General features: G+C 63.6%; 50 protein-coding genes and 1 tRNA gene (2 of these 51 running past the window's edge). 13 read left to right on the forward strand and 38 right to left on the reverse strand.

Translation table 11 applies throughout. The features are described from left to right. Positions 1-536, reverse strand: partial view of an IPTL-CTERM sorting domain-containing protein gene (locus V3330_RS14885; protein WP_354696232.1) — the 5' end (the start) only. Its footprint begins 1,900 nt before the window's first position; the window shows 536 of its 2,436 coding nt (coding positions 1-536); the start codon lies at positions 534-536; the stop codon falls past the left edge of the window. A gap of 348 nt (positions 537-884) precedes the next feature. Further along, entirely contained in the window at positions 885-3,752 is a 2,868-nt protein-coding gene (locus tag V3330_RS14890; protein ID WP_354696233.1) for an IPTL-CTERM sorting domain-containing protein, read from the reverse strand. A gap of 639 nt (positions 3,753-4,391) precedes the next feature. Between V3330_RS14890 and V3330_RS14895 the strand changes: the two genes are divergently transcribed. Continuing rightward, entirely contained in the window at positions 4,392-5,177 is a 786-nt protein-coding gene (locus tag V3330_RS14895) for a fimbrial biogenesis chaperone (protein ID WP_354696234.1), read from the forward strand. 35 nt (positions 5,178-5,212) lie between these two features. Here the strand turns inward: V3330_RS14895 and V3330_RS14900 are convergent. The 18 genes from V3330_RS14900 to V3330_RS14985 all read right to left on the reverse strand — a co-directional run bounded on the left by V3330_RS14900 (position 5,213) and on the right by V3330_RS14985 (position 20,678). After that, a tRNA-Lys gene (locus V3330_RS14900) sits at positions 5,213-5,288 on the reverse strand. Positions 5,289-5,415: 127 nt separating this feature from the next. Beyond that, positions 5,416-6,102, reverse strand: a complete 687-nt coding sequence (queC, locus tag V3330_RS14905; RefSeq protein WP_354696235.1) for a 7-cyano-7-deazaguanine synthase QueC — start codon at positions 6,100-6,102, stop codon at positions 5,416-5,418. Beyond that, positions 6,099-6,779 (reverse strand): 7-carboxy-7-deazaguanine synthase QueE, encoded by a 681-nt coding sequence (gene queE / locus V3330_RS14910; protein WP_435791835.1) that lies wholly within the window; start codon positions 6,777-6,779, stop codon positions 6,099-6,101. Before queE ends, queC begins: the two co-directional genes overlap by 4 nt. A 52-nt stretch (positions 6,780-6,831) precedes the next feature. Continuing rightward, a complete protein-coding gene (gene ybgF / locus V3330_RS14915; RefSeq protein WP_354696236.1) occupies positions 6,832-7,680 on the reverse strand; it encodes a tol-pal system protein YbgF in 849 nt (282 codons plus the stop codon). A gap of 2 nt (positions 7,681-7,682) precedes the next feature. After that, on the reverse strand, positions 7,683-8,207 hold the full coding sequence (gene pal / locus V3330_RS14920) for a peptidoglycan-associated lipoprotein Pal (RefSeq protein ID WP_354696237.1): 525 nt from the start codon (positions 8,205-8,207) through the stop codon (positions 7,683-7,685). A gap of 70 nt (positions 8,208-8,277) precedes the next feature. After that, positions 8,278-9,576 (reverse strand): Tol-Pal system beta propeller repeat protein TolB, encoded by a 1,299-nt coding sequence (tolB, locus tag V3330_RS14925; RefSeq protein WP_354696238.1) that lies wholly within the window; start codon positions 9,574-9,576, stop codon positions 8,278-8,280. A 4-nt stretch (positions 9,577-9,580) separates the two neighbouring features. Beyond that, positions 9,581-10,480: a cell envelope integrity protein TolA gene (tolA, locus tag V3330_RS14930; RefSeq protein ID WP_354696239.1), complete on the reverse strand. Its 900-nt coding sequence runs from the start codon at positions 10,478-10,480 to the stop codon at positions 9,581-9,583. A gap of 19 nt (positions 10,481-10,499) precedes the next feature. Continuing rightward, positions 10,500-10,982 carry a protein TolR gene (gene tolR, locus V3330_RS14935; protein ID WP_354696240.1) on the reverse strand — a complete coding sequence of 161 codons (483 nt, stop codon included), beginning with the start codon at positions 10,980-10,982 and terminating at the stop codon, positions 10,500-10,502. A 6-nt stretch (positions 10,983-10,988) separates the two neighbouring features. Continuing rightward, the gene (gene tolQ / locus V3330_RS14940; RefSeq protein WP_354696241.1) at positions 10,989-11,675 is read right to left on the reverse strand and encodes a protein TolQ; all 687 of its coding nucleotides are present in this window, start codon (positions 11,673-11,675) and stop codon (positions 10,989-10,991) included. 86 nt (positions 11,676-11,761) lie between these two features. Beyond that, on the reverse strand, positions 11,762-12,805 hold the full coding sequence (gene ruvB, locus V3330_RS14945) for a Holliday junction branch migration DNA helicase RuvB (RefSeq protein WP_354696242.1): 1,044 nt from the start codon (positions 12,803-12,805) through the stop codon (positions 11,762-11,764). Between the two features lie 4 nt (positions 12,806-12,809). Next, positions 12,810-13,409: a Holliday junction branch migration protein RuvA gene (gene ruvA / locus V3330_RS14950; RefSeq protein ID WP_354696243.1), complete on the reverse strand. Its 600-nt coding sequence runs from the start codon at positions 13,407-13,409 to the stop codon at positions 12,810-12,812. A 4-nt stretch (positions 13,410-13,413) separates the two neighbouring features. Further along, positions 13,414-13,920 (reverse strand): crossover junction endodeoxyribonuclease RuvC, encoded by a 507-nt coding sequence (gene ruvC, locus V3330_RS14955; protein ID WP_354696244.1) that lies wholly within the window; start codon positions 13,918-13,920, stop codon positions 13,414-13,416. 59 nt (positions 13,921-13,979) lie between these two features. After that, positions 13,980-14,720, reverse strand: a complete 741-nt coding sequence (locus V3330_RS14960; RefSeq protein WP_354696245.1) for a YebC/PmpR family DNA-binding transcriptional regulator — start codon at positions 14,718-14,720, stop codon at positions 13,980-13,982. A 42-nt stretch (positions 14,721-14,762) separates the two neighbouring features. After that, complete coding sequence (locus V3330_RS14965) at positions 14,763-15,395, reverse strand: alpha/beta fold hydrolase (RefSeq protein WP_354696246.1); 633 nt, start codon at positions 15,393-15,395, stop codon at positions 14,763-14,765. Beyond that, positions 15,392-16,291 (reverse strand): EamA family transporter RarD, encoded by a 900-nt coding sequence (gene rarD / locus V3330_RS14970; RefSeq protein ID WP_354696247.1) that lies wholly within the window; start codon positions 16,289-16,291, stop codon positions 15,392-15,394. The genes V3330_RS14965 and rarD overlap by 4 nt, the downstream gene beginning before the upstream one ends. A gap of 108 nt (positions 16,292-16,399) precedes the next feature. Continuing rightward, positions 16,400-18,349 carry a S9 family peptidase gene (locus V3330_RS14975; RefSeq protein WP_354696248.1) on the reverse strand — a complete coding sequence of 650 codons (1,950 nt, stop codon included), beginning with the start codon at positions 18,347-18,349 and terminating at the stop codon, positions 16,400-16,402. Between the two features lie 122 nt (positions 18,350-18,471). Next, a complete protein-coding gene (gene aspS / locus V3330_RS14980; protein ID WP_354696249.1) occupies positions 18,472-20,277 on the reverse strand; it encodes an aspartate--tRNA ligase in 1,806 nt (601 codons plus the stop codon). Between the two features lie 65 nt (positions 20,278-20,342). Next, complete coding sequence (locus tag V3330_RS14985) at positions 20,343-20,678, reverse strand: FmdB family zinc ribbon protein (protein WP_354696250.1); 336 nt, start codon at positions 20,676-20,678, stop codon at positions 20,343-20,345. Positions 20,679-20,870: 192 nt separating this feature from the next. Between V3330_RS14985 and V3330_RS14990 the strand changes: the two genes are divergently transcribed. The 4 genes from V3330_RS14990 to V3330_RS15005 are packed head-to-tail and all read left to right on the forward strand — an operon-like array spanning position 20,871 to position 25,732. Next, complete coding sequence (locus V3330_RS14990; protein ID WP_354696251.1) at positions 20,871-22,568, forward strand: dipeptidyl-peptidase 3 family protein; 1,698 nt, start codon at positions 20,871-20,873, stop codon at positions 22,566-22,568. 13 nt (positions 22,569-22,581) lie between these two features. Next, the gene (gene proB, locus V3330_RS14995) at positions 22,582-23,661 is read left to right on the forward strand and encodes a glutamate 5-kinase (protein ID WP_354696252.1); all 1,080 of its coding nucleotides are present in this window, start codon (positions 22,582-22,584) and stop codon (positions 23,659-23,661) included. Between the two features lie 26 nt (positions 23,662-23,687). Beyond that, complete coding sequence (locus tag V3330_RS15000) at positions 23,688-24,971, forward strand: glutamate-5-semialdehyde dehydrogenase (RefSeq protein WP_354696253.1); 1,284 nt, start codon at positions 23,688-23,690, stop codon at positions 24,969-24,971. A gap of 14 nt (positions 24,972-24,985) precedes the next feature. Then, a complete protein-coding gene (locus tag V3330_RS15005) occupies positions 24,986-25,732 on the forward strand; it encodes a type 1 glutamine amidotransferase (protein ID WP_354696254.1) in 747 nt (248 codons plus the stop codon). A 37-nt stretch (positions 25,733-25,769) separates the two neighbouring features. Here V3330_RS15005 and clpB read toward each other — a convergent pair whose 3' ends face one another. From clpB to map, 6 genes are all read right to left on the reverse strand, one after another. Next, entirely contained in the window at positions 25,770-28,346 is a 2,577-nt protein-coding gene (gene clpB, locus V3330_RS15010; RefSeq protein WP_354696255.1) for an ATP-dependent chaperone ClpB, read from the reverse strand. Positions 28,347-28,467: 121 nt separating this feature from the next. Next, entirely contained in the window at positions 28,468-29,607 is a 1,140-nt protein-coding gene (gene dapE / locus V3330_RS15015; RefSeq protein WP_354696256.1) for a succinyl-diaminopimelate desuccinylase, read from the reverse strand. Then, on the reverse strand, positions 29,604-29,975 hold the full coding sequence (locus tag V3330_RS15020) for a Spx/MgsR family RNA polymerase-binding regulatory protein (RefSeq protein WP_354696257.1): 372 nt from the start codon (positions 29,973-29,975) through the stop codon (positions 29,604-29,606). The genes dapE and V3330_RS15020 overlap by 4 nt, the downstream gene beginning before the upstream one ends. Then, complete coding sequence (dapD, locus tag V3330_RS15025) at positions 29,965-30,813, reverse strand: 2,3,4,5-tetrahydropyridine-2,6-dicarboxylate N-succinyltransferase (RefSeq protein WP_354696258.1); 849 nt, start codon at positions 30,811-30,813, stop codon at positions 29,965-29,967. The genes V3330_RS15020 and dapD overlap by 11 nt, the downstream gene beginning before the upstream one ends. Before the next feature lies 1 nt (position 30,814). Beyond that, positions 30,815-33,523, reverse strand: a complete 2,709-nt coding sequence (gene glnD, locus V3330_RS15030; RefSeq protein WP_354696259.1) for a [protein-PII] uridylyltransferase — start codon at positions 33,521-33,523, stop codon at positions 30,815-30,817. A gap of 5 nt (positions 33,524-33,528) precedes the next feature. After that, positions 33,529-34,296, reverse strand: coding sequence for a type I methionyl aminopeptidase (gene map, locus V3330_RS15035; RefSeq protein ID WP_354696325.1), 768 nt, complete (start codon positions 34,294-34,296; stop codon positions 33,529-33,531). A gap of 187 nt (positions 34,297-34,483) precedes the next feature. Here map and V3330_RS15040 point away from each other — a divergent pair, with 187 nt between their 5' ends. From V3330_RS15040 to prmC, 3 genes are read left to right on the forward strand one after another with little or no spacing between them, the layout of a single operon-like run. Continuing rightward, positions 34,484-35,707 (forward strand): efflux RND transporter periplasmic adaptor subunit, encoded by a 1,224-nt coding sequence (locus V3330_RS15040; RefSeq protein WP_354696260.1) that lies wholly within the window; start codon positions 34,484-34,486, stop codon positions 35,705-35,707. After that, positions 35,704-38,874, forward strand: coding sequence for an efflux RND transporter permease subunit (locus V3330_RS15045; protein WP_354696261.1), 3,171 nt, complete (start codon positions 35,704-35,706; stop codon positions 38,872-38,874). The genes V3330_RS15040 and V3330_RS15045 overlap by 4 nt, the downstream gene beginning before the upstream one ends. An 18-nt stretch (positions 38,875-38,892) precedes the next feature. After that, positions 38,893-39,723, forward strand: a complete 831-nt coding sequence (gene prmC / locus V3330_RS15050) for a peptide chain release factor N(5)-glutamine methyltransferase (RefSeq protein ID WP_354696262.1) — start codon at positions 38,893-38,895, stop codon at positions 39,721-39,723. Positions 39,724-39,865: 142 nt separating this feature from the next. On the opposite strand, the gene V3330_RS15055 is transcribed toward prmC, so the two are convergent. The 10 genes from V3330_RS15055 to dusA all read right to left on the reverse strand — a co-directional run bounded on the left by V3330_RS15055 (position 39,866) and on the right by dusA (position 49,302). Then, a complete protein-coding gene (locus V3330_RS15055) occupies positions 39,866-40,357 on the reverse strand; it encodes a hypothetical protein (RefSeq protein ID WP_354696263.1) in 492 nt (163 codons plus the stop codon). Positions 40,358-40,465: 108 nt separating this feature from the next. Continuing rightward, on the reverse strand, positions 40,466-41,497 hold the full coding sequence (locus V3330_RS15060; protein ID WP_354696264.1) for an IPTL-CTERM sorting domain-containing protein: 1,032 nt from the start codon (positions 41,495-41,497) through the stop codon (positions 40,466-40,468). A 234-nt stretch (positions 41,498-41,731) separates the two neighbouring features. Beyond that, a complete protein-coding gene (locus tag V3330_RS15065) occupies positions 41,732-42,538 on the reverse strand; it encodes an IPTL-CTERM sorting domain-containing protein (protein WP_354696265.1) in 807 nt (268 codons plus the stop codon). A 280-nt stretch (positions 42,539-42,818) separates the two neighbouring features. Then, entirely contained in the window at positions 42,819-44,183 is a 1,365-nt protein-coding gene (locus tag V3330_RS15070; RefSeq protein ID WP_354696266.1) for a DNA recombination protein RmuC, read from the reverse strand. Further along, the gene (gene mazG / locus V3330_RS15075) at positions 44,176-44,970 is read right to left on the reverse strand and encodes a nucleoside triphosphate pyrophosphohydrolase (protein ID WP_354696267.1); all 795 of its coding nucleotides are present in this window, start codon (positions 44,968-44,970) and stop codon (positions 44,176-44,178) included. Before mazG ends, V3330_RS15070 begins: the two co-directional genes overlap by 8 nt. A gap of 18 nt (positions 44,971-44,988) precedes the next feature. Continuing rightward, positions 44,989-46,326, reverse strand: coding sequence for an ATP-binding protein (locus V3330_RS15080; protein ID WP_354696268.1), 1,338 nt, complete (start codon positions 46,324-46,326; stop codon positions 44,989-44,991). Between the two features lie 46 nt (positions 46,327-46,372). After that, entirely contained in the window at positions 46,373-47,059 is a 687-nt protein-coding gene (locus V3330_RS15085; RefSeq protein WP_354696269.1) for a response regulator transcription factor, read from the reverse strand. Position 47,060: 1 nt separating this feature from the next. Next, entirely contained in the window at positions 47,061-47,300 is a 240-nt protein-coding gene (locus V3330_RS15090; protein ID WP_354696270.1) for a hypothetical protein, read from the reverse strand. Between the two features lie 65 nt (positions 47,301-47,365). Further along, positions 47,366-48,280, reverse strand: a complete 915-nt coding sequence (locus V3330_RS15095) for an arginine deiminase-related protein (RefSeq protein WP_354696271.1) — start codon at positions 48,278-48,280, stop codon at positions 47,366-47,368. Then, entirely contained in the window at positions 48,280-49,302 is a 1,023-nt protein-coding gene (gene dusA / locus V3330_RS15100; RefSeq protein WP_354696272.1) for a tRNA dihydrouridine(20/20a) synthase DusA, read from the reverse strand. The genes V3330_RS15095 and dusA overlap by 1 nt, the downstream gene beginning before the upstream one ends. A 197-nt stretch (positions 49,303-49,499) precedes the next feature. On the opposite strand from dusA, the gene V3330_RS15105 reads away from it, so the two are divergent. The 5 genes from V3330_RS15105 to V3330_RS15125 all read left to right on the forward strand — a co-directional run bounded on the left by V3330_RS15105 (position 49,500) and on the right by V3330_RS15125 (position 56,236). Beyond that, a complete protein-coding gene (locus V3330_RS15105) occupies positions 49,500-50,819 on the forward strand; it encodes an ATP-binding cassette domain-containing protein (RefSeq protein WP_354696273.1) in 1,320 nt (439 codons plus the stop codon). 92 nt (positions 50,820-50,911) lie between these two features. Further along, positions 50,912-52,525, forward strand: a complete 1,614-nt coding sequence (locus tag V3330_RS15110) for an electron transfer flavoprotein-ubiquinone oxidoreductase (protein WP_354696274.1) — start codon at positions 50,912-50,914, stop codon at positions 52,523-52,525. Positions 52,526-52,591: 66 nt separating this feature from the next. Then, positions 52,592-53,338, forward strand: a complete 747-nt coding sequence (locus V3330_RS15115; RefSeq protein WP_354696275.1) for an electron transfer flavoprotein subunit beta/FixA family protein — start codon at positions 52,592-52,594, stop codon at positions 53,336-53,338. Beyond that, entirely contained in the window at positions 53,335-54,276 is a 942-nt protein-coding gene (locus V3330_RS15120) for an electron transfer flavoprotein subunit alpha/FixB family protein (protein ID WP_354696276.1), read from the forward strand. The genes V3330_RS15115 and V3330_RS15120 overlap by 4 nt, the downstream gene beginning before the upstream one ends. A 10-nt stretch (positions 54,277-54,286) precedes the next feature. Next, the gene (locus tag V3330_RS15125; RefSeq protein WP_354696277.1) at positions 54,287-56,236 is read left to right on the forward strand and encodes an acetoacetate--CoA ligase; all 1,950 of its coding nucleotides are present in this window, start codon (positions 54,287-54,289) and stop codon (positions 56,234-56,236) included. 33 nt (positions 56,237-56,269) lie between these two features. On the opposite strand, the gene V3330_RS15130 is transcribed toward V3330_RS15125, so the two are convergent. Both V3330_RS15130 and V3330_RS15135 read right to left on the reverse strand, forming a co-directional pair. Further along, the gene (locus tag V3330_RS15130; RefSeq protein WP_354696278.1) at positions 56,270-57,442 is read right to left on the reverse strand and encodes a trans-sulfuration enzyme family protein; all 1,173 of its coding nucleotides are present in this window, start codon (positions 57,440-57,442) and stop codon (positions 56,270-56,272) included. A gap of 66 nt (positions 57,443-57,508) precedes the next feature. Next, on the reverse strand, positions 57,509-57,671 hold the 3' portion of the coding sequence (locus tag V3330_RS15135; protein WP_354696279.1) for a pyridoxal-phosphate dependent enzyme. 1,214 nt of this gene lie beyond the right edge of the window; 163 of the gene's 1,377 nt are visible here — the last part of the coding sequence; its start codon lies beyond the right edge, outside the window — the gene reads right to left on this strand; the stop codon is at positions 57,509-57,511.

A 57,671-nucleotide genomic window follows, 5' to 3' on the forward strand; every position in this document is an offset into this window, starting at 1 on the left:
TTGCCAGCGGTGACCACGTAGGTCAGGTTGCCCGCTCCGGATCCCGCGACCACGGGATCGATGGATTCACTCGAGATGAGGGAAATATCCGCGTCGACATCGTCATTCTCAATGGTGGCGACGCCTGTATCGTCATCAATGAAGAAGCTCGGCGAACCCACGGAGGCACTGGTCAGTTCCAGTTCGAAGGTCTCGTCGGGCTCCGGGGTGGTGTCGCCATTCACCGTCACATTGACGAAATAGGTCTCCACGCCCGAACCGCCATTAACCTGGAAATTACCCGAGGTGTCGTTGTAATCGTTGTCCGCCGCGGTGGCCGTACCGTCGTTCAACTGCCACTGCACCGTGGCAGAAACAGCCAGGTCGCACTGGCAAGTGATTTCAAACTGCACATTGGTCGTGCCGGCATCGCCCTCGGTCACGGTTGGGTTGCTGATCGCCGTTATACGTGACTCCTGAGCCAATGCGGTCGCAGGAATCAATGCCAGCATCATTAATCCCAGCAGCGCAGCACATTGAATCTTAATGAATCTCATCGAGTCTCTCCCTCCAGGTCGCTTGCCACCTTACGGTGGGTGCCCATGCAAGCGCTGCCCCGTTCCAGCACATGCCTTTCGAATCCGCTCCCGGAGTTGTCCGGGCGATTCGGTTCAAATGGTCATTCCACTACTTGATTCGCACGGTCCAAACGTTCCATTCGGATGCGCCAATCCCTCTCGTATTAAGCTTAACATCAATTGTAAAAATATGTCATCGTAGCGCGGGAATCAGCCGCGGGCCGAATCGCTGACAAAACAAAAACCCCGCGGCAGTGACCCGCCGCGGGGTTGGAAGCGTGAGATCAGAGCAAGGGACTTACTCTGACCCCGGTTTTACCAATGACCTCAGGCGAAGCGCCGGAAGCCGATGAAGCCCATGCCCAGCATCAGCAGCGCGAGCAGCGCCATGCCGTACTGGTTCAGGGTCGGGATGCCTTCGAAGAAGATCGTGTTGGTCACCGTGCACGAAGCACCCTGACCCGCACTCACTTGCAAACCGAAGCAGTCGTTGTCGACTTCGATCGCGCTGTCGTACACGCGCTCGATGACGTAGCACTCCGAGTACGGATACTCCGGAATCACCTGCGCCTCGTAAAGGTCCGGCGCACTGCCCGAGAAGCTCTTGCACCATTCCGGCTGCACCACGATGATGCCCTGGCCCGATTCCTGTACCGGCTTGAACAGGCCGCAGCCAGGACCAGGCTTGCCGGCCGGCGATTCGACGTTCTCGTCCAGTTTGTAACCGCCGATGATCTCACCCGAGCAGTACAGGGTCAGGTCGTAATCGGTGTCCACCCCACTGGGGTTGCCTTCGAGCACGAAGTCCTTCTCGATCACCACGTCCACCGGATCCGGGTAGTTGCGGATCACGCACTTCATCTCGGCTCCGTTCTCACCGTCGGCGGTGATGTCTTCCCACACGCAGGGACCTTCGAAGAAGTTGTCGTTCGGGATCCCCGAAGGATCACCCACGTCGCAGTCGGTGTTGGCGTTACCGGCGCAGTTGTACGAACCGCTGTAACCCGGCGCCGGCTCTTCGGTCACCGTGCAGTCCAGCTCGCCGTCGGTGTAGCTTTCCACCACGAACTTCACTTCGAACTGACCGTTGCCGAAGTTGCCTTCGTTGTCCGGGAACACCGTGCGGCTCTGATCCAGCGGCAGGCCGGTGTTGCACGAGAGGTTGAGCGTTACCGGCACGTCGTTGTTGCCGTCCATGTAACGCTTCTGCACCTCGAAGGTCGCCCGTGTCGGCGTATTGGTGATGGTGCAGGCGTACGGGTCGGAATCGAAGTTGTCCGCGGTCGGGTCGACGTCGCAGTCGGCCGAGCGCGCAGCTTCGGCGAATCCGTCCGGCACATCCTCGACCACCGTACAGCTGGTGCCGGCACTGGCCGGGTCGATGTCGAAGCGGCGCACCGTCAACGTGGTCGTCGTGGAGCCCTGCTGCGGCGCATAGACGAGCAGGCCGCTGGTGTCGGAACACTCCAGGGTCACGTTCACCGGACCGCCGTCACCCGAGGTGTATTCCTTCATCACATCGAAGCTGGCTTCCGGCCAGCGGATCGACGTGGCCTGGGTGGCCGAGTCATTACTGCTGTTGACGATGGTTTCACCACCGCCACTGCCCGTCACCGAGGCGGTATTGCTCACCACATCGGTGCCTTCGTCCGCGGTCAGCGGCACGTCGAGCACCACGGTGAGTGTTTCCGTTCCACCGGCCGGAATGCTCACCGTCCAGTTGGGGGCTACCCACGAACCCGAACTCGGAGTGACCGAGTCGATGGTCACATTGGCCGGCAGGGTCGTGGAGTCGTTGATCACCAGGTCGGTCACGTCCGAGAAACCGGAGTTGGTCACCGTAATGGTGTAAGTCAGGTTGTTGTCACCGGAACCCGCCACCACCGCGTCGATCGACTCGGTCTTGGTGACCTCGATGTCCACTTCGCGGGCTACCGAGGTCGCCTCGGTGGCGGTGTCGTCACCGGTGTTGACGATGGTCTCGCCACCGGTCGAACCGGTGAACGTGGCCGTGTCGCTGATCGAGTCGGTTGCGACCTCGGCGTTGGACGCGGCCGTCAGGTACACGTCAAGCGTGGCAGAGCCACCGGCAGGGATGTCGACTCCGCTCCAGTTATAGTTGGGCGATGAGCCGCCGATCAAACCGGTGCTTGGCGAGAGGGACGACACTGTCACACCGGTCGGCAGGGTCAGAACCTCGCTGATGGTGGCACCCGTCACATCCGACAGCCCGGTGTTGGTTACCGTAATCGTGTATTGCAGGTTGTTGTTGCCAGAGCCTGCCACGACCGGGTCGACGGACTCGGTCTTGGTCACCACAATGTCCACTTCACGGGCAATCGAGGTGGTCTGCGCTGTGCTGTCGTTATTGCTGTCCGTGTCCGTCTGGTCCATTGCCGAAACATTGGCGCTGAGGCTGATGACATCGGTGCCCACGGCAGCACTGGGGGAGGCCGTAAACACGATGGTCAGGGTCTCACTGGCGCCATTGGCCAGACTACCGATGTCCCAGGTGCCGGGCCACGTTGCACTCCAGTTACCTGAACCGGACGGAGTGACCGAATCGACCGACACGCCGACCGGCCAGTTCACGGTGGCGCTGACCGTCAGGCCGGTGACATCAGTGCCGCTGGTATTGCTCGCCGTGATGACATAAGTCAGATTGCCCGCTCCGGAACCCGCCACCACCGGATCGATGGATTCGGTCGAGCTCAGAGCGATGTCGGCCTCGGGAACGGTGACCGTGATATCACCGGCGTCGAAACCGGCATCGGGGAATGGATTGTCAGTACCGGTCGGATCGCAGGTCGGCGGGTCGTCTTCGGCGCCCGATGCACCTCCCGAGTAGGTCGTCGTGTTCTTGTAGCCCCACACGCGAACCTCGTAGGTTCCGGCGGCAAGACCACCGGGTACGGTGACCGCAATGACCCGGGAAGGCGAACTGTTGGAGTTCACGATATCGGGCGAGGGAATGTTGGAACACAAGGAGTATTCGGCCGCGCCCCCCCCGGTATTCAGTTCAATTTTGGTTTCGCGCCAATCGTCATTGCTATTGGACAGGTTGGCGTTGACGGTGACGTTGATTGTCTGCCCCGCCACCGGACTCGTATCGTCGATGCTCACCGATGTGATGGATTCGGTGGCCCAGGCCAGTGCCGGCACCATCAACAGTACCGCTATGAGCGTTTGTTTCATGAAAACCCCTAAGTTCCGCACATCCATTGGTCTCTCCGTTTCGGCCAGCGCCGAATTTATTTATCGAGCGGATTTCAAAATTTAGAGAGCAACCCCCGTCCGCGTGTAGGCCGAAAATCCTGCCCTGCTGGCATAGCCAGTACACGCTTTGGCACGCGCAACCCTGCGCCGCACACCCGGATTCCCTTCCGAAGAGCCACTCAAGCTAATAGCTGATTCAGCTATCCGGAGCGTATTGTGCCAACATCGACAGAATTGTCAATTTATGCAAATTCGGCCGGGGCGGCATCGCGTCGCCTCCGCCCACTCAGCATCGCGCCCGCCCAAACCCCGTCACGTCGCGCCCAGTCACGCCCCGTCACGCCCCGTCACGCCCCGTCACGCCCCGTCACGTCAGTCTGTGACAAAAGCTGTCGGCCCGGGAACCCCGTCACCTTGGATGCGAGAACCGTAACTCTTTGTTGTAATGCGTATTTCTATGCATTCCTTTTAGTGGCACGCAGATTGCATTCAGTAAGGCAGGTTGTACGCAAAGGATCCGGAATCGAACGTCCAGGATCGGACTTTCCCGGTTCCCCGCCAACCCACTGAATAAAGCATTTTTCACGGATTGAATAATGCATGTTTCAAGGAGGAACGATGCAGCACTCGACCGTACTATCAACATTTTTCCGCAGCGCGGCGGCCATCGGCCTCGCTCTGTCCCTCTTCCCGGGATACGCCCGGGCCGACACGCTCATCGTCGAACCGGCGGAACTCAGCCTGTCCGCGGTGCGGCCGGCCACGGACATCGTGGTTCGCAATCCGGGCAGCCAGGAAGCCGTCGTGAATTTCGAAGTCCGGCAGTGGACCCAGGACAACGGCCGCGAACGGCTGACCCCGTCTACGCGCCTGATCCTGCATCCGGAGCGGGTCAACATCAAGCCCGGCGATGTCGCCCGGATCCGGGTCGGACTCCGGTTGTCGGGGCCGCGCTGGGAAGAAGAAGCTTTTCGCATCATGGTCACCGAAACACGGGAGGTGACCGACGCGGGATCCCCTGCGTCACTCACGATCCGGCGACGCGTGTTCCAGCGCGCGGACATTCCGCTGTTTCTGCGGCCGCCCGGCCGGGTCAATCCGCGCTTGCGCTGGAGCATCGAACGCAATCCGGCCGGCGAGGTGGTTCTGCAGGCGGGTAACAGCGGCAAGGCCCACGTGCGCTTGCACTCGGCCAGCCTGCAAGGCCCCGGCGGCCACTCCATCCATAAACGCAACATGTCCGACTACCTGCTGCCGGGCGGTACACGCACCTGGGTACTGGCGCCGGATGCCGCCGCCGGACTGTGGCAGTTGACGGCCGACACCAATGCCGGCCCGATGGAAGCGCGACTCGAACTGGAACCGAACATGACTGCTGCCCGGGCGCTGTCACTGGCACCCTAGGCTGTTGGCGGGATTGCATTGCACTCCGGGAAAAATGGTGGGCCGTGAAGGACTCGAACCTTCGACCAATGGATTAAAAGTCCACTGCTCTACCAACTGAGCTAACGGCCCGCCGGAGGGAGGCGGCATTTTAGGGGAAAAGAATGGCCGCCTCAAGTTGCCCACGGCGGCGGCGGGCGGAGCCGCAGACGCCGTTCAGCGGCCGGGTCGATCCGGCATTCACGGACACTTGCCAAAGTTAACGATAGCGGGTCGGGTCCGGCAGTCCGGCAGCTTCGAATCCGGCGCGGCGAATACGGCAGGAATCACACACGCCGCAGGCCTGTCCCGCGTCATCCGCCTGGTAACACGACACCGTCAGCGCGTAGTCCACGCCCAGTTGCGTTCCGCGACGAATAATCTCCGCCTTGGTCAGATCGATCAGCGGTGTGAAGATGCGAATCGGCCGCCCTTCCACCGCGGCCTGGGTCGCCAGCCGCGCCAGGTGCTCAAACGCGGCTATGAATTCCGGACGGCAATCCGGGTAACCCGAGTAGTCCACCGCGTTGACGCCGATGCCAATCACCTCGGCGCCGATCACTTCGGCGTGCCCCAGCGCCAGCGCCAGCATGATCGTGTTGCGCGCCGGCACGTACGTCACCGGAATACCCGTGCTGCCGTTCTCGGGCACATCGATATCCGCGGTCAGGGCGGACCCACCGATGGCCCGCAGGTCCACCCGCACCACCTTGAGCGGAACCCCGGCCGCCGCGCACACCCGCTCGGCGGCCCGAAGCTCGGCGGAATGGCGCTGGCCGTAATCAACCGCCAGTGCATGACACTCGAGACCTTCAGCACGGGCCATGGCCAGCACCGTGGCGGAATCGAGCCCGCCGGAGACCAGCACCACGGCGTGGGCAGGGTCGTTGCGCGCGGAAGGATTCATTTACCCGGCACGTCGCCCCACAAAAGCTTGTGCAACTGCACCTGGAAACGAACCGGCAGGTGGTCCGCCAGGATCCAGTCGGCCAGGTCGGTGGCTTCGACCTCACCCCACGCCGGCGAAAACAGGACCTCGCAGCGTTCGGCGAGCGCGTGCTCGGCGACCCGGTCGCGCGCCCACTCGTAGTCGCCGCGGGAACAGAGGACGAACTTGACCTGGTCGCGGGGCGTCAGCGCCGCCAGGTTATCCCATCGATTCCGGTCCGATTCGCCGGAATCGGGGGTCTTCAGATCCATCACGCGGATGACCCGTTCATCGGCCTGACGAATGTCGACCGCGCCGCTGGTTTCCAGGGATACGCTGAAGCCAGCATCGCACAACCGGCTCAACAGCAGACCGCAACGCTTCTGGGCCAGCGGCTCTCCGCCCGTTACGCACACATGCCGCGTACCGTGCCGGCCAATCTCCTGCAGGATGTCGTCCATGTGCATCCAGTCGCCGCCGGTAAAGGCATAAGCGCTGTCGCAGTAAGTGCAACGTAATGGACACCCGGTCAGGCGCACGAACACGGTCGGCAGTCCGGCCTGGGCCGCCTCGCCCTGCAGGGAATGGAAGATTTCGGTGATTTTCAGCATGCCCTCGCGCGATTCGGGGACATACCGCTCGGCGGCGGTGTTCATGGGGCTATTCTAGCCGGTCCACGTGGTGGGCCGAAGCACACCACCGGACGGATCAGTAATGACCTTCCATGCGCATGCTGCGCAGCCGATTTTCCGCCAACCGCGCCAGGGTGGTGTCCGGGTAATCGGCCTGAACCTGGGCCAGTGCGGCCCGGGCCTGATCCCACTGCTTGAGTTCGTAGTGGGTGTAGCCGATCTTGAGCAGTGCGTCCGGCACCTTGCTGCTCTGCGGAAATTGCTCCAGCAGGCGCTGGAACGCAGACAGGGCGATGTCGTAATTACGCGTCACGTAGTAGGACTCACCCAGCCAGTACTGGGCGTTGTCGGCGTAGTCGCTTTGCGGGTAACGATCGAGAAAGCCCTGAAACTCCTGGGCGGCGTCCGCGTAGCGCAGTTCCTTGAGCGCCTGGAAGGCCTGCTCGTAGGCGGCTTTTTCCGCTTCCGGGCTGGCCGCAGCGGCCTGGCTGCTGACCGACGGAGTGCCGAGCGGAACGGTTTCGGACGGGGTTTCGAGCGGGGCCCGAACTTCGGGACGCTCCTCGACCGGAACGCCCTCGGCGCCGGCAACCGTGCCAGCGACGGCGCCCGGATCCGCGGCGGCATCGGCCGCGGCGCCGACCGGCGCCATATCCGGCGCGCGCAGACCGGAAATACGCTGATCCAGATCCAGATATTGATCGCGCTGGCGCTGACGCAGATTGTCGAGTTCGCGCTGCAGTTCCTCGACCTGGCCGCGCAGGCTACGGACTTCGTCCTGCAGTTCCTGCACCTGAATGACAAGATTGGCGGTGACATTGCCGCCCGTGTCCGCCGGGTCGGTCTGCGCCAGGAGGGGAGCCGAAACCATAATGGCCAGCACAAAGCTGGCCATCATGGCTTTTTTAACGCTGCTTTCGAACATGCTCAACGCGCGGTGTACACGATCTCCACGCGACGGTTCTGCGACCAGCAGTCGTCGTCGCTGACCCGGCATACCGGGCGTTCTTCACCGTAGCTGACAACGGTCAACTGGTTGCCGCGAGCACCCTGTGCGGACATCAGGCCCATCGCGGAATTACCGCGGCGTTCGCCCAGGCCCAGGTTGTACTCACGGGTACCACGTTCATCGGCATGTCCTTCGAGCGTGACACGAGCCGTGGAGTGCGCGGCGAGATAAGCGGAGTGCGCTGACAGTACCGGACGATATTCCGGCTTGACGACCGATTTATCGAAATCGAAATAGATCACGCGCTTCGACAACAGGCTTTCCGGGTTGTCGAAATTGCGGGAATCGGTGTAGTCACGCGGGTCAGGAGCGGCCTCAGTCACCACCGGCGGAGTGGTGTCCTCCACCACCGGCGCCGGCTCATCCGGCTTCGGTTTGGGCTGGCAAGCCGCAATCGCCATCGCAACCGTGATTGCCACGAGCCATCGCAGAGCGGTGTTCATTTATTACCTCCTGGTTTTTGTTACATGCGCCGCCTGAGGGCGCGAACGTTCAATCAACTGCAAAAATATACTACCTGATAACAGGCGACCATGCGGGTTCTCGAACATCACCTTCGCTGAGGATCAACCGTTGACGGACGTTGCCATCCGCCGACACAGCAGACAAAACACCTCGCATACCTTCTCGCGTAGCGTAAAGTACCATACTGCCATTGGGCGCAAAACTGGGTGATTCATCCAGCACACCAGGCGTCAGCACGGTAAACCGCTCGGACTCGGTATCCCACACGGCGATACGATACTCGTTTCCGCGCCCCTGCGCTACAGCTATTCTACGTCCATCCGGTGCCACGCTGGCGCGCGCATTGTAATTTCCGGAAAGCGTTACCCGCTCCGGGTTTCCGCCACCCGAAGGCACCTTGTAAATCTGCGGTTTGCCCCCCCGGTCGGAGGTGAAATAAACGGTCTTGCCATCCGGCGACCAGGTGGGCTCGGTGTCGATGGCCCAGTGCTGCGTGAGCTGGGTTTCACGCCCGGACTCCAGGTCGCGGACATATATCTCCGGATTGCCGGAACGCGACAGGGTCAGGGCCATTTTACGGCCGTCCGGCGAGAACGACGGCGCACCGTTGATGCCTTTGCCGCTGGACACGAGTTCACGCGCACCGGTCGCAACTTCCTGCACGTAGATGGCCGAGTTGCCCTTCTCGAAGGACACGTAAGCCAGGCGGCGGCCGTCGGGCGACCACGCCGGGGACAGCAGCGGCTCGGGCGAACCCACCACCGTCTGCGGGCCGAATCCGTCCGCATCCGCCACCACCAGTTCGTAGCGCGCATCGCCGCCGGTTCCGGTGGCGGTCACGTAGGCGATCCGGGTGGAAAATGCGCCGGGGACACCGGTCAGGGTTTCGTAAATGGCATCGGCCACCCGGTGCGCGCCGAAGCGCAGGTCGCCCTCACCCACCGTGGTGACCTGGGAAAGCAGGTTCTCCTGGGTGTGCACGTCGAACAACTGGTAGACGAGTTCGTGCCCCATGCCGTCGGGAGCGGGCCGCACCGTGCCGATCACGATATAGTCCACCTTCAGCAGGCGCCAGGTGCCGAACCGGATGGCTTCGGCGTCGTGTGGACGGTCGACGATGTCCTGCTCATCCAGAGGGTCGAACAGGCCGGACCGGTAAAGGTCGTTGCTGACGATTTCGGCCACGCCGGTTTGCGGCTGAGGCCGGGCATCCTGCCACTGGAACGGCACGATGGCGATGGGCAGCGCGCTGGGGTTGCCGCTGATGATTTCGATGGTCAGCTGCGCGTGCGCGATCGGCGTCGCGGCAAGCCACAGCAGGAGCAGGATCAGCAGATTATTCTTCACGTTTTCAGTCACCGTCGTATCGGAATATGAATGTGATTTCGCGTTTAAAGACGTCTTCGTAACCGCGGTACGGCAGGGCGTCGAGCCGTTCAACCGCGGCCACGATGGACCGCCGGGTGGCTTCGTCGCCGTTGCACGACCCGGCAATGTTAGCGGAAATGATCTCTCCGCCCGGAATCTGCACGATGCGCAGTGTACACCGCAGACCCGCCTGCGCCGTCGGCGGCCGCAGCCAGTTCTGGGTCACCACCTGCCGGATCGCCGCCTCGTATTCGTCTTCCAGTGAAGCTATTCGACCGGCCTGGGCCGCTTTTCGTTCCGCTTCGGCCTGGCGCTGTCGTTCGGCTTCCGCCGCCAGGCGACGCTGCTCGGCGGCTTCGGCCTGCTTGCGGGCCTCGAGTTGCTTGAGCCGCTCTTCCTCCAGTTGACGCTGACGTTCGGCGGCCTCACGCTCCTGCCGCACCCGGTCCAGTTCGCGCTGCTGGCGCAGCCGCTCCTCTTCCCGCTTGCGTTCGCGTTCCATGCGCAACTGCTGCAACCGGTCCTGGGCCTCCTTGCGGCGGCGCTGCTCCTCCAGCGCCTCCTGGCGCTGCTGTTCGAGTGCCTGCTCGCGCTGCCGCTCGGCTTCGCGTTCACGCTGGGCTTCCAGTTCGCGCTGGCGGCGCTCCGCCTCCCGCTCTCGCCGCTCGGCCTCGGCGGCCGCGCGCTGGGCCTCCTGGCGCTGCTCGAGAATTTCACTGGTATCGACGATTACCGCTTCGATGGTCAGGCCCACGGGTCGTGGCTGGCGGAACGGCTTCCAGTTGATCGTTCCCAGCACCACCAGCAGGGCGATGAGCAGATGCACACCGAGCGACAGCCCCAGCGGGCCCATCTGTGTGCGAAATTCACGGCGCAGATTCATGCGGGCGGCAGCCCCGGTATCAGCCGTCGGCGCCGGGCCCGGGGCCGGACGCGTCATCCATCCCGGTATCCAGCGGATCGCTCATCAGGCCGACTTTCTGCACGCCGGCTTTCTGCAGCAGGACCATGGCGTTGTAGATGGCGCCATAGGCGACCTGCTCGTCGCCACCCACCAGAACCTGCAGCTCGGGATTGCGGCGGACGATGGCGGAAACCGTCTGCACCAGGGTATCGGGATCGATCATGCCGCTGGAGGTGCCGTCGAGGTCGCCACCCGCATTCAGGTACAGGTCGCCGTTGCGCATCACGGTCACGACCATCGGCTCCTCGTTCTGCTCGGTGTCGAGCGGCTCCGCGTCGGCCTTGGGCAATTCCACCTCAACGCCCAGGTTCAGCAGCGGCGCCGTGATCATGAAGATCACCAGCAGCACCAGCATGACGTCGATGTACGGAACCACGTTGATTTCCGCCATCGGCCGCCGGCGACCCTTGATCGCTCCCATCGTCGTCTACTCCTGGCCGATGCCGTGCGCGTAACGTTCCAGGATGCTGGAGAGCTCTTCCTTGAAATTGTCGTAGCGCACTTCCAGACGATCGACCTGGTTGGAAAAGCGGTTGAACCCGATCACGGCCGGAATGGCCGCGAACAGGCCCATGGCCGTGGCCACCAGGGCCTCGGAAATACCGGGCGCGACCATGGCGATGGTGGCCTGGTTCACGTTGGCCAGGGCCTGGAACGAGGTCATGATGCCCCACACCGTCCCGAACAGCCCGATGTACGGACTGGTGGAACCCACCGTGGCGAGAAAATTCAGCCGGTGTTCGAGATCTTCGGTTTCGCGGGTGAGCGCGATGCGCATGGCACGCTGGGCTCCCTCGACCATGGCGCTCGGCGACATTCTGCCCTGGTGGCGCAGGCGGTCGAATTCACTGAAACCGGCCTCGAATATCCGCTCCATGCCGTTGGTGACCCGGTGCGCGCCGCTGATGTTCTCGTGCAGCTTGCCCAGGTCGGTGCCCGACCAGAACTTCTCTTCGAACGCATCGGCCGCCGACTGGGCCCGGGCCAGAATCTGGCGCTTGTTGAAGATGATCATCCATGACGCGATCGATGCCAGCAGCAACAGGGCCATCACGCCCTTCACCAGCAAACTCGCATGCAGGACCAACTGCCAGATCTGCAAATCAGTGCTCATGCATCCACTCCGACTTCAAAATTATTCTGTCAAGCCAGACCAAGGCCCGGTGTTTTAGTTCAGTATTCCGGCCCGAAAGGCGCGGTTCAATTATCCTCGAAGAGCCCGCCGGGCTGACCGCCCGGGACCTTCAGCCCGAGATGGCGATAAGCCCGCGAGGTCGCGACACGGCCGCGTGCGGTTCGCGCCAGATAGCCCTTCTGGATCAGGTAGGGTTCGAGCACGTCTTCCACGGTACCGCGCTCTTCCGACAGGGCGGCGGCCAGGCTGTCGACCCCGACCGGGCCACCATCGAAGGTCTCGATGATCATGTGCAGCAAGCGCCGGTCCATGGTGTCGAAACCGGCTTCGTCGACCTGCAACAGGCTCATCGCAGCGGTCGCGATGTCGCGGTCGATCGATCCGTCGCCGCGAACTTCCGCGAAGTCACGCACGCGGCGCAACAGGCGATTGGCGATCCGTGGCGTTCCGCGTGAACGCCGCGCGATTTCCATCGCGCCCGCGTCGTCGACTTCCACCTGCAGGATGCCGGCGGAACGGGTGACGATGCGCGCCAGTTCGTCCGGACTGTAAAACTCCAGACGCTCGACAATGCCGAAACGGTCGCGCAGCGGCGAGGTCAGCAACCCGGCCCGGGTGGTGGCCCCGACCAGGGTGAAACGCGGCAGCTCCAGCTTGATCGAGCGGGCCGCCGGCCCTTCGCCGATCATGATGTCGAGCTGGTAGTCCTCCAGTGCGGGGTACAGCACTTCCTCGACCACCGGTGACAAGCGGTGGATTTCGTCCACGAACAGCACATCGCCGGCCTGCAGGTTGGTCAGCAGCGCGGCCAGGTCGCCGGCGCGTTCGAGCACCGGCCCCGAGGTCTGCCGCAGGCCAACGCCCAGTTCGTTGGCGATGACGTGCGCCAGGGTCGTTTTTCCCAATCCCGGCGGTCCGAATATGAGCACGTGGTCGAGGGCGTCCTGGCGCTGTTTGGCGGCGGCCAGGAAAATGCCCAGCTTTTCGCGCATGGCCGGCTGGCCGACGTACTCATCCAGGGTGCGGGGCCGCAGGCTGCGATCCAGCTCGGGGTCGTCTCCGATGCCGGCGGGATCGACAACTCGTTCTTCATTGACCGGTGACGACATGGCTTCAGGGCTTCACGGTGGATTTCAGGGCCAGACGGATGATGTCCTCGGCACTCATGTCCGGCTGCGCCACCTGGCGGACCATGCGGCTGGCTTCCTGCGGCTTGAATCCCAGGGCGCCCAGGGCGCGGGTGGCTTCCGCCGCGGCGCCCGGGGCGGCCGCGTCGCCGCCCGCCGTGGTCGCGGTGCCCGTCGCCGGCAGATTATCCAGCTTGTCGCGCAACTCGATGATGATGCGTTCGGCGGTTTTCTTGCCGATGCCCGGCAGGCGGGTGAGCGCGGCGGTGTCGCCTTCGGCGACGAATTGCGCCAGCTCGCCACCGCTGGCGCCGGACAGTATCGTCAGCGCGAGCTTGGCGCCGATGCCACTGATTTTGAGCAGTTGACGAAACAGTACGCGCTCCGCCTCGCTGGCGAATCCGTACAGGGTGTGGGCATCGTCCTTGACCTGCATGTGCGTGAGCAAAACCACGGGCTTGCCCGTTTCCGGCAGGTCGTAGAACACGGTCAGCGGCGCCTCCACCTCGTAGCCAACACCCCCCACGTCCACGACGAGCAGCGGAGGTTGCTTGGCGATCAGGGTTCCGGAGAGGCGGGCGATCATGATGTCATCCCTGCAGGTTCTGCATGCGTTCCAGGGTCTGCCGCGTATGCTGGTGACATAATGCCACAGCGAGGGCGTCGGCGGCGTCCTCCGCCAGCACCTCGTTGAAGCGCAACAGCATCGCGACCATGTGCGCCACCTGGGCCTTGTCCGCTCCGCCCCGGCCGACAATGGCCTGCTTGACCAGGCGTGGCGCATACTCGGCAACGGGGAGCCCAAGGGAAACGGCGGCCGCGATGGCGGCGCCACGTGCCTGACCCAGTTTCAGCGCCGACGCCGCATTGCGGCTGACAAAGACATTTTCGACAGCGACCTGGGTGGGCTGATGCGCCTGGATCAGTTCCTGGATACCGCTGAAAATCGCGCCCAGGCGGTCGGGGAATTCGCCCCGGGGCGTACGGATGACGCCCTGCGCGACACAGACCGCGCCGTCGCCATGACGCTGCCCACGCGTCTCGATCACACCAAATCCGGTGATGCGGGAACCGGGGTCGATGCCCAGGATGCGCACGTCAGGCCAGTCCGCCCGTGCGCCGGCGCGTCAGGCCGCGCCACGGTGATTGTCTGCGCTCAATCGGCGTAGGCTTCATCCGGGATGTCCGCGTTGGAATACACCGCCTGGGTGTCGTCGAGATCTTCGAGCACGTCGAGAAAGCCCAGCACCTTGCGGGCGGTTTCCACGTCGAGTTCCACCTCGGTACTGGCGCGCATGGTCACCTCCGACTCGGCCGGTTCCAGCCCGGCGGCGATCATGGACTCGAGCACGTCGTGGTAATCCTCCGGCGTGGTCAGCACCTCGATGGAACCGTCGTCGGCGGTTTCGATGTCTTCCGCGCCCGCGTCCAGCGCTGCCTCCATCACGGCCTCTTCGCTGGTGCCCGGTGCGTAACTCAGGACGCCGACCTTGCTGAACAGATAGGCCACGGAACCGTCGGTTCCGAGGTTTCCGCCGTGCTTGGAAAACGCATGGCGGACTTCCGCCACGGTGCGGTTACGATTATCGGTCAGGGTTTCGATCAAAATCGCGACCCCGTTCTGGGCGTATCCCTCGTAGCGAATCTCCTCGTAGGTAACGCCTTCCAGTTCGCCGGTGGCCTTTTTGATCGTGCGCTCGATCGTGTCCTTCGGCATGTTGGCCGCGTTGGCTTTCTGAACGGCCAGGCGCAGGCGCGGGTTGGCGTCCGGATCGCCTCCGCCCTCGCGTGCCGCGACGGTCAGTTCACGATTGACCCGGGTGAAGATTTTGCCTCGCTTGGCGTCGACGGCTTTCTTGCGGTGCTGGATATTGGCCCATTTGCTATGCCCGGCCATGAGAATGCGTCCTCTTGCGGTTGGCTCAAACCGCTCATTTTATCACGGAAGACTCCGCAACCGGCCGTTTTGCAGGAACGCCGCAACCCGTTCCGCGACCCGCCCCGACACCAGCAGTCCCGTATGCGACACCGGCAGGACATCCCGGTCCGCCGCATCGCCGGCCATCACTTCGTCCAGCGCGACGGTACCGTCCGACCGGCCCAGCCGAATGCCCGCCAGCCGGCCCAGACCCAGTGACCGGTTGCCGGCGATCAGACCGACCTTCCAGCCCGACCGAATACGATCGTAGCCCGCCACAAGCTCCGGACCCGCCGCGCCCAGCAAGGCCCTGCCCGGGCGCCAGCGGCACAACTGCCGTGCCACCCGGCTCCCTTGCAGTGGGCTGCCGAGCAGCACCGCCCGCCCCGGATCCCGATCGTGCTGCAGTTCGAGCGCGCGCAGGATGACCAGTCCGCCGAAGCTGTGACCGACGAAATGCGGCGGGCGCGTGCAATCAGCGGCCGCGAAGCGCGCCAGGGCCCGCGCCGCGGCATCGAGGCCGTCGCGGGTCGGGCGGTACGCGAAGCTGCGGGTACGCAATCCGGCGCGGCGCAGGCGGCGCGCCAGCAAGGCCATCGACAGACGCCCGTAAAACAGACCGTGAACCAGAACGACCGGTGCCGGTTCGCTCATGCGAGGCGGGCACGGCGGGAACGCCAGACCGATTCCAGGGTGACCATCAACAACCCCGTCCAGATGCAACTGAAGGCCACGGCATGACCGGGCGTGAATGGCTCGCCGAAGAAAAACACGGCCAGCAGAAACGTCAGGGTGGGCGACAGGTATTGCAGGAAACCGATCACGGTCAGCGACAGGCTGCGGGCCGCGAGGTTGAACCACACCAGTGGCAATACCGTGATCAGGCCGCACAGAACCAGCAGCATATCGATGCGCAGCGATTGCTGGCCGAACTGCAGCGCCTGGTCACTCCAGCGTACCCCGATGAACACCAGCGCCGGCAGCGCCAGCAGTGCCGTCTCCCACAACAGGCCCACCATGGGTCCGACCGCGAGCCGCTTGCGCACCAGCGCGTAGAAACCGAAAGAAAACGCCAGTCCCAGGGAAATCCAAGGCGCCACGCCCAGGGTCCAGGCGAGATATGCGGTTCCGAGACCGGCCAGGCCCAGGGCCAGGGTCTGAATCCGCGACAGGCGCTCGCCCAGAAACAGAAATCCGAGCAGGGCATAGACCAGCGGGCCGATGAAGTAGCCGAGGCTGGTGGACAACACCCGGTCGGTATTGACCGCCCAGACGTAAATCAGCCAGTTGGCACTGACCAGTACACCCGAACACGCCAGGATCAGGATGTCACGCAAGGGCAGCTTGAGGCGGCGCCAGAAGCCCGGACCGTCGCGCAGCAACAGGAAGCCGGCCAGCATGGGCACCGACCAGAGAATGCGGTGGCCGATGATCTCCAACGGATCGACCGAGGCGATCCATTTGAAGAATATCGGGGCCAGGCCCCAGATGATGAATGCGCCGAGGGCGGCTGCGACGCCCTGATGCCTTGTGTCTGCCGGTTGGTTCAACAGCTGTACTGCCTGGATGTGGAACGCGATTTCGGGGCCGCAAAACAACGGGGCCGGCAAATTGCCGGCCCCGCTCGATCTCGGGCCAATGGCCCTCAGTCTAACCGTTCAGGGGCTTTCCTGCTGCCCGGATTCCGGCTTCAGGTTCTCGGCCAGGAAGGTCTCCATGCGACCGTAGAAGTCATAGATATTTTCCTGCTTCTGGAAACCGTGACCCTCATCCTTCTTGATCATCAGTTCGTACGGCACGTTGTTTTCCTCCAGACCGTCCTCCATCACACGGGCGTGACGGATGTTGACCCGGGGATCCTGCAGGCCGTAGGCCATGAAGACCGGCACCTGGATTTTGTCCGCATGGTTGCTGGGCGACCATTCCTCGAGGAACTCCTCCTCGCTGTCCGGATCACCGACCATGATGGCCATCTGCTTCAGGCCCGAGGCCCAGGCGTCCGGCGCGGTTTCGAACAGCAGCGGCAGATCGGTCACACCCACGTAATTGATGCCGCACTTGTACAGCTCCGGCGTGTAGGTCAGGCCGGCCATGGTGGCGTAGCCACCGTAGCTGCCGCCGTAAATGCACACCCGGTCGGCATCGGCGATGCCCTGTTCGATGGCCCATTTCACGCCATCGGTCACGTCGTTCTGCATGGCCTGGCCCCATTGCTTCCAGCTCGACATCAAATGGTTTCGACCAAAACCGACCGAACCACGGAAGTTGACCTGCAGCACGGCATAGCCGCGGTTGGCCAGGAACTGGGCCTCGGGGTTGTAACCCCAGCCATCCCGCGCCCATGGGCCGCCATGCGGGTTGATGATCAGCGGCAGATTCTCACCGTCGGTTCCCGCCGGCACGGTCAGGTAACCGTGCATGGTCATGCCGTCACGCGCCTGGAAAGAAATGTGACGCATTTCGGACATTTTTTCGGCATCCACCCAGGGGCGCGAATCGGCCAGCCATTCCAGGGTGTTTTCGGCAAAGTTGTACAGGTAATACCGGGGCGGCTGCTTCGAGTTGTACGAGGCCACGACACCGGTAGTCTCGTTGTCATCCACGCTGGTGACCACGTTCTCCGTGTCCGGCAGCGCCGCGTCGATGGATTCCATGATCCCTTTCCAGCGCTCGTCGAGGTACACCTGTTCGGGCTTGCCGACCATGTAGGCCACACCGATCATGTCGCGCTTCTTCTCGGTCTGGATCACGCCGCAACAGTCGATTTCGTCGTGCTCGTAAATCAGTTCACCGAACTGGCGTTTGGCGAAGTCGTATCGGAACAGTCCCGCCTTGTCACGAACACTGCCGTCCGGATTGAGCCACGACATCACGTAACCGACATCCGGATTCGCGGTGATGGCGACGGGCTGGAACGACGGATCGTCGAAGCGGGCCCGCACGATGGTTTCCCATTCGTCCTCTTCGGGGTTGGCCAGGCGCAGGTAGCCGGTATCCAGTCCATCCTGAAAACCGGCGCCAACCACGTTGCCGTCCCAGTCGACGAACCAGCCGGTGATGTTGCCGGGATTGCGTTGCACGATCTTCTTGCGGCCATTGATGATGTTCATCTTGAACACATCAGGATAGGAAGCACGGCGATCATTGGAGCTGACCAGCACCCAGTCCTTTTCCTCATCCAGGGTATCCAGGATGCTGGTGATCTTGATCACCGCCTTGCCGCCCTTGAGCTGGGCTTCGACGGGTTCGACCAGAGTACGCAACAGGCTGCCGTCGGTGTTGACGGCGAAAATGCCGAACGACTCGGAGCCGTCCTTGTCCATGAAGAACAGGATGCGCTCGTTATTGGCCCACAGGAATCCGCTGACGTCCTGCGAACTCATCCCGGTCACCGCACGCGGCTCACGGGTTTCCAGGTCGATGATGACGATGTTCAGCCGGCCGTTGACCGGCGCCATGGCGGCCAGTTCCTTGCCGTTGGGTGAAATCTGGAAATTGGTGAATTGGGGCTTCTTGAAAAAGGTTTCGAGCGGAAGTTTCTCCGCGATTGCGTGGGGTGCCGCCAGCATCAAGGCCAGCGCCGCTCCCAGCAGGACTCTGATTTTCATGAAATTCTCTCCTGATCCGCTTGGGTAGTCGGTATTCGGCTATCAGCCGGGCATGATACCAAGGAATGACCGCGACGGCAGTGCCAGAAGTCCCTGGCCCCCGGGCCGCACAACCGTGCGGATCAGTCCGATTCGCCCGCCTCGTTTGATGCATCCGGTTGGTCCGCTTCCACCACGCTGCGAACATGCAGCTCAGCGAGCTGCCCGTCGGCGATCGCCGACGGCGCGGCCGTCATCAGGCATTGCGCGGTGGTCGTCTTGGGGAAGGCGATCACATCACGGATGCTCTCTTCACCCGTCAACAGCGCCGCCCATCGGTCCAGGCCGAACGCGATACCACCGTGGGGCGGTGCACCGTAACGCAGGGCCTCGAGCAGGAAGCCGAACTTTTCGACTGCCTCCTCGGCACCGATGCCCAGCAGATCGAACACGACCTGCTGCAATTTCGGGTCGTGGATACGGATGGAGCCGCCACCCAGTTCTGAGCCGTTGAGCACGAGGTCGTAACCGCGTGACAGCGCGGCGGCCGGATCGGCGCGCAGCGCTTCCGGGTCGGGGTCGAGCGGCGCCGTGAACGGATGGTGCATGGCATAGTAGCGCCCGGTTTCGGCATCCCATTCGAACATCGGGAATTCCGTTACCCACAACGGCTTCCAGCCCGGCTCGACGGTATCGCGGTCGTGGGCGAGTTTCAGCCGCAACTGGCCCATGAACGTGCTGGCCGTCTGCCAGTCGCCGGCCCCGAAAAAAAGCAGGTCACCGGTCGCGGCGCCGCTGGCCTCGGCGATGCCCGACCAGGCCCCCTCATCGAGGAATTTGGCGATGGGCGACTGCAGTCCTTCCAATCCGGCTCCGGCATCGTTGACCTTGATCCAGGCCAGACCCTTTGCGCCGTACCGGGCAACGTACTTCGTATAATCGTCGATCTGCTTGCGCGAGAGTTCAGCGCCGCCCGGCACGCGGAGCGCCGCCACCCGCTGGTCATGCGCCGCGGCCGGACCGGCGAACACCTTGAACTCCAGGTGCGCGACGTGACCGTCCACGGTCACCAACTCACCGGGGATGCGCAGATCCGGCTTGTCGGACCCGAAACGTTCCATGGCTTCACGCCAACTCAGGCGCGGGAAGGGCTGCGGCAGATCGTCGCCGAGCACGTCCCGGAACACCTCGCGGATCAGGTCCTCGGAAATCGCCTGCACCTCTTCTTCGCTGACGAAGGACAGTTCCATGTCGAGCTGGGTGAATTCCGGCTGGCGATCGGCCCGCAGATCCTCGTCGCGGAAGCAGCGGGCGATCTGGTAGTAGCGGTCCATGCCCGACATCATCAGCAACTGCTTGAACAGCTGGGGCGACTGCGGCAGGGCGAAGAACTGGCCGGCGTGGACCCGGCTGGGGACGAGATAATCGCGCGCGCCCTCCGGGGTCGCCCGGGTCAGGATGGGCGTCTCCAGTTCAACGAAGCGCCGCTCGTCCAGGCTGTTGCGAATCGCCCGGTACATCGCCGCGCGCACTTTCAGATTGCGTTGCATGCGCGGCCGGCGCAGATCGAGGTAGCGGTATTTCAGGCGCACTTCCTCGCCGTCCTCGTCCGTCATCAGCAACGGCATCGGTGCCGAGGCGTTGAGCAGTTCGATGGCGTTTGCGACCACTTCGATCCGCCCGGTCGCCATCTGCTCGTTCCACTGGCTTTCGGGGCGTTCGCGCACGGTTCCGGTCACCTGCACGCAAAACTCGTTGCGCAGCTTCTCGGCGGCCGGGAACGCTTCGCTGTCGGGCTCCACCACGACCTGGACCACCCCGGCGGTATCGCGCAGGCCCATGAACAGCAGCCCCCCCAGGTCGCGGGTTCGATCCACCCAGCCACACAGGGTGACGGACTGACCGGCGAGCGCTTCGGTGACTTCTCCACAGTAGTGGCTACGGTTCATGGATTTCTCACTCGTTCACGGCAACGCGATCGCGTTGCCTGGTTTTCGGCCCGCGGTGACGGGTGTCAGGCTGCGTCGGCAGTACCGCCGGTGGTCGACTTCTTCGACGAATCGGTGGTCTTCTTGGATTCACTACCGGCCGCTTTCTTGCCGGAAGTCCCGCTGGAAGAAGATCCGGACGATCCGCTGTCTCCGCTGTCCGCGAGGTTGCGCTTGTTACCCTGTTTGAAATCGGTCTCATACCAACCACTGCCTTTGAGCCGGAAACCGGCGGCGGAAATCAGCCGTCGCAGCTGATCGGTGCCGCACTCGGGGCAATCGGTCAGTACCGGGTCGCTCATACGCTGTAATTTTTCGAGTTCGTGGCCACAGGACTGGCAACGGTATTCGTAGATTGGCATGGTCTCATTCCTGCTTGACGTTGCATTCCGCCCGGCTGGCCAGGCAGCCGGCGAAACGTTGAATTATAAGTTACGCCCCGGGTAGTTGGGGGCTTTTGGCGATTTTTCCAGCGCCACCGCCTACCCGGGAACTGCTAATATCTCCGGCTTGGCCCAGGGCCCACATCACAAGCGACACGAGAGCTTCCACCCATGCAAAAGCTGATACCGATCCTGTTGCTGGCATTTCTGCTGAACGGCTGCGAGCAGTCTGCGGAGCCCGGCACGGCGGCACCTGCCGAGCCACCTGCCGCACCAACCACGCAAAGTACCGCCGATGCGGACGAGGCTGGCGAGACCATGCCTGCCCCTTCGCGCTTCGATATCTATGCCACCGTCCGCCTGACTGCCGACCTCGGCCACCTCAGTGAGCAGCAGAAGCAGATGATTCCGCTGCTCATCGAGGCCTCCGACATCATGGACCAGCTGTTCTGGCGTCAGGCCTGGGGCGACCGCGAGGCGCTGCTGGAATCGATCGACGATCCAGCCACCCGGCGCTTCGCCGCAATCAACTACGGCCCCTGGGACCGCCTGGACGGCGACCGGCCTTTCATTGAGAGCGCCGGACCCAAGCCCCTGGGTGCCCGCTTCTACCCGGAGGACATGAGCCGGGAAGAGTTCGAAGCCTGGGAGCAGGCCGGCAAGCGGGGTTTGTACACCCTGGTGCAACGCGACGCCCGGGGCGAATTGACCCTGGTGCCCTATCACGAGGCTTACGCCCCTGAACTGGAGCGGGCCGCGGGCCTGTTGCGGCAGGCGGCCGAACTGGCCGAGGACCCGGAATTCGCGCGCTACCTGCGGATGCGGGCCCAGGCGCTGGTGACGGACGAGTTCCAGGCCTCGGACCTGGCCTGGATGGACATGAAGAACAACCCGATCGAACTGGTGATCGGCCCCATCGAAACCTACGAGGACCGGCTGTTCGGTTACCGCGCGGCCTACGAGTCCTACGTGCTGATCAAGGATCTCGAGTGGAGCGCGCGGCTGGCCCGCTTCGCGCAGTATCTGCCGGAATTGCAGACCGGACTGCCGGTGCCGGATGAATACAAACAGGAGACGCCCGGCGCCGACGCCGACCTCAATGCCTACGACGTGGTCTATTACGCCGGTCACAGCAACGCCGGCAGCAAGACCATCGCGATCAATCTGCCCAACGACGAGCAGGTGCAACTGGAAAAAGGAACACGGCGCCTGCAATTGAAGAACGCGATGCTGGCCAAGTACAACCAGATCCTGCTGCCGATCGCGGATGAACTGATCGCGGAAGACCAGCGGCCGTTCATCACCTTCGACGCCTTCTTCGGCGAGACCATGTTCCACGAAGTCGCGCACGGCCTGGGCGTCAAGAACACGCTCGACGGCAGCAACACCGTACGCCAGGCGCTCAAGGACCACGCGTCGGCCATCGAGGAGGGCAAAGCCGACATCCTGGGCCTGTACATGATTCAGAAGCTGCGCGAAAAAGGCGAGATCACCGAAGGTGAGCTGATGGACGACTACGTGACCTTCATGGCCGGAATCTTCCGCTCCATCCGGTTCGGCACCTCCAGCGCGCATGGCCAGGCCAACATGATCCGCTTCAACTTTTTCCGCCAGGCCGGTGCCTTCACCCGCGATCCGGATACCGGGCGATACCGGATCGACGTTCCCACCTTCGAGCAGGCCATCGAGGATCTCAGCCGCCGCATTCTGACGCTGCAGGGCGATGGTGATTACGCGGCGGTCGACGCGTTCGTGCGCGAACTGGCCGCCGTCGACGATCAACTGCAGGCCGATCTCGACCGGCTGGCGGCTGCGGCGATTCCGGTCGACGTCGTGTTCGAGCAGGGCGTGGACGTCCTGGGCCTGTAAGCGCAAGACGGGCATGAAACGCGCGGTCATCAAGGTGGGCAGCCAGGTTCTGTGCGGCTCCGACGGGGAACTCAACGTCAAGGTGCTGGCCGGCCTCGCCGCGCAGATCGCCGATCTCGCCGCGGCGGACTGGCAGATCGTGCTGGTCTCTTCCGGCGCCGTCGCCGCCGGTGCGGGCGTTTTGCGCACCGAATCCGGCGCCCGGCGGCTCGGGAGCATCGGTGACCCGGTCACGCGCAAACAGGTGCTGGCGGCCACCGGCCAGGTGCGGCTGATGGAAACCTGGGGCCGTTTTCTGGGGGAGCGCAATGTCGCGGTCGCCCAGGTGCTCGCCACCCGCTCGGACTTTCAGACCCGCCGGCATTACCTCAACATGCGTGCCTGCATAGAGGCGCTGCTGCAGGCCGGCGTCGTACCCGTCGTCAATGAGAACGACGTGGTGGCGGTGACGGAACTGATGTTCACCGACAACGACGAGCTGGCCGGGCTGCTGAGCGCCATGCTGAACGCCGACCTGCTGTGCCTGCTCAGCACCGTGCCCGGCGTGCTGGCCGGCGACGGCCAGCCGATCGCCACCTGGGATGAACAGCGCCACCAGCTCGAGGAACTGGTGGTGGAAGGCACCTCGACACTGGGCCGGGGCGGAATGCACAGCAAAATCTCCATCGCGCGCAAGGCGGCCGGACTCGGCATCGACGTGGTGATTGCCGATGGCGCGGCGCAGGACGTGCTGCGGAACATCGTCCGGGGCGATGACCTCGGCACCCGGTTCGCTTCCCGCCGCGACACCTCACCGGCCAAACGCTGGCTGGCCACGGCGGCACAATCGACCACCACCGGAAGCGTGGTCGTCAATGACGGTGCGGCCGCCGTGCTGCGCGACCGCAATCGGCTGGCCAGCCTGCTGCCGGTCGGCGTCGAGACCGTCAGCGGAACGTTTGAAAAAGGCGATGTCATTGAAATCCGCGACACGCAGGGCTCGGTGCTGGGCTGCGGGCGCACCCGCTACGGGCACGAAAAAGCCCGCGAACTGCAGGGCCAACGTGGACAGAAGGCCCTGATCCATTACGATTACCTTTATCTTTCTGACTGAGTACACACGCAATGAACGAAGCGGCCATGAAATCCCCGACCGCGGATGACCGGCACCACCAGCTGCGCGAACGGCTGATCGAAACCCGCGAGGCCGCACGCTCGCTGATCGGCCTCGGCCCCGACGCCACCGCTGCGGTGCTGAACGACCTGGCGGACCGCATCACCGCAGCCACCCCGGAAATACTGGAGGCCAACCTGCGCGACCTGTCTCGCATGGCCGAGGACGACCCCAAGTTCGACCGGCTGCTGCTCGATCCCGGCCGCATCGAGGCCATCGCCGGCGACTTGCGCAACGTCGCCGCGCTGCCGTCACCGATCGGCGAGGTGCTGGAGCGCCACACCCTGGACAACGGTCTGGAACTGAGCAAGGTTCGGGTGCCGATGGGGGTGATCGCCGTCATCTTCGAATCCCGGCCCAATGTCACGTTCGACGTGTTCGCGCTGTGCCTGCGCACGCAGAATGCCTGCGTGCTCAAGGGCAGCCGCGATGCCCACGACACCAATACGGTGGCGGTCCGGCTGATGCACGAGGTGCTGGCGGCGCACGGACTGGATCAACGCGTCGTGTTGCTGGCGCCGCCGGAGCGCGAATGGCTGCCGGACATCCTGCAGGCGGTGGACATCATCGACCTCGCGATTCCGCGCGGCTCGCGCGGCCTGATCGACTTCGTGCGTGACAACGCCCGCATCCCGGTGATCGAAACCGGGGCCGGCATCGTTCACACCTACGTCGATGCCTCCGCCGACCCCGACAAGGCCGAGTCCATCATCACCAACGCGAAGGCACGCCGGGTCAGCGTGTGCAATGCCCTGGACACGCTGGTTCTGCACCGCGACCTGCTACCGGGCCTGCCGAGGTTGCTGCATCGCCTGGGCACCGAATACGAAGTCGAGGTGTTCGCCGACGACGAGGCCCATGCCGCGCTGCAGGGCCACTACCCGGCCCGGCTCAACCGCGCCGAACCGGCGCATTTCGGGCAGGAGTTTCTGGCCTACCGCATGTCGGTGAAAACCGTGGCGAACCTGGATGAAGCCCTGGAGCACATTCACCAGTACAGCTCGAAACACTCCGAAGCCGTGGTCGCCGAAGACCCGGCCGTGATCGAACGCTTCCTGGACCGGGTGGACGCTGCCGCCGTCTACGCCAACACATCGACCGCGTTCACCGACGGTGCGCAGTTCGGCATGGGCGCGGAAATCGGCATCAGCACCCAGAAACTGCACGCCCGCGGACCCATGGCCCTGCCCGAACTGACCAGCTACAAATGGGTGGTTCGCGGCGACGGGCACGTGCGGCCGATGAGCTGAGGCCGGCCCGGCCGATGGCCAAGGTTCTCGTCTTCCAGCATGTCGCCGCGGAGCCGCTCGGCACCCTGGACCCGATGATCCGGGACCGGGGCCACCGCATCCGCTACGTCAACTTTCACCGCGAACCCGACGCGAGGCCGGACGTCACCCGCTACCAGGCCCTGATCATCCTGGGCGGTCCGCAGATGCCCGACCAGGAAGACCGCTATCCGCACCTGCGGGTGGAGATGCAGTGCATCGAGGAAGCCCTGAAGCGCGATATTCCGGTACTGGGCATCTGCCTGGGCGCGCAACTGATCGCTTATACCCTGGGCGGCGGCGTGCGGGCTCTGGATGGATGGGAACTGGGCTGGTTCCACCTCGAACCCACATCACAGGCCGCCGCGGATCCGATGTTCTGCGCCCTGGTCGAACCGCATCCCGTGTTTCAGTGGCACGGCTACACCTTCGACCTGCCGGCGGAAGCGGTCCACCTGGCCCGCTCGGCGGCCTGCGAGAACCAGGCCTTCCGCTACGGCCAAAACGCCTACGGCCTGCAGTGCCACCTGGAACTGGACGAACGCCTGATCAATCGCTGGCTCACCCACCCGGACTACCGCCGCGAACTCGAAATCCGCGGCGGCGGCCAGGACCCGGCCAGCCTGCGGGAACAAACCCACGCCCTGATCGGCCAGTCGGTCGAGCTCAGCTACCAGGTGTTCGGCCAGTTCCTGCGCGCCCTGGGGGAACCGCGGGCACGCCACGTTCTGCCATCACGCTGAAGGCACGAACCCACCGCGGGCAAGACCTGCACGCCGATTACTTTTCGAACGTGAACGCGCCACCGGATACATCCACCCGAATCGTGTCGCCCGGCGCGAATTCGCCGCTGAGGATTTTTTGCGCCAGCGGGTTTTCGATCTGCTGCTGGATCACGCGCTTGAGCGGCCGGGCACCGTAGACCGGGTCGAAACCGGCCTGGCCCGCCAGGTCGAGCGCGGTATCGCCGACCTCGATCGCGTAACCATTGGCCTCCAGCCGCTTGCGCAGATAGCCGATCTGGATTCCGGCGATTTCGCGGATCTGCGTGGCATCCAGCGGATGAAACACCACCAGTTCGTCCACGCGGTTGATGAATTCCGGGCGGAAGTGCTGGCCGACGACTTCCATCACCGCGCTCTTCATGGTCTCGTAGTCCCCGTCGCCCGACGCCAGTTCCTGGATGCGGCTGGAGCCGAGGTTGGAGGTCATCACCACCACGGTATTGCGGAAATCCACGGTGCGGCCGTGCCCGTCCGTCAGGCGGCCGTCGTCGAGTACCTGCAGCAGGATGTTGAATACATCCGAATGCGCTTTCTCGATCTCGTCCATCAAAATGACCGAGTACGGACGCCGGCGCACGGCCTCGGTGAGGTAGCCGCCTTCCTCGTAGCCGACGTAGCCGGGAGGCGCGCCGATCAGCCGGGCCACGGAGTGCTTCTCCATGAACTCGGACATGTCGATGCGGATCATGGCTTCCTCGGTATCGAACATGAACTCGGCCAGCGCCTTGCACAGTTCGGTTTTGCCCACGCCGGTCGGGCCCATGAACAGGAAGGACCCGATGGGCCGGCGGGGATCGGAAAGACCCGCGCGCGAGCGGCGGATGGCGTCGGACACGGCGCTGACCGCCTCGTCCTGGCCGATGACCCGCTGGTGCAGGGATTCTTCCATGCGCAGGAGCTTGTCGCGCTCGCCTTCGAGCATGCGCGATACCGGGATGCCGGTCCAGCGTGAAACCACCTCGGCGATTTCGTCTTCGGTGACGCGGTTGCGAAGAAGCTGGAAGTCTTCCTGTTCGCCCTTCTCGGCGTCCTGGAGTTGTTTTTCCAGTTCCGGCAGCTTGCCGTACTGGATCTCCGACATGCGCGCCAGGTCCTGGGCGCGGCGGGCGTTTTCCAGCTCGGCCCGCGCGCGTTCCAGTTCTTCCTTGATGTGGGTGGTGCCTTGGACCGCGGCCTTTTCGGACTTCCAGATTTCCTCGAGGTCGGAGAATTCGCGTTCCATCGTGGCGATTTCCTCTTCGAGATCCTGCAGGCGCTGCAGCGAGGCCTCGTCGGATTCCTTCTTCAGCGCCTCGCGCTGAATTTTCTGCTGGATGAGGCGCCGTTCCAGGCGGTCCAGCGCTTCCGGCTTGGAGTCGATTTCCATGCGGATGCGCGAGGCCGCCTCGTCCATCAGGTCGATGGCCTTGTCCGGCAACTGGCGATCGGAAATGTACCGGTGCGACAGGGTGGCCGCGGCCACCAGGGCCGGGTCGGTGATGTCGACGCCGTGGTGCACCTCGTAGCGCTCCTGCAGGCCGCGCAGGATGGCGATGGTGTCCTCCACCGACGGCTCGCCGACGAAGACTTTCTGGAATCGACGCTCCAACGCGGCGTCCTTCTCCACGTACTTGCGGTACTCATCCAGCGTGGTGGCGCCGATGCAGTGCAATTCGCCGCGCGCCAGCGCCGGTTTGAGCATGTTGCCCGCGTCCATCGCGCCCTCGGCCTTGCCGGCGCCGACCATGGTGTGCAGTTCGTCGATGAACAGGATGACGTTGCCTTCCTGTTTGGCCAGGTCGTTGAGCACGGCCTTGAGACGCTCCTCGAATTCGCCGCGGAACTTCGCCCCGGCCAGCAGCGAGCCCATGTCCAGCGACAGCACCCGTTTGCCACGAATGCCCTCGGGCACCTCGCCATCGACGATGCGCTGCGCCAGGCCCTCAACGATGGCGGTTTTGCCAACGCCGGGTTCGCCGATCAGTACCGGGTTGTTCTTGGTGCGGCGCTGCAGCACCTGGATGCAGCGCCGGATTTCCTCGTCACGACCGATCACCGGATCGAGCTTGTTTTGCTCGGCCCGCTCGGTCACGTCGATGGTGTATTTTTCCAGCGCCTGGCGCGCTTCCTCGGCGTTCGGATCGACCACCTGTTCGCCGCCGCGCATTTCATCGATGGCTTTCTCGACGGCCTCGCGGCTGGCGCCGGCCTGTTTGAGCAGGTCGGCCAACTCGCCTTTCAGCTCCAGGGCGGCCAGCACGAACAGTTCGCTGGCGATGTACTGGTCACCCCGTTTCTGGGCCAGTTTGTCGGTGATGTTGAGCAGTTTGAGCAGGTCGTTCGACAGGCTCATTTCGCCGGCCGCGCCACTCACGCGGGGCAGGCTGTCGAGACGCTCACCCAGATCCGAGCGCAGGGGATTGACCCGCACGCCGGCCCGGGTCAGTAGATGACGGATGGAACCGCCTTCCTGGTCGAGCAGCGCCACCATCACGTGTGCGGGCTCGATCAACTGGTGGTCCAACCCGGTGGCCAGGCTTTGTGCGTCGGCCAGGGCAAGCTGGAACTTGCTGGTCAGTTTGTCCATTCGCATGGTTGATTTTCCTCAAATATTGCGGGCTGCCCGAGCAGCCGGATGTACGTTATTTGAGGGTTTTTCACCCGCGCTTCAATCACCCGGCCTGATTTCGATCAAGCCGGGCGCAGCGGATGCGTCATGCGAATACGCGGCGCAGGATTTCCGTGTAGGCGTCGGCCAGACGATCGAGATCGCCGGTGGGTGTGTTCTCGTCGACCTTGTGGATGGTGGCGTTGAGCAATCCGAGCTCCAACACTTCGGAACCCAGCGGCGCTATGTAGCGGCCGTCGGAAGTACCGCCACCCGTATTCAGGTCCGGTTCCACCCCCAGCACGTCGCGGCAGGCGCCGACCACCGCCCCGCGCAACGCACCCGGCGCGGAATGAAAGGGTTCGCCCATCACCTCCCAGGTGAACTCGTAGCGTTCGATGCCGTGGCGGCAAATCATCGCCTCGATGCGATCGTGCAATTCCCGCGAAGTGGACTCGGGGCAATGCCGCAGATTGAACTGGACGGTGGCGTCGGCCGGCGTGACGTTGCGCGCACCCTGCCCGGCCCGGATCCAGGCGACCTGGCAACTGGTGGCGGGAAAGTCATCGTTGCCGTCATCCCAGCGGGTTTCGACCAGTTCGGTCAGGAACGGCGCCAGCCGGTGAGCGGGATTGTCCACCAGGTGAGGGAAGGCGCTGTGGCCCTGCACGCCGTCGACGCGCAGCCGGCCGTGGATGGAGCCGCGCCGGCCGATGCGTACGCTGTCGCCCAGGCGCTCGATGCTGGAAGGCTCGCCGACCAGGCAGTGATCGGGCGCCCCGCCCTGTTCCGACAACACCTCGGCAACGCGCACGATACCGTCCACGGCGTCACCTTCCTCGTCGCTGGTCAGCAACAATCCGACCTGCCCGGATGCCGTGTCCGGTGTCTGCCGCGCAAACGCCTCCAGGGCGACGATCATGGCGGCGACCGCGCCCTTCATGTCGGCCACGCCACGGCCGTACAGACAGCCATCGCGTTCCGCCGGCTCGAACGGCGGCACGGTCCACTGCTCGTCGGCGCCGGGCGGCACCACGTCGGTGTGCCCCAGGAACCACAGCGAGGGGCTGCCCCGCCCGCGGGTCAGAAGCACATTGCTCACCTCGCCACAGTGAAACCATCGCGCTTCGAAACCCAGCGGTATCAGCCGCCGCGCGATCAGTTGCTGGCAGCCCGCGTCGTCCGGAGTGACGGACGCCCGTTCCACCAGTTCACGGGTCAGTTCGACCACCGGCGACTGACTCACGATTGTTGCTCCAGAGCCGCCTGGATTTCGGCGGTGAAGCCCACGCCGAGGAGGCGTTCACCGCGCTCGAACACCGGGCGCTTGATCAGGGTGGGGTGCTCACCGAGCAGCCCGGCGAGGTCGCTGTCGGCCCGCGAACGCTCCGCATCATCCAGCGAGCGCCAGGTGGTGCTGCGCCGATTGAGCAGATCCGCCGCCGTCTCGCTCGCCGCCCACCGGCGCAAGCGGGCTTCGGGCACGCCGTCGTCGCGCACGTCGACCCAGGTGTATGCAATGCCGTTCCCGTCCAGCCAGCGCCGCGCCTTGCGGCAGGTATCGCAGGTTTTCAGCCCGTAGACGGTCAAACCGGTTCGGGGGTCAGCCGGCATGGCGCAGAATCTCGTTGACGCTGGTCTTGGCCCGGGTCGCCTCGTCCACCCGTTTGACGATGACCGCGCAGGACAGTGAATGGGTTCCATCACTGGCCGGGAGCGAGCCCGGCACCACCACCGAACCCGCGGGAATGCGCCCGCGCAGGATCTCACCGGATTCACGGTCGTAAATCTTGGTGCTTTGACCGATGAAAACCCCCATGGATATCACGCTGCCGCGTTCGACGATCACGCCTTCGACGATTTCCGACCGGGCGCCAATGAAGCAGTCGTCTTCGATGATGGTGGGTGCGGCCTGCAACGGCTCCAGCACACCGCCGATGCCAACCCCGCCCGACAGGTGCACGTTGCTGCCGATCTGCGCACAGCTCCCCACGGTCGCCCAGGTGTCGACCATGGTGCCGCCGCCCACCCGGGCGCCGATGTTGACATAGCTGGGCATCAGCACCGCATCCGGCCCGATGTGGGCGCCGCGCCGCACCGTAGCGGGGGGCACGATTCGCGCACCCGAATGGGCGATTCCGCTGTCCACCTCGCCGCCCCAGCGCAGCGGCACCTTGTCGAAGAAACGGGTGAACCCGCCTTCCATGACTTCATTTCGCGACACCCGGAATGACAGCAGAACGGCTTTCTTGAGCCACTCGTGCACCACCCAGCCGCCCGACTCGGACGCCGGTTCGGCAACACGCAGTTCGCCCGTTTCCAGCAGGTCGAGGCAGTCCTCGATGGCGGCGCGCAAATCGGTGCCGGCATTGGCCGGATTGAGCGCGGACCGCTCCTCCCAGGCCTGTTCGATCAGGTTCTTCAAAGGGTGTTCCGTGTTCGGTGGGGTCATATCAATCTTTCTCCAGCGATTTCCGTATTTCGTCGGCCAGGGTCTGGCGCGCTTCCCGGGTCAGGGGTTGGTTGTCGCGGTCACTGACCATGAAGGTATCCTCGACCCGCTCACCGAATGTCGCGATGCGTGCGTCGTGCACCTGCACACCCAGCCTCGACAGGGTGGTCGCGACCTGGGACAACAGTCCGGGCTGATCATTGCATTCGAGTTCCAGCCGCGTGCCGAGTCCGTCCGGGCGGTCTTCGAATCGAATGGAGGGCCCGGTGATGAAATGCTTCAGGCGCCGCGGTATCGCGCGCTGCGCTGGCGGGCGCACCTCGTCCGTCGCGGTGGCGGCTTCGAGACGCTGAATCAACTCGGCGGTGTCCTGCTGGTTCAGAACGCGATTGTGCTGGTCCATCAACTGGAACAGATCGAAGCTGCGGCCATTTTTGGTGGTGAGGATTCGCGCCGCCATGACGTTCAGACCCATGTCGTCCAGTACCGAGGTGATGGAGGCGAACAGGCCCTCGGTGTCGGGAACGCACACCAGCAGTTCGGACACGCCGTGCGGCTGCACACCCCGCACCGCGATCTGCAGTTCCGGATCGGGGCTGCGGAGCACCTCGCTCGTGGCCCAGACCAGTTGATCCACGGTCAGTCGCAGGAAGGCGTTTTCGGGCAGGGTGCGCCAGATTTTCCGGATCGCCGCCGGCGACACTTCCCGCCGCAGCAGCCGGCTCAGCGCGCCCGATCGCGTTTCACGGATCGCCGTCGCTCGCTTCATGGGATTATCGAGGCCGCGGCGCAGCGCCGCACCGGCCTGCAGGTAAAGATCCCACAGCAGCCCGTTCTTCCAACTGTTCCACAACTTCGGGTTGGTGGCCGCGATATCAGCCACCGTCAACAGGTACAGGTAGTCCAGGTATCGCGTATTGCCGACGATACCCGCGAATTCCTGGATGACCGCCGGATCGGTCAGGTCCTTGCGCTGGGCGGTGCGTGACATCAGCAGGTGCTGCTGTACCAGCCAGGCGATCATTTCCGCATCACCCGTATCGATCTCCAGCTTGTCGCAGAATTCCCGTGCGTCGACGGCGCCGAGCTCCGAATGATCGCCGCCGCGACCCTTGGCGATATCGTGAAACAGCGCGGCCAGGTAGAGGAGTTCCGGCCGCGCGATGCGCTGGAATACCGACTGCACGTGCGGAAAGCGCTCGCGGTACTTGCCATAAGCGAAACGGCGCAGATTGCGCACCACGAACAAGGTGTGCTGATCGACGGTATAGACGTGAAACAGGTCGTACTGCATCCGCCCCACGATGTTGCCAAAAGCCGGAATGAACTCGGCCAGCAGACCGTAACGGTTCATGCGCTGGAGTTGGGTGTAAACGCCTTCGGGCTGGCGCAGCAAGTCGAGAAAAAAGTCGCTGACGGTGGGGTCCGCGCGGAACGCGTCGTCCACCAGGTACAGGTTGTCGCGGACCAGGCGAATGGTCGAGGCCGTGACTCCGCGGAGATCCTCGTGGCGGGCCAGCTGCAGGAACATCTCCATCAGTGCGGCGGGCCGGCGCAGGAACACGCCCTCGTCGCGGGTCTCCAGAAATCCGTGGCGCACCTGGAACTCGTCGCCCAGCGGCCGGATCGGCTCTTCACCGGTAAACAACAGGGCTTCCTGGAACAACTGCAGCAGGCGCTCGTTGAGGCGCTCGAGTTGCATGACCGTGCGGTAATAGGCCTGCATGAATTTCTCGACACCCAGGCTGTACTCGGAATCGCTGTAGCCAAAGCGCTGGGCGATATCCCGCTGAAAGTCGAACAACAGTCGATCCTCGGCACGCCCGGCCAGCCGGTGCAGCGCGAAGCGGACCCGCCACAGGAAACTCTGGGCGTTGACCAGGTCGGTGTGTTCGTTTTCGGTCAGAAAACCGTGCTCGACCAGGCCGTGCAGCGTTTGCGCGCCAAAGTGGCGCTTGGCGACCCAGCCAATCATCTGTATGTCACGCAAGCCGCCCGGGCCTTCCTTGATGTTGGGCTCGAGGTTGTAGGCGGTTTCGTGGAAGCGCGCGTGCCGTTCCTGCTGCTCTTCGAACTTCGCCTCGAAGAAGGCGTCGGCCGGCCACAGGGCCGTCGGATCCAGTGACCGCTCGAGCTGCAGGAACAGGGAATCGGGACCGTCCAGCAGGCGGCACTCCATCAACGTGGTGGCGGTGGAAACATCGTCGCGCGCTTCCTCCACGCATTCGCCTACCGTGCGCACGCTGTGGCCGAGGTAAAAGCCGGCATCCCAAAGCAATTGGATGAACGATTCCAGCGGTTCGGCCGGTGGATCGTTCGCAAGGCTGTCGTCGAGCAGGATCAGCAGGTCGACATCGCTGTGCGGATGCAACTCGCCGCGGCCGAATCCCCCCACTGCGATCAGGCACAGCGACTCCAGCCCGGGAACCAGGCGGTGCCAGGCCAGCAGCAGCAATTGCTCCACGACCCAGGCCCGTGCACGCACCAGTTGCACCACGTCCTCGCCGTCCCAGAAACGCCTGGCGAGCCGCTCGTCCGCCTGTTCCAGCGAAGTGCGCAGCAGTTCCCGCAGTTCTTCGATCGAGACCTTTTCCGGGTTCTCGACACCGGCGCGTGGCGGCGCGGCGCGGCAGGCCTCGTCAATGGCCCTCAGGGTGGCGGGATCGAGGCAGCCGCGTGAAGCCTGCGGTGCCGAAAGCCTTTCGTACATGATGCCTAGAGCGGGTCGTCGGGAAGGCGGGTAAGAACGTCGTAACCGTCATCGGTAACAGCGATCGTATGCTCCCATTGCGCCGACAGGCTGCGGTCGCGGGTCACCACCGTCCAGCCATCGGGCAACAGACGTGTATCCCGCCGGCCCAGGTTGATCATCGGCTCGATGGTGAACACCATGCCAGGCACCAGAACCTCACCGGTATCCGGGCGGCCGTAGTGCAGTACCTGCGGGTCTTCGTGGAAGATCCGGCCGATCCCGTGACCGCAATATTCGCGCACCACCGAACAGCCTTCACCCTCGGCATAGGTCTGGATCGCGTGACCGATGTCACCCAGGCGAACGCCCGGCCGCACCAGCTCGATACCGGTGACCATGGCCCGGTGGGCAATGTCGCTGATCCTCTGTCCCTTGATGGTGGGTTTGCCGACCTGGAACATCTTGCTGGTATCACCGTGCCAGCCGTTCTTGATCACGGTGATGTCGATGTTGATGATGTCGCCGTCGCGCAACACCTTGTCACCGGGAATGCCGTGGCAGATCACGTGGTTGACCGAGGTGCAGATGGACTTGGGGAAACCGCGGTAATTCAGCGGCGCCGGAATGGCCTGCTGGGTCTCGGTGATGTATTCGTGGCAGATGCGGTCGAGTTCACCCGTCGTGATGCCGGGTTTCACGTGAGGCCGAATCATGCGCAGCACCTCGCCCGCCAGTTGGCCGGCCACGCGCATCTCTTCGATTTCTTCCTTGCTTTTGAGGGTTATGCCCATTTTCTCGCGTCTTGCGGCCAGATTGCGCAGTTTCTTGAACACCGTGTCACCCGCAACCGTGTCAGCCGCAGTAAATCTCGTATTGTACATGCCTTTTGCCCTATGACGACCCGGTATGCAACTGTGATAATGATCTGTTGTCAGACTGTGGGGAGCCCGCCATTCTCGCGGGAATCAATAATCGCCAATGAAAAAATTCCTGCGCATTTTCTTGCCCGTGCTGGTGCTCGGCCTCGCGATCGTGGCCTTTGCCGCACTGGTCTCGCTCGGCAAGGGCCGCAATCCCGAACGCAAGGAATCGGGAACCGCAGCGGTGCTGGTCGAAGTCGAGACCGCCCAGGTTCAATCGCTGAACCTCACGGTGGTCTCCCAGGGCGCCGTGCGCCCGCGTACCGAGACGGTACTGGTGCCTGAGGTTTCCGGCCGCATCGTGAACGTGTCGCCCAACTTCGTCGCCGGCGGTTTCTTTCGTGGCGGCGAGGTGCTGCTGCAGATCGACCCCAGCGACTACGAAGCCGCGCTCAAGCGGGCCGAGGCCAACCTGGCGTCGCGCCAGGCCCAGTATGCGGATCAGAAAGCGCGGTCCGAACAGGCCCTGCGCGACTGGCAGAACCTCGGACGGGAAGGCGAGCCATCGGACCTGACGCTGCGCAAGCCTCAACTCGCCGAGGCCCTGGCCGGCGTGCTGGCCGCCGAAGCCGATCTGCAGAAAGCCCGGCGCGACCTGGAACGCACGCGAATCCGTCTGCCTTACGACGGACTGGTGCGGGCCAAGCAGGTGGATATTGGCCAATACGTTTCACCGGGCACCAGCCTGGGGGTGACCTTTGCCATCGATACCGCGGAAATCCGCCTGCCGCTGACCAGCCGTGACCTGGCGTTTCTCAAGTTGCCAGCGGCCACGGGAGGCGATAGCGAAAGCCGCCCGCAGGTGCGTCTGAGCGCTGAGAGCAGCGGGGTAAACGGGGAGTGGCACGCGGAAATCATCCGAACCGAGGGCGTCATCGACGAGACGAGCCGCGTGGTTTACGCGGTCGCGCAGGTCGTCGACCCCTACGGCGTTCTCGGCATCAGCGACCAGCAGGTCCTGCGGGTCGGCACCTTTGTGCGTGCGGAAATCGAGGGCATTCCCGCGGACAACGTGGTGGTGCTGCCACGCGCCGTATTGCGCACCAATGACACGGTGCTGATCGCCAACGAGTCGAACGAACTCGAAATTCGCCCGGTCGACCTGCTGCGGTCCGAAGCCGATCACATCTACGTTCGCGGCGGCATCCGTGACGGTGAGCGGGTCATCAGCACACCGATGAGTGCACCGATTCCCGGGATGCGGCTTGCCCTGACCAGCGACGAAACACCCGGAGCGCCGTCCGACCAGGCCTCACTGGCAGACGCAAAGGCCGATCAGTGAAGCCCGCCGGCAACAGTCCCTTCGAAGCCCTGATTGCCTGGTTCGCCAACAACCCGGTCGCGGCCAACCTTTTGATGGGCATACTCATTGCGGGCGGCCTGTACAGCGCATTCACGATCAAGAAGGAAACCCAGCCCCGGGTGGAGACCAACTTCATCTCCGTTGTCGTGCCATTCCTGGGCGCCACTCCGGAAGATGTCGAGGAAGGCGCGGTCATCAAGATCGAAGAGGCCATCCAGGATATCGAAGGCATCGAGGAAATCGTTTCCACCGCCACCCGGGGCAGTGGGTCGGTACAGATCGAGGTGCATGCGGACTACGAAGTCACCGACGTGATGGACCAGGTGAAAAACCGCGTCGACGCGATCTCCACCTTTCCGGACAACACCGAGAAACCGATCATCTCGCGCACCACTTTCGAACAGCAGGTGTTGATGGTATCGGTGTACGGCGACGTCAATGAGCGCACCCTCAAGGAATACGCCAAGCGGGTCCGGAACGACATCGTCACCCTGCCCGGCGTGACGCGGGCTGAAATCCTGGGGTCGCGCCCGTACGAGATCAGCATCGAGGTCAGCGAATTCGACCTGCAGGCCTACGAACTGACCCTGGTCGACGTGGCCAATGCGGTCCGCCGCGGTTCGCTCGACCTGTCGGCGGGCTCGATCCGGTCCGATGCCGGTGACGTGCTGGTACGGACCAAGGGACAGGCCTACACCGGCGCCGATTTCGAAGAAATCGTGGTGCGCACCAATCCGGATGGCACCCGTCTGCTGCTGCGCGACATTGCGGACATCGATGACGGCTTCGTCGAAACCGAACGTTTTTCCGAATACAACAGCAAACCGGCCATCACCATCCAGGTGCTATCGGTGGGCGACCAGAGCGAACTGGACATCGCCAAAACCGTTCGCCAGTACGTCGAGCGCCAGAAGGCGTCGCTGCCGGCCGATCTGCAGGTGGCAGCCTGGGCCGATACCAGCTACTACCTGGAAGGCCGCCTGGACTTGATGATCAAGAACCTGGTCATGGGCGCAGCCCTGGTGTTCCTGATTCTGGCCCTGTTCCTCCGGCTGAAGCTCGCTTTCTGGGTGATGGTCGGCTTGCCGGTGGCTTTTCTGGGCACGTTTTTCCTGATGCCGACCCTGGACGTGTCGGTGAACATGCTGAGCCTGTTCGGCTTCATCCTGGTGCTGGGCATCGTGGTGGACGATGCCATCATCATCGGCGAAAGCGCTTATACCAACATGCGTGCCCGCGGCCATTCCGTGGATCACATCGTCGAGGGGGTGCTGCACGTGGCAGTGCCCGCGACGTTCGGCGTACTGACCACCATTGCCGCCTTTCTGCCCATTTTGTTGATCTCCGGCGTGACCGGTCAGTTTTTCGCCGCGATCGGCTGGGTCGTCATTCTGTGCCTGGTGTTTTCGCTGGTCGAATCGAAACTCATCCTGCCGGCCCACCTGGCGCACATGAAAGTCCGCCATTACTCGCAGGACACGCACAACGTATTCATTCGCTTCCAGCGCTTTTTCAGCGAAGGTCTGCACCATTTTGTCGACCGGGTATACGCGCCCGCACTACGGGCCGCGTTGCGGCGGCGCTACCTGACCCTGTCGATCTTCGTCGCAACGCTGATTCTGTCCATTGGATTGCTGATGGGCGGGATTCTGCGTTTCGTGTTCTTTCCCGACATCACCGCGGATTTCCTGCAGGTAACCGTGGAAATGAATGAAGGCACACCGCCGGCGCAAACGCACGATGCCCTGCACCGGGTGCAGCAGGGGCTGTGGGAGGTCGATCGCAAGGTCAGTGAGGAACAGGGTGTGGAATCCGGCGCGGTGGTCTCCAGTGTCGTGGCCTTTGCCCGCAACGATGTTTCCGGCCTCCTGATCACAGAACTGGTCAAGGAAAATGACGATGTCATTACGGGACCCGAGGTTTTGCGGCGGTGGCGCGAGGAAGTCGGCGACATTCCCGGCGTGAAAACGCTCGGTTTCGAAGGCGCCACCGGAGGGCCGGGCGGAGGACCGCCAATAGCCATCCAGTTGATCGGTTCGGACATACAGCAGGTGGCTCGCGCCGCCAGGCTCCTCGAACAACGGGTGCGTGAGTACGAAGGCGTTTACGACGTGCGCAACACCCATGAGCGCGGGACACCGGAAATCAAGCTCAACATCAAGCCCGAGGCCGAGGCCCTGGGCCTGTCGCTGGCCGACCTGGCGCGGCAACTCCGGGCCGGTTTCTACGGTGAGGAAGTGCAGCGAATTCAGCGCGGCCAGGACGAGGTGAAGGTCATGGTGCGCTACCCGGAAGACGAGCGCGATTCGGTGGGCTATCTCGACAACGTCCGGATCCGGACGCCCGACGGCGGTCGCGTGCCGTTTCATGCGGTGGCCGAAATCGAGATGACCGAAAGCCCCACGAGAATCCGCCGTTACGACCGCGAGCGCGCCGTGCAGATATCCGCCCGGGTGGACAAGGACAACTACGAACCGGGGCAGATCAACCGGGACATCATCACGCGCGTATTGCCGGGCATCCTGGCGCAGTTTCCCGGTGTCCGCCACCGCCTGAGCGGTGAAGCGCAAAGCCAGCAGGAGGTTTCCGGCGACCTCCTCAAGGGCGCGGCCCTCGCCCTGTTCCTGATATACGCCCTGATGGCGATCCCGCTCAAGTCCTACGGCCAGCCGCTGATCATCATGTCGGTCATACCGTTCGGCGCAATCGGCGCCCTGGTCGGGCACCTGTTGCTGGGCATCGAGGTCAGCGTGCTGAGCTTTTTCGGCATCATCGCACTGTCGGGAGTCGTCGTGAACGACAGCCTGATCCTGGTTGATTTCATCAACCGGGAGCGCGCGGCGGGCGTGCCGCTGGAGCAGGCCGTACTCGATGCCGCGCGCAAGCGTTTCCGGGCCATCCTGCTGACTTCGCTGACGACATTCTTCGGGCTCATCCCCATCGTCATGGAGACCAGCCTGCAGGCTCAACTGGTCATTCCCATGGCCACATCGCTGGCGTTCGGCATCCTGTTCGCGACGGTGATCACCCTGTTCCTGATTCCCTCGCTCTACACGATCATTTCCGATTTCAAGCGATGGGGCCGGACGGCCTGGCGCCACCTCGTACCCGCCCGCTCCGGAGCAAGGGCTGCACCCGATGCCTGAGCGGCCGGGCCGAAACCGATGACCATTCGCGACCTGCTGGATCTGGCACGTGGCAAACTCGCCGCCTCGGACAGTGCAGGCATCGATGCGGAATTGCTGCTGGGCCATGCGCTGGAGGTCAAGCGTTCATTCCTGTACGCCAATCCAGGCCTGGATGTTCCGGCCAGGCGTCGCAGTCGCTTCCTGGAACTGGTGCGGCGGCGCCAACAGGGAGAACCCATTGCCTACCTGATCGGCCGGCGGCCGTTCTGGACCCTGGACCTCGAGGTTACCCCCGACGTGTTGATTCCACGTCCGGAAACCGAACTGCTGGTGGAATGCGCGTTGGAACGTCTACCGGCCGCCTCGTCCCGCCGGGTGGCGGACCTGGGTACCGGCAGCGGTGCCATCGCACTGGCCATCGCCCGGGAACGGCCGGCCTGCGAGGTACATGCCACGGATTGCAGCAAGGCGGCACTGGCCCTGGCCCAACGCAACGCCCGGCGTCACGGACTCGACCGCGTCTGCTTTCATGCCGGAAACTGGGCGGAGCCGCTGAACGGATCCTTCGATCTCATCGTCAGCAATCCACCCTATGTCGCCCGGGACGATGCGCATCTGAGCACCGGCGACTGCCGATTCGAGCCGGAAATGGCACTGACGCCCGGCCAGAGCGGGATGGAAGCGTTCGTGGAAATCACCGCGACGGCCGGCGCACGATTGCAGGCCGGCGGCTGGTTGCTGCTGGAACACGGTTTCGATCAGGCGGAGGCGTTGCAGGCGCTATTGGATCAGCACCACTACCGGGAGATTCAGTGCGTGAAGGATCTGGCGGGCCATGACCGGGTGTGCATCGCCCGAAAACATTGATTGCGGACGAATTTTCCACCCCTGAAAACCAAAACAGACCGGCATTCCGCCGGTCTGTTGGTTCTTACGCCCTGTGTTATGGTGTCACTATACACACTCCGTCAAGGTATGTCAATTTACGTCAACCCTTCGGCAGCCCGGATCACAGGCGCGTGTGTCGATGGACCGCCGCCAGACCGGCGCCCAACATGACGGCGATCATCATGACCAGACCGTAACGGTTCAACATATCGATGCGTTTGACGACCTTGGTGTTGACCAGGGTGCATTCGGCGCCACGCCCGGGCACGACCAGCAGGTCCCGGCAATCCTCCATATCAGCCACGAAGGTGTCGCGCTCAACTTCGAGCACCGAGCACAGGATGCCCTCGTCGGGGACGGAGGAAAGCAGCCAGGCTTCCGGCCGGTCGCGGTGCACCCGGAGAGGTGGCAACCGAACGTCGTTCTCGCAGAGCAGGTGCGCCTCCACGGCCTCCTCGTTTCCGCTGGCACCAATCCACTTCTTGTACACGAGTATTTCGGCGGTCTCGCCCGACGGTGTGCCTGACTGCGCGACCAGATCGACCGGGATGGCGTACAGCAGCAACAGGAGAACAGCCGCCGTCAGGCGCAGGAATCGTGGATAGGCTCGCATGGTAGGCAAGTTTATTGCACTGTCAAAAAAAAATCCCCGCGGCACGCAGCCACGGGGATTTTTCCTGACTTCATGCCGGCCCGCTCACGCGGACTCGGGCATCAGTGATCAGGCAAACCGGCGGAAGCCGACAAAGCCGACGCCAGCCATCAGCAGAACCAGGATGGCCAAGCCGTACTGACTCAGGGTCGGAATGCCTTCGAAGAACACCGTGTTGACGATGGTGCAGCTCACGTCGTTGCCCACGTCGATATCGATGCTTCCGCAGTTGTTGTCCACTTCAACGGCGCTGTCGAAAACGGTTTCAAACACCTGGCAGTTGTTGCTACCGAAGGAGTCCGGACGTACTTCGGCGATGAAGGTCTCATCGGCCGATCCGTTCCAATTCCAGAAAACAAGGCCTGCACCCACGGTCGCCAGCGGGTCTGCGATGTTTTTGATGTGACCCCCGTTATTGGCGGAAACGATCGGGCCGTCGCAAACCAGTGAGACTCTGTAGTCGGTGCTGACGCCATTGAGGTGTTCGCCTTCGATGACCCAGTCCTTTGTGATGCTGACTTCGACCGGATCCGGGTAGTTGATGACGAGGCAGAACAGATCGCCTTCTGCATTTTCTTCGTTGGGCACGTCCTCGAAGAAGCAACCCTCGTCGCTGAGGCCAAAGCCCTGCTGACCTTCGCCTGCCTGGGCGTCGGCGAGTGACAACGGCAGTTCTTCGGTGGTGCGGCCGAAGAAGTACAGCGGCGTGTAGCCCGCCGGAGCGCTTTCGGTCACGTCGCAGTCCATTTCGCCCTCGTCAAAATCGGTGACCACGAAGTCAACGTAGTCCGAGGCGCTGATCAGCGGCGCGATGGATTTCGTCTGGTTGAGGGGCAAACCGGTATTGCAACTCAGGGTCACGTCCACTTCACCGGGATTGCCATCGGTAAACAGTTTGCCCACAAAGAACGTCGCGCGGGTCTGAGACTGCGCCAGCGCCAGTCCCGGCAACAAGAGAAGAGCGAGCAGTACGATAGATGCGCGTTTCAACATGATGTATTTCTCCAATCCCTCGACCAGACTCAACCGTGACAGGGTGGTCAGCCGCAACAGGTGTGTACCCAGTTCAAAATAAATGTTGGGCAGCCAGGCTATCTGCATTGCCTTGTCCGCCAACCCGGTTCTCGGTTTGTCTGGCCCCACGCGCCGCGCATTCTGACGCAATCCGGACACAAGCCCCCGATTAGCCATATTATGCGCACACCGTCAATTTATGTCAATTTCAATCATCAATCATCGAACACAAATTTTCAGCCACAAAAAAAACCCGCGGTCGAGACCGCGGGGTTTTTCGGATCACGAATGCGCCCGCCGATGGCAGGCGCGATTCATGGATCAGACAAAGCGACGGAATCCTACAAATCCAACACCCGCCATCAGCAGGGCCATGATGGCCAGGCCGTAGTGGCTCAGGGTCGGGATGCCTTCGTAGAACACGGTGTTGGTGACCGTGCACGAGTCGCCCTGGCCGATGCCAACGGTCAGGTTCTGACAGCCGGAATCATCGGACTCGATGGCGCTGTCGTAGACGCCTTCGTCGATATCGCAGGTACCGCCTTCCCAGGTCGGACGAACCGAGAAATCGTGGGATCCGTTACCATTGCTGTCCCAGTCATCGGAACCAATGATTTCGATGTTCTCATCGCAGTCGAGATCCAGGTTGAAGGAATCGCTGATCTCGTTGCCGTTGTTGTTGGCGTAGATCCATTCCTTGGTGACCGTGATGGTGACCGGCTCCGGCTCGTTGGTCACGACGCAGAAGTTCTCGTCGGCATCCGCGATGTCGTCGAAGTGGCAACCGGGATTTTCGAGCACGTCGTCAACGTATGAGCTGTCGCTGCCGGAGGCATCGTAGGTCGCGGCGTAGCCGGACAGGCTGCCCTCAACCACCGAGCAGTCCAGTTCTCCGTCATCGAAGTCGACAACGACGAATTCCACGTGCTCCGGGCTTTCCTTGATCATTTTGGTCTGCTCGAGTGGCAGGCCGGTGTTACAGGTGATCGTGACCGCAACTTCACCGGGATTGTTGTCGGTGAAATCCTTGTTCACGTAAAAGGTCGTGCGCGTGCCTTCCTGGGCCCAGGCCATGCCGGGAATCAGAAGAGCCGCCAGTAGTGCAAGAATGGCGCGTTTGGTCGTCATGGGTATCTCCATAATTATTTGTTCCAGCAGATTCATCTTTGTCCGACGAATTCCTGGCTGGTTCAGTCATCTCTCCAAAAAAAAACAGGCAAGCGGCTCAACGTTAACGCCCTCACCTGCTTTTTCTGGCCGGAATGTCACTTTATTGCAGCTCACAGGCTGCTTGCGCTCATTTCCGATCCAGTGTCGATATTGTCCCGATTCAGTAAAGAATTGTCAATGAAATAAACCATTCATGAGGCAGGCGACCTACCACCGGCCGGTGGCCGACTCGGGCGCTTCAGTCTTCCGATCCGGTGGATGGACCGGCATCGGTCAACCCGGGATTCGCCTGTCCGTCCGACTCCCTGGCCCGCTCCAGCAGGCGGCTGTCGAGCTGCTTGGTATGGCGTGCGCCCAACTGGCTGAGCAATTCAGCCTGTCGCAACAGGTTGCCTGCGCCGGTAGACAGTTGACCGAAAGCGTCGTCGTAGGATTTCTGCGCCTGCCGCAGCCGTTCGCCCACGGCACCCAGGTTGTCGACGAATCCGGCGAACTTGTCGTACAGCAACCCGGCCCGGCTGGCGATTTCCAGGGCGTTGGTGTTCTGTTTATGGATCGACCAGACGGACGCGACCGTTCGCAGGGTCGCCAACAGATTGGTCGGCGACACCAGGGCGACCTTGCGCTCGAGCGCGAATGCGGGCAGTTCGGCATCCTGCTGCAAGGCTTCGATCAGGGCCGCCTCGATGGGCACGAACATCAGCACGAAATCCAGGGCCTGAAGCTCCGCAATCTCGGCATAGCGTTTCTCGCCCAGGGACTTGATGTGCTCACGCACGGACCGGACGTGGTCCGCCAGGTGCCCAACCCGCAGCGGCTCCTCCGTCTCCGCCTGGTACCGGGTCCAGGCGTTGAGAGACACTTTGGAGTCCATGATGATGGACCGGCCCTCGGGCAGGTGCAGCACCAGGTCGGGCTGAATCCGCTGACCGGTTTCAGTGGTGACCGACACCTGGGTTGAATACTCGCGGCCCTTTTCGAGTCCGGCCAGGTTCAGCAAGCGTTCGAGTTGCTGCTCACCCCAATTACCCTGGGCCTTGACGCTGGAAGTCAGGGCCCGGGTCAGGTTGGTGGCGTCGTCGTGCAGGCGCACATTGAGCTGTTCGAGTTCCTTGAGCTTGACCTGCAGCACCTGGTGTTGGGCAACTTCCTGCTTGTGGGTTTCGTTCACCGTATTGCGGAATTCGGTGAGCTTTTCCGCCAGCGGCGTGAGCAGGGTGTCGAGTTGTTTGCGGTTGAGATCGGACAGCTTTTCGGAGCGCTCCTCGAATATCTGCCGGGCCAGGCGGTCGAAATGTTCGGCCAGCCGTTTTTCAGCGGCTTCGAGTTGCTGCAATTGTTCGCGAAAATGCGCCTCGCGATCCTCGCCCCGCGACTGCAGAACCGCGCACTGCTGCTCCGCCCGCGCCAGGGCCTCGCGCAATTCCTCGGACTTTTCATCACGGCGGGCCAGTTCCGGCTCCCAGTGAGCCCGTTCGGCACGGGCCGCGCGACGTGACAGCAGCCATCCGATCAGCACCGCGAGCAGCAGCCCGGCCAGCAACCCCACCCACAGACCGGCCAGGGGCGAGGCCACGCCCTGCGCCATCAGCCAGTCATTCATGATTACTCACCCCTTCGTTTTTCTTCGCGCGCACCCACAGGTCTTCCATCTGCCCGAGATCCATCTCATCGAGCGCGGCACGTCCGCCGGCCAGGATTTCCACCTGGCGGAATCGCTTTTCGAACTTGGCGTTGGCGCGGCGCAGCGCACTGCCCGGATCGACCGACAACTTACGGGCCAGGTTCACCACCACGAAAAACAGGTCACCGACTTCATCCTCGACCCGGTCGGCATCGCCGCCGGCCATGGCTTCGCGCACCTCGGCGGTCTCTTCATCGAGCTTGTCCAGAACCGGTTCGGCCGAGGGCCAGTCGAATCCGGCACGGGCCGCGCGCTTCTGAAGTTTCATCGCACGCTGCAATTCGGCCATGCCACGCGGAATCTCGTCCATCAGGCTGGTCGCGCCCCGGTCCGAGCGTTCACGCTCCTTGGCGTGCTCCCAGGCGTCGCGCATGTCGTCGCGGTCACCCGCGGCCTCATTGCCGAACACATGCGGATGGCGCCGCACCATCTTGTCGCAGATCGCGGACACGACGTCACTCCAGGAAAAAGCATTTTGCTCGCTCGCCATCTGGCTGTGGAACACGACCTGCAGAAGCAGATCACCCAGTTCGTCGCGCAGGCCGTCCAGATCGCGACGCTCGATGGCGTCGGCCACTTCGTAAGCCTCCTCGACCGTGTACGGGGCAATGGTTTCGAAGGTCTGCTCGCGGTCCCAGGAGCAACCTTTTTCGGGATCGCGCAGGCGTTGCATGATGTCGAGCAGCGCGCCGATGTCGTTGTTCATACGGTTTCCGGAATCGGTTCAGGTGCCGGGCAGGTCGACCGAGATTTTCGCTCCGCCGAGTTCGCTGTGCCCGATGTCCACCGAGCCACCATAAGCCGTCACCAACTCGAGGACAATGGCCAGGCCCAGGCCGTGTCCGTCGACCCGCTCGTCGCCACGCACGCCGCGTTCGAGCAAGAGGGGCCACTGCACCGGATCGATACCGGGTCCATCGTCCTCCACGCGAACAGCCAGGCCCGGCCGTCCACCCTCGCACGGAATCGAACGCGCGGTGAGCCGTACCCGCCGGGCACCATATTTGAATGCGTTGTCGAGCAGATTGCCCATCAGTTCCATCAGGTCGCGCTCCTCGCCGCAGAACATCGCGTCAGCGTCGATAATCACCTCGGCCTGTATCATTTTCCGGGAATGGACTTTCTCCAGGCTGGCGATGATCCGGCGGACGACCGGCTCCACCGGTTCGGGACGGCCCATGGTTCGCCGCGCCGAAACCGCCGCGCGCTGCAGGCGGGTGGTCACCAGCCGGTTCATTTCCTCGACGGCCTTGCGCAGCGGCGCAGCGGCTGCCTGTTCGCGGGTTTCCAGACCCGCCCGCAGAACCGCCAGCGGTGTCTTCAGACTGTGGGCCAGAGAATCGAGTGCATTCCGATAACGCTCCTGATTGGCTTTCTCCGTGGCCAGCAGCCGATTGACGTTACGGGCCAGCGGCTCCAACTCGGCCGGGTAGGCGCCGTCCAGGGCAGGCGCGTCGCCCGACTCCACCCGGGCCACGTCGCGGGCCACCGCCTGCAGGGGCCGAAACGCCAGGTAGATGGTGGCGACCTGGGCGAGCAGCAGAATCACACCGGCCAGCGCCAGGGTGCGCCACAGTCCGCGCCGGAAGGCGGCGGTCTGGCGCTCCAGTTCACCGGGATCGATGAGCACCGAGACGGTAAAGCGGCGGACTTCTTCGGACTCGAGCTGCCAGCCCACTCCGTATTGAAAAGCGAAATAGGGCCGATTTTGCGAGGGTATCCGGAAGACCGATTCACCGGGCGCCATCGACTGCAGTTCCGGAACCCGCAGCCCCAGGCTGGAAGGCGAGCTCCAGTGATCGTCCACACCGTGCACATGGACGTAAACCCCGGACCCGGGCTGATTCAGTCGCGGGTCTCCCAGGTCCCCGCCGGCGATGACGCTCCCGGACTCGCTGACGTCGATGGCGGCCAGCACCTGGTAAACGTAGGATTCCATGCGATCGCGCAGCCCGGTCACGGCGCTGCGCTGGTTGGCGGTGTCCAGCGCGACCCCCACCAGGCTGAGCGCCAGCACCAGCACGAGGCTGGCGACCAGCGCGAATCGGACCCGCAGAGACACGGCTCCCACCGGGAATCGGGCAGATTGCGCCTTGCGGGGCGGCGCGTCAGTCACCGCCACCCGGCTGCAGCGCCAGCCGATAACCGCGGCCACGCAGCGTTTCGATGGGTTGCAACGTGCCTTCGGGATCGAGTTTGCGGCGCAGTCTCCCGATAAAGACCTCGATCACATTGCTGTCGCGATCGGCATCCTCGTCGTAAATGTGTTCAGCGAGTTCCGACTTGGTCACCACGGCGCCGGGATGCATCACGAGATACTGCAGGACCTTGTACTCATACGTCGTCAAATCGACTTCCGCATCGTCCAGCAGAACTCGCTGGGCGGTGAGATCGACGGTGACGGGACCGAAGCGGACTTCGGGTCGCGCATGGCCGCCCGCCCGCCGCAGCAGCGCGTTGACGCGCGCCATCAATTCTTCGTTGTGGAACGGCTTGGTGACGTAATCGTCGGCCCCGGATTCCAGCCCCTTGACCTTGTCCTGCCAGTCCCCCCGTGCGGTGAGCACGAGAATCGGGAAATCCCGCCCGGCTTCGCGCAGGCGCCGGATCACGTCGAGCCCGGGCAATTCGGGCAGGCCGAGATCAATGATGGCGAGATCGACCGGATACTCCTCGCCGAAAAACAGGCCTTCACGGCCGTCGGCGGAAACATCGACGGCGTAACCCGCTTCGCGCATCAACTCGCTCAGTGTTTCGCGCAGGGCGGGGTCGTCTTCGACGATCAGTACGCGCATCTCAACGGCCCTTGTTCTGCCGAACCGTAACCCGAACCACCTTGACCACGCCTTTGCGAGTCAGCAGTTTGATCACGTGAACTTTGCGTGCGCCCCGCTGCTCGGTGTGCGCCGACAGCACCTTGGCGTCGTAGCGGCGCGCGGCGTCCTGGGCCGCCTGCTCCAGGCTCTGGCCGAACGCCGCCAGCGGCAGCATGACCGCCAGCAGAAACACGCAGGTTTGACGCCTCAGTCCGTTCACCGTCCGAACTCCGATTCAATGTCGCACATTCTAAGGTATGTGGCTGAATGGCTGCTGAACTGCACTCAGTAGATTTCGCCCACCATGCAACGCAGGCTGCCGCCGGCTTTCTCGATTTCATCCAGCGGTGTGGCGCGGATGCGAAATCCCCAGGTCTCCAGCAGGGCCCGGTTGGAGCGGCGCAGGGTGTCCGCCGCTCCCTGGCTCATGAACAGGTCGTTATGGGTCAGGGCGATGCAGTTGCCCGCGAATGCGGCTTTCTCGGCCTCGTCGAGGAAGATGGCGCGCCCTCCGTAGGCGTCCGCGATGGCGCGCGCGACATGGGAATCGGCAATCGAGTGCGTGTGCATCACGCAGGCGCGGCCGGCCAGAACGGACAGGATCACGTTGGTGTGGTATTCACCGGCCGCCAGGTCGAACTGAAACGTGCAGTGCAAACCAAAGGCTTCGTGCATGGCCCTGACCCCGGCATCGTCCACCCGCGCGGTCATGCCGCAGTAGCCGATGTGACGCGGCCGGTCGATGACCAGCACGCCGGTCAGTTCGGCAATGCATTCTTTCTGTGATAGATCGAGGATTGCGTAACCACGGCTCTCGAACCAGGAGCGGATGTCCTGGCGGCCGGCCTCGAGCCGGCGGTTTTCATGCAGCATGCTGCCAACGACCAGGCGCCCCGGCACCGTACCGAAAACATTGTTCGGGAAAACGTCGTCCGGCGTGCGCGGATCGCCCGGAAAGGATTTCACCGGCACGCCGATGTCCCGGATGAGCGACACCAGCTTGATGTACTGCTCGAGCGCGCGATCGGGATCGGTCTCCCGGCCGGTTGCCATGTAGGCATTGTCCTGAGCGGATTCGGCGCTGACGCGGAAATTCACCGGCTCCACCATGAACACCCCCCGCGGGGCCTGCGGGCCATTGGGAACGAGCCGCCCGCTTTCGATGAAGGCGGCAAAATCAGCGGGATCCCGGGTGATCATCAGGCGGCGTCCCGATCGGGCACTCCGACCCCGTCCATCGCATCGCGCGCGCGCTCCAGCAGTTTGCTGTCCGCTTCCGGAAGGTGGGCGTGTTCCGCGATGTAGCGCCGCCATGCGCGAGCACCGGGCTGACCGTGAAACAGTCCCAGCAGATGCCGGCTCACACACTTGACCGGCACCCCGGAAAGAACCTGCCGATCCAGGTAACGGGTCATCGCATCGATCACGGCATCGCGATCCGGCAGCGCCTGGTCGGGGGTCAGCAGTCGCTGGCAGCGCGTCAGCGACCAGGGATCGTGGTAGGCGGCACGCCCCAGCATCACGCCGTCGACGTGTGCCAGGTGAGTGCGCATGTCTTCGGCACCCGTCACTCCGCCATTGAGCAGTATGGTCAATTTCGGGTTTTCCCGTTTGAGCCGGTACACCCAGTCGTAACGCAGTTCCGGAATTTCCCGGTTTTCCTTCGGACTCAAGCCGGACAGCCAGGCCTTGCGTGCGTGCACCGCGAACACGTCCACGCCGGAGCCGGCCACCTCGTGAATGAAATCACTGAAGTAGTTGTAGCTGTCACAGTCATCGACGCCGAGCCGGCACTTCACCGTGACGGGAATTCCAACCGCCGCGCGCATCGCGGCCGCGCATTCGCGGACCCGGACCGGTTCGAGCATCAGGCAGGCCCCGAACCGTCCGCGCTGCACCCGGTCGGACGGACAGCCGATGTTCAGATTGACTTCGTCGAAGCCGCGGGTTTCGGCAATGCGGGCCGAGGTCGCCAGCTCATCCGGCTCGCTGCCACCCAGTTGCAGTGACAGGGGGTGTTCTTCGTCGTTGAAACCGAGCAGGTGCTCCTGGTCTCCGTGCAGTACGGCGCCGGTGGTCACCATCTCCGTATACAGCACGGCGGAGGGCGCCAGCAGACGGTGGAAATACCGGCAATGCCGATCCGTCCAATCCATCATGGGCGCCACACTGAGACGACGATCACTGAAATCCACGGACTGCTTGCTGGTATCGAATTGCATGGTGCTACATCCCTGCTACCCCCTGACTCCCGTGACAGCAGCTGTCACGCGGAATTCCTGCCCGGAATTCCATTGGGTCCCCATTATAAACCCTGGACGCAAACATGCGGCTCCCGCGCGGCTCGCGGCACGGCTTGCGCGCCCTCACCGGCCGGGGCCATACTGCCCCGCATCGAGAAACGGGAGGGACGAACGCAGTGAATGGCGCGGCGCCCATACGGGTCAAGGAACTGAACCACAGCTACGGCAAGGGCAACCTGCGCAAGCAGATCCTGTTCAACGTTTCCACCGAGATTCCCAAAGGCGACATCGTGATCGTCACCGGCCCGTCGGGCTCCGGCAAAACCACCCTGCTCACCCTGGTCGGCGCACTGCGGTCGGCCCAGGATGGCAGCGTGCAGGTCCTCGGCGAGGAACTGCGCGGTGCCCGCAAGTCGACCCTGGAGAAGGTGCGGCGGCAAATCGGTTTCATTTTCCAGCAGCACAACCTGCTCGGCGCCCTGACCGCGCTGCAGAATGTCGAGTTGGGACTGCGCCAGCAGAAATCCGCCAGTCGCGTGCCGATCCGCAGACGCGCCCGCGACATGCTGGCCGCCGTCGGACTCGAAGACCGCATGGACCACAAACCCGGGCAGTTGTCCGGTGGCCAGAGACAGCGGGTCGCTATCGCCCGCGCACTGGTGTCCGAGCCGGGCATTCTGCTGGCCGACGAGCCGACCGCCTCGCTGGACAAGCAGGCCGGCCGCGAAATCGTCGAGCGGATGAAATTCCTCGCGCGCGAGCACGGCACCACGATACTGCTGGTCACCCACGACAACCGGATTCTGGATATCGCCGACCGCATCGTGCACCTGGAAGACGGGCGCCTGTCCACCTTCACCGACGCGGTCATCGCCAATAACCGCCTGATGATGGGCCAATTGGTGACCAACCGCAGCAAGCAGCCCATCGGCCAGGTGGTCGACGGCCTGGACGAGGACGGTTTCGCGGCACTGCTCGGCGACATCACCGACGAATCGCAACGCTTTCTCGAAGCCACCGCGCTGTCCAACGACCGGGCGTTTCAGAGCCTGCTCGAGCAGGGTCTGTTCGCCTTTACACGCAAGCTCGGCCAGTTGCTGAACGCCGACCGCTCCTCGCTGTTCCTGGTCGACCGGTCCGACGACACCCTGTGGCTGCGGATCACCGAAAATTTGCCCGACGAAGAAGTCAGGATTCCGGTGGGATCCGGCATTGCCGGCGCGGTAGCGGCCAGCGGCGAAGCCGAACGAATCGACGACGCCTACACCGATCCGCGCTTCAACCCCGACGTCGACCGCCAGCTTGGCTATCGCACCCGCTCGATCCTGTGCCTGCCCGTGACCAACCGGGATGGAGAAGTGTTCGCCGTCGCCCAGTTGCTGAACCGGCGCGACGGCCTGCCCTTCGACGATCAGGACGAGGTCCGCTACCGCCAGTTTCTGGAATCGCTCGGCCTGATCCTGGAAACGCTGCTGGAGCTGACCACCAAACAGTGAACCGGGGCCGTTTGCTTGAGGCAGCCCCCCCATGAATGGGTATAATGCGGGGTTTGGCACACACTCCAGGAACCGACCGGAAGTCCCGTAAAATGCCTGAATCCGATATGCCCGAACGCGAGATCATGGAATACGACGTGATCGTCGTCGGCGCCGGCCCCTCCGGCCTGGCGTGCGCGATCCGGCTGAAGCAACTCAAGCCCGACCTGGCGGTCGCCGTGATCGAAAAGGGCGCCGAAGTCGGCGCGCACATCCTGTCGGGCGCCGTCATCGAACCCGAGCCGCTGGACCGGCTGATTCCGGATTGGCGCGACGATCCGCCACCCATTTGTGTGCCGGTCGAAAACGACGAGTTGTGGTATCTGACGGCCGACAAGCGCTACCGGCTTCCGACCCCGCCGCAGCAGCGCAATCACGGCAACTTCATCGTCTCACTGGGCGCCCTGTGCGCCTGGCTGGCCCCCAGGGCCGAAGCCCTGGGCGTGGACGTGTTTCCCGGCTACGCCGCTTCCGACGTGGTGATCAACGAGGCCGGCGCCGTCGGCGGCGTGATCATCGGCGACATGGGAGTCGATCGCGAGGGTCAGCCCAAGGACACTTTCGTCCAGGGCATCGAAATCCATGCTCCGGTCACCGTGCTGGGGGAAGGCTGCCGAGGACACCTGTCCAAGCAACTCATTCGCCGCTTCGAGCTGGATGCACAAGCGCAGCCCCAGACCTATGGCATTGGCATGAAGGAACTCTGGCGGGTGGCGCCGGGCAAGTCGAAACCGGGCCTGGTGCAGCACACCGCCGGCTGGCCGCTCGACCCTGCCATTTATGGCGGCAGCTTCATTTACCACCTGGACAAGGACCGGGTCGCCCTGGGCTACGTGGTGGGGCTGGACTACGGCGATCCCGATTTCGTGCCGTTCGAGGCCTTCCAGCAACTCAAGCACCACCCGATGGTGCGCGACCTGCTGGAAGGTGGCGAGATTCTTTCGTCCGGCGCACGCGCCCTCACCGAGGGCGGCTACCAGGCACTGCCGCGCACCGAGATGCCGGGCGCCCTGCTGATCGGCGATTCCGCCGGACTGCTGAACGTGCCCAAGGTCAAGGGCACCCACCAGGCCATCCGCTCCGGCATGCTGGCGGCGGAACATCTGGCCGAATCCGGCAGCCCCGAAGGCTACGACGCCCGCCTGCGTGGTTCGGAAATCGTCAGCGAATTGCACAAGGTGCGGAACATTCGGCCGGCCTTCTACAAGGGCTTCTGGCGCGGCTTCCTCACCTCGGCCATCGAGACCGTGACCCTGGGCAAGCTGCCGCGCACCCTGCCCCTGCACGCGGATCATTCCGCGTTGCACTTCGAGGACCGCTACACGGCGCCCGACCGGGCCTGGCGCGAGCGTGAACTACCGCCCCGGGACCGGCTGGCATCGGTTTATTTCGCCGCGACCGAGCACGACGAGGATCAGCCGGTCCACCTGCAAATCCTCGAACCGGACGTGTGCACCACCCGCTGCACCGAGGAGTACGGCAATCCGTGCACCCGGTTCTGTCCCGCGGCGGTCTACGAAATGGTTGAAGAAGGAGGCAAACAGCGGTTGCAGATCAATTCCGCCAACTGCGTCCACTGCAAGACCTGCGACATCAAGGACCCGTACCAGATCATCAACTGGGTCACGCCTGAAGGCGGCGCCGGACCCAATTACCAGAACCTCTGAGCAACGGCGTCCGCGAACCCTGACACCCAAACCCATACACCCAACCAGCCAGCACCAGGAAATCCGATGAAGATACTTGTGGGCATCAAGCGCGTGGTCGACTACAACGTCCGCGTTCGCGTACTGCCGGACGGCAGCGGCGTCGATACCGACGGCGTCAAAATGAGCGTCAACCCGTTCGATGAAATTGCGCTGGAAGAAGCCCTGCGCATCAAGGAAGCCGGTAACGCCGAGGAAGTCGTGGTGGTCTCGGCCGGCGGCGACGAATGCCAGCAGCAGCTGCGTACCGGTCTCGCCATGGGCGCCGATCGCGCGATCCAGATTCGCACCGACGGGCCGATCCAGCCGCTGGCCGCCGCCCGCGCCCTGTTGAAAATCGTCGAGCGGGAGGAACCGGGACTGGTGATCCTCGGCAAACAGGCCATCGACGACGACAACAACCAGACCGGCCAGATGCTGGCCGCATTGTGGGATCGGCCGCAAGCCACGTTCGCATCCAAAGTGGTACTGGACGGCGACAAGGCCACGGTCACCCGCGAAGTCGATGCCGGCCTGGAAACCATTGAAGTCGACCTGCCCGCCGTAATTACGACCGACCTGCGGCTGAACGAGCCACGTTTCGTCAAGCTGCCCGACATCATGAAGGCCAAGCGCAAACCGCTGGACACCGTGGAGTTCGGCGAACTCGGCGTCGAAACCGGCCCGGACCTGCAGATCGGCAGCCATTCACCACCGCCGCAACGTCAGAAAGGCATCATGGTCGACAGCGCGGAAGCGCTGGTCAAAGAACTGAAGAACCGGGGGCTGTTATGAGCAAGATTCTGATCGTTGCCGAACACGACGGTTCGGCACTGAATATCTCCACGGCCAAGTGCGTTTCGTGTGCGCAGGCCATCGGCGGCGACATCGACATTGCCGTGCTGGGCCAGGGAATCGACGCCGTGGCCGCGGAAGCCGCGAAGCTGAATGGCGTCAACCGGGTCGTAAGCGTCAGCGCGGCTCAACTGGAACACCCGCTGGCCGCCAACTGGGCCCCGGAAGTCGCGGCGCTGGCCGATGATTACACCCACCTGCTCGGTCCGTCGACGACTTTCGGCAAAGACCTGATGCCCCGCGTGGCCGCCCTGCTGGGCGTCAACCAGTTCAGCGATGTCATGGAAGTTCAGGACGACGGTTCCTTCAAGCGCCCGATCTATGCCGGCAACGCCATCATCGAGGTACGTGCGCCGGAAGGCACCAAAGTGGTGATGACGGTTCGCACCGCCAGTTGGTCCCAGGCCGAGGCCGGCGGATCGGCCGACGTCGAGTCGCGCGAGGCCTCGACAGGCGGTGCCGGCCACACCCGCTGGGTCGGCCTCCAGTCCGGCGGCGACGGTGAACGCCCCGATCTGCAGAGCGCGCCAATGGTGGTATCCGGTGGCCGCGCACTCGGCAGCGCCGAGAAGTTCGAGGTCATCTACCAGTTCGCCGACAAGCTTGGCGCCGCGGTGGGTGCATCCCGTGCCGCTGTCGACGCCGGCTATGTGCCGAACGACATGCAGGTGGGACAGACCGGCAAAATCATCGCCCCCGACCTGTACTGGGCGTTTGGCATTTCCGGCGCGATCCAGCACATCACGGGCATCAAGGACGCCGGCACCATCGTCGCTGTGAACAAGGACGCCGAGGCACCGATTTTCGAAGTCGCCGACATCGGGCTGGTGGGTGACCTGTTCACTGTCATTCCCGAAATCGAGGAACAGTTGGGCTAGGGCCTGATTCATGAGCGAACCGATCTGGTCGCCGGGTCCGGCACGTCGCCAGACCGCGAACATCAAGCGCTTTCTCGATGTCGCGCGCACCGAGCTGGATCCGGGCCTGAACGGCTACTGGGAGCTTTACCGGTACTCGGTCGATCATCCGCGCGCGTTCTGGCGCGCGGTGTGGGATTTCTGCGGAGTGGTGGGCTCGCCCGGCGGAACCGTCCTGAGCGACGGCGACCGGATGCCGGGAGCCCGCTGGTTTCCGGAGGCACGGCTGAATTTCGCCGAGAACCTGCTGCGCCACCGCGGCGCGGAGCCGGCCCTGATTTTCCGGCCGGAAACCGGGGGAAGCCGCAGTCTGAGCCGCGACGAGTTGTACCGCGAAGTCGCCCGCACGGCCCAGGGCCTGCGCGATGCCGGGGTTACGGCCGGCGACCGCGTCGCCGGTTATCTGCCCAACCTGCCGGAGACCGTAATCGCCATGCTGGCCACCACCAGCATCGGTGCAATCTGGTCCTCGTGCTCACCGGATTTCGGAGTTTCTGGCGTGGTGGACCGCTTCGGGCAGATCGAGCCCAGAGTTCTGTTCTGCGCCGCATCCTATACCTACAACGGCAAGAAGCACGACTGCCTCGCGAACGTGAGCGGCATCGTCGACCGGGTGCCTTCCATCGAGCGGGTCGTCGTCGTTCCGTATGTCGATGACTCGGCCGATCTCACGGGCATTCGCGACGCCCAGTGGCTGGCGGACTTTCAGGTGGACGATGCCGTCGAGGTCCGGTTCGAGCGCCTGCCCTTCGATCATCCGCTGTACATCCTCTATTCGTCCGGCACGACCGGCTCGCCCAAGTGCATCGTCCACGGCGCCGGCGGCACCCTCCTGCAACATCTCAAGGAACTGGTGCTGCACACCAACCTGCGGCCGTCGGATCGCATCTGCTACTTCACGACCTGCGGCTGGATGATGTGGAACTGGCTGGTCAGCGCACTGGCGACCGGCGCGGGCGTGGTGCTGTTCGACGGCTCTCCCTTCCATCCCGGACCGTCGGCCCTGTTCGATCTCGTCGATGAACTCGAGGTGAGCGTGCTGGGCGTGGGCGCCAAGGCCATTTCGGCCTGGGAAAAAGCCGGCATCGAACCGCGCAAATCACACAAACTCAACTCGCTGGTCACCCTGCTTTCCACCGGGTCGCCACTGGCGCCGGAAAGCTTCGACTGGGTTTACCGGGAAATCAAACCGAACCTTTGCCTGTCATCGATCTCGGGCGGAACCGACATCGTGTCGTGCTTCGCGCTCGGTTGCCCCATCATCCCGGTGCACCGTGGCGAACTGCAGTGCCCGGGCCTGGGCATGGCGGTGGAGATTCGGCGCGACGACGGCAGCGTGGCCGAAACGGCGGAAACCGGCGAACTTTGCTGCAGCCAACCGTTTCCGTCCATGCCGGTCGGCTTCTGGAACGATGCCGACGGCAGCCGCTATCGGGCGGCCTATTTCGAGCGCTTCGAGGGCATCTGGTCGCATGGCGACTTTGCCTGCCGCACCGAGCACGGGGGCTTCATCATCTATGGCCGCTCCGACGCCACCCTCAACCCGGGTGGTGTGCGCATCGGCACGGCGGAAATCTATCGCCAGGTGGAAAAGCTGGATGCCGTGATGGAAAGCCTGTGCGTGGGTCAGGACTGGGATGATGACGTGCGCGTGGTGTTGTTCGTGCGCCTGCGTGACGGCGTGACCCTCGATGAGGCCCTCGAGGAAGAAATCCGCAAACTGATCAGGCGCAATACGACGCCGCGGCACGTGCCGGCCCGGATCATCCAGGTGGCGGACATTCCGCGCACCATCAGTGGCAAGATCGTCGAACTGGCGGTGCGTAACGTGATTCACGGACGCCCGGTCACCAACGTGGACGCCCTGGCCAATCCCGAAGCCCTGGACCTCTACCGCGACCGGCCGGAACTGAAGTCCTGACCGGCCCGGGACGGGTTCAGGGACGCAAGCGCGTCAGCCTCCGTTCAGGGCCTGATCGAGCTCCGCGATCAGGTCGCCGACATCCTCGACCCCCACCGAGAGCCGCACCAGACTGTCGCTGATCCCCAGGCGCTCGCGGCGATCGGGCGGCACCGACGCGTGGGTCATGATGGCGGGATGATTGATCAGGCTTTCGACGCCTCCGAGGCTTTCGGCCAGCGAAAACAGTTCGCAGCGCTCCAGCATGCCGCGCGCGGCTTCCAGCCCGCCCTTGACGACGATGCTGATGATGCCGCCGCCCCGCCCGTTCATCTGGCGCATCGCCAGTTCATGCTGAGGATGCGTTTCCAGTCCAGGGTAAAGCACCTGCTCGACCTGCGGATGATCTTGCAGCCAGCGGGCGATTTCGAGCGCGTTACGGGCGTGCGCGTCCATGCGAAGCGCCAGGGTTTTGAGGCCGCGCAGCGCGAGGAAGCTGTCGAACGGGCCCTGAATGCCGCCCACCGAATTGAGCAGAAACCATAACCGGTCCGCCAGGTCGCCGTCCTCGGCAACCACCGCGATGCCACCCACCATGTCGGAGTGGCCGTTGAGATATTTGGTCGCGGAATGCACGACAATGTCCGCGCCCAGTTCCAGCGGCCGCTGCGCCATCGGCGTCGCGAAGGTGTTGTCCACCACCAGCACCGCGCCGTGTGCATGCGCCACTTCGGCAGCCTCGGCCAGATCCACCACGCGGAGCATCGGGTTGGTTGGGGTCTCGACCCAGACCATGCGCGTTTCCGGACGCATGGCCGCCTCCAGGGCACCGGGCTTCTCCAGGGCAGCGAAGCTGAAACGCAATCCCGCCGAACGCGCCCGAACCCGGTCGAACAGGCGGTAACTTCCGCCGTACAGGTCGTCGCCGGCCACCACGTGATCGCCGGAATCGAGCAGCTCCAGGACCGTCGACGTGGCCGCCATGCCCGAAGCGAACGCGAAACCCCGGGCGCCGCCCTCGAGGTCGGCGATACATTTCTCGTAGGCATCCCGGGTCGGATTGTGGCTGCGCGAATACTCCCAGCCCTGGTGGTCGCCGGGGCTGCGCTGCACGTAGGTCGACGTCGCGTAAATCGGCGTCATGATGGCGCCGGTGGACGGGTCCGGCTGCTGACCGGCGTGGATGGCGCGCGTGGCCAGTCGGTAGTCTCGTTTCTTGTCGTTCATGTTTGTGCTCGGCGGGTGTGGAAGCAAGCCGCGTATCGTGATCGGAATGTACGGCGGCGGAAAAGGTCAGTGGTGCTCGGCTCGGCGGCGCAGGTAGTTGAGAAGGTCAACACGCGTGATCAGACCCAGGAAGCGTTCGCCATCTTTCACAATGGCGACAAAGTCATTGTTGAAGATGGGCATCAATTCACTGACCGGGGCGCCGACGTCGACCTCGGTCAACTCGGTG

It is taken from the genome of Elongatibacter sediminis (assembly GCF_037892215.1).
GTDB classification, from domain to species: domain Bacteria; phylum Pseudomonadota; class Gammaproteobacteria; order Xanthomonadales; family SZUA-36; genus Elongatibacter; species Elongatibacter sediminis.

Coding starts and splice junctions, on each gene's coding strand:
- dusA (WP_354696272.1), bottom strand. CDS start 49,302: ATGCAATTCGATACCAGCAAGCAGTCCGTGGATTTCAGTGATCGTCGT.
- V3330_RS14890 (WP_354696233.1), bottom strand. CDS start 3,752: ATGAAACAAACGCTCATAGCGGTACTGTTGATGGTGCCGGCACTGGCC.
- V3330_RS14985 (WP_354696250.1), bottom strand. CDS start 20,678: ATGCCAATCTACGAATACCGTTGCCAGTCCTGTGGCCACGAACTCGAA.
- V3330_RS15055 (WP_354696263.1), bottom strand. CDS start 40,357: ATGCGAGCCTATCCACGATTCCTGCGCCTGACGGCGGCTGTTCTCCTG.
- queC (WP_354696235.1), bottom strand. CDS start 6,102: ATGAATCCTTCCGCGCGCAACGACCCTGCCCACGCCGTGGTGCTGGTC.
- map (WP_354696325.1), bottom strand. CDS start 34,296: ATGGGCATAACCCTCAAAAGCAAGGAAGAAATCGAAGAGATGCGCGTG.
- glnD (WP_354696259.1), bottom strand. CDS start 33,523: ATGTACGAAAGGCTTTCGGCACCGCAGGCTTCACGCGGCTGCCTCGAT.
- V3330_RS15115 (WP_354696275.1), top strand. CDS start 52,592: ATGAAGATACTTGTGGGCATCAAGCGCGTGGTCGACTACAACGTCCGC.
- V3330_RS14990 (WP_354696251.1), top strand. CDS start 20,871: ATGCAAAAGCTGATACCGATCCTGTTGCTGGCATTTCTGCTGAACGGC.
- proB (WP_354696252.1), top strand. CDS start 22,582: ATGAAACGCGCGGTCATCAAGGTGGGCAGCCAGGTTCTGTGCGGCTCC.
- tolR (WP_354696240.1), bottom strand. CDS start 10,982: ATGGGAGCGATCAAGGGTCGCCGGCGGCCGATGGCGGAAATCAACGTG.
- queE (WP_435791835.1), bottom strand. CDS start 6,779: ATGAACACCGCCGCCGAGCGGTATGTCCCCGAATCGCGCGAGGGCATG.
- V3330_RS15130 (WP_354696278.1), bottom strand. CDS start 57,442: ATGAACGACAAGAAACGAGACTACCGACTGGCCACGCGCGCCATCCAC.
- pal (WP_354696237.1), bottom strand. CDS start 8,207: ATGAACACCGCTCTGCGATGGCTCGTGGCAATCACGGTTGCGATGGCG.
- V3330_RS15000 (WP_354696253.1), top strand. CDS start 23,688: ATGAAATCCCCGACCGCGGATGACCGGCACCACCAGCTGCGCGAACGG.
- tolA (WP_354696239.1), bottom strand. CDS start 10,480: ATGAATCTGCGCCGTGAATTTCGCACACAGATGGGCCCGCTGGGGCTG.
- V3330_RS15070 (WP_354696266.1), bottom strand. CDS start 44,183: ATGAATGACTGGCTGATGGCGCAGGGCGTGGCCTCGCCCCTGGCCGGT.
- prmC (WP_354696262.1), top strand. CDS start 38,893: ATGACCATTCGCGACCTGCTGGATCTGGCACGTGGCAAACTCGCCGCC.
- dapD (WP_354696258.1), bottom strand. CDS start 30,813: ATGACCCCACCGAACACGGAACACCCTTTGAAGAACCTGATCGAACAG.
- tolQ (WP_354696241.1), bottom strand. CDS start 11,675: ATGAGCACTGATTTGCAGATCTGGCAGTTGGTCCTGCATGCGAGTTTG.
- V3330_RS14960 (WP_354696245.1), bottom strand. CDS start 14,720: ATGGCCGGGCATAGCAAATGGGCCAATATCCAGCACCGCAAGAAAGCC.
- V3330_RS14895 (WP_354696234.1), top strand. CDS start 4,392: ATGCAGCACTCGACCGTACTATCAACATTTTTCCGCAGCGCGGCGGCC.
- V3330_RS15085 (WP_354696269.1), bottom strand. CDS start 47,059: ATGCGCGTACTGATCGTCGAAGACGACCCCGCCCTGCGCGAAACACTG.
- V3330_RS14975 (WP_354696248.1), bottom strand. CDS start 18,349: ATGAAAATCAGAGTCCTGCTGGGAGCGGCGCTGGCCTTGATGCTGGCG.
- clpB (WP_354696255.1), bottom strand. CDS start 28,346: ATGCGAATGGACAAACTGACCAGCAAGTTCCAGCTTGCCCTGGCCGAC.
- V3330_RS15005 (WP_354696254.1), top strand. CDS start 24,986: ATGGCCAAGGTTCTCGTCTTCCAGCATGTCGCCGCGGAGCCGCTCGGC.
- V3330_RS14965 (WP_354696246.1), bottom strand. CDS start 15,395: ATGAGCGAACCGGCACCGGTCGTTCTGGTTCACGGTCTGTTTTACGGG.
- ruvB (WP_354696242.1), bottom strand. CDS start 12,805: ATGTCGTCACCGGTCAATGAAGAACGAGTTGTCGATCCCGCCGGCATC.
- V3330_RS15040 (WP_354696260.1), top strand. CDS start 34,484: ATGAAAAAATTCCTGCGCATTTTCTTGCCCGTGCTGGTGCTCGGCCTC.
- V3330_RS15060 (WP_354696264.1), bottom strand. CDS start 41,497: ATGCAGATAGCCTGGCTGCCCAACATTTATTTTGAACTGGGTACACAC.
- ruvA (WP_354696243.1), bottom strand. CDS start 13,409: ATGATCGCCCGCCTCTCCGGAACCCTGATCGCCAAGCAACCTCCGCTG.
- V3330_RS15110 (WP_354696274.1), top strand. CDS start 50,912: ATGCCTGAATCCGATATGCCCGAACGCGAGATCATGGAATACGACGTG.
- ybgF (WP_354696236.1), bottom strand. CDS start 7,680: ATGTTCGAAAGCAGCGTTAAAAAAGCCATGATGGCCAGCTTTGTGCTG.
- V3330_RS15125 (WP_354696277.1), top strand. CDS start 54,287: ATGAGCGAACCGATCTGGTCGCCGGGTCCGGCACGTCGCCAGACCGCG.
- V3330_RS15120 (WP_354696276.1), top strand. CDS start 53,335: ATGAGCAAGATTCTGATCGTTGCCGAACACGACGGTTCGGCACTGAAT.
- V3330_RS15095 (WP_354696271.1), bottom strand. CDS start 48,280: ATGATCACCCGGGATCCCGCTGATTTTGCCGCCTTCATCGAAAGCGGG.
- V3330_RS15020 (WP_354696257.1), bottom strand. CDS start 29,975: ATGCCGGCTGACCCCCGAACCGGTTTGACCGTCTACGGGCTGAAAACC.
- V3330_RS15065 (WP_354696265.1), bottom strand. CDS start 42,538: ATGACGACCAAACGCGCCATTCTTGCACTACTGGCGGCTCTTCTGATT.
- mazG (WP_354696267.1), bottom strand. CDS start 44,970: ATGAACAACGACATCGGCGCGCTGCTCGACATCATGCAACGCCTGCGC.
- aspS (WP_354696249.1), bottom strand. CDS start 20,277: ATGAACCGTAGCCACTACTGTGGAGAAGTCACCGAAGCGCTCGCCGGT.